49 protein-coding genes, 2 tRNA genes and 1 pseudogene (2 of these 52 cut by a window edge) are annotated in these 56891 nt (G+C 63.3%); 38 read left to right on the forward strand and 14 right to left on the reverse strand.

What is annotated here, in order from left to right; all coding sequences use genetic code 11:
* The 3 genes from moaA to JAB1_RS30120 form a co-directional block, all read left to right on the forward strand.
* A protein-coding gene (gene moaA / locus JAB1_RS18360) for a GTP 3',8-cyclase MoaA (RefSeq protein WP_070281310.1) crosses the window boundary here: on the forward strand, positions 1 to 858 show its 3' portion. Its footprint begins 264 nt before the window's first position; 858 of the gene's 1122 nt are visible here — the last part of the coding sequence; the start codon falls outside the window, past its left edge; the stop codon is at positions 856 to 858.
* Between the two features lie 62 nt (positions 859 to 920).
* On the forward strand, positions 921 to 2768 hold the full coding sequence (gene glp, locus JAB1_RS18365; protein WP_070281311.1) for a gephyrin-like molybdotransferase Glp: 1848 nt from the start codon (positions 921 to 923) through the stop codon (positions 2766 to 2768).
* A gap of 316 nt (positions 2769 to 3084) precedes the next feature.
* Positions 3085 to 4002: an MHFG family PEP-CTERM protein gene (locus JAB1_RS30120; protein WP_139144602.1), complete on the forward strand. Its 918-nt coding sequence runs from the start codon at positions 3085 to 3087 to the stop codon at positions 4000 to 4002.
* Between the two features lie 9 nt (positions 4003 to 4011).
* Here JAB1_RS30120 and rmuC read toward each other — a convergent pair whose 3' ends face one another.
* Both rmuC and JAB1_RS18380 read right to left on the reverse strand, forming a co-directional pair.
* Positions 4012 to 5382: a DNA recombination protein RmuC gene (gene rmuC / locus JAB1_RS18375; protein ID WP_070281313.1), complete on the reverse strand. Its 1371-nt coding sequence runs from the start codon at positions 5380 to 5382 to the stop codon at positions 4012 to 4014.
* Positions 5383 to 5387: 5 nt separating this feature from the next.
* On the reverse strand, positions 5388 to 5783 hold the full coding sequence (locus tag JAB1_RS18380) for a group II truncated hemoglobin (RefSeq protein ID WP_034785429.1): 396 nt from the start codon (positions 5781 to 5783) through the stop codon (positions 5388 to 5390).
* A gap of 132 nt (positions 5784 to 5915) precedes the next feature.
* Here JAB1_RS18380 and JAB1_RS18385 point away from each other — a divergent pair, with 132 nt between their 5' ends.
* The 3 genes from JAB1_RS18385 to JAB1_RS18395 are packed head-to-tail and all read left to right on the forward strand — an operon-like array spanning position 5916 to position 8066.
* Complete coding sequence (locus tag JAB1_RS18385; RefSeq protein WP_070281314.1) at positions 5916 to 7181, forward strand: MFS transporter; 1266 nt, start codon at positions 5916 to 5918, stop codon at positions 7179 to 7181.
* A 12-nt stretch (positions 7182 to 7193) separates the two neighbouring features.
* Complete coding sequence (locus JAB1_RS18390; RefSeq protein ID WP_070281315.1) at positions 7194 to 7541, forward strand: GIY-YIG nuclease family protein; 348 nt, start codon at positions 7194 to 7196, stop codon at positions 7539 to 7541.
* A 57-nt stretch (positions 7542 to 7598) separates the two neighbouring features.
* Complete coding sequence (locus JAB1_RS18395) at positions 7599 to 8066, forward strand: MarR family transcriptional regulator (protein WP_070281316.1); 468 nt, start codon at positions 7599 to 7601, stop codon at positions 8064 to 8066.
* A 10-nt stretch (positions 8067 to 8076) separates the two neighbouring features.
* Here JAB1_RS18395 and cqsA read toward each other — a convergent pair whose 3' ends face one another.
* Entirely contained in the window at positions 8077 to 9324 is a 1248-nt protein-coding gene (gene cqsA / locus JAB1_RS18400; protein WP_070281317.1) for an alpha-hydroxyketone-type quorum-sensing autoinducer synthase, read from the reverse strand.
* 152 nt (positions 9325 to 9476) lie between these two features.
* On the opposite strand from cqsA, the gene JAB1_RS18405 reads away from it, so the two are divergent.
* Positions 9477 to 10775: a HAMP domain-containing sensor histidine kinase gene (locus JAB1_RS18405; RefSeq protein WP_070281318.1), complete on the forward strand. Its 1299-nt coding sequence runs from the start codon at positions 9477 to 9479 to the stop codon at positions 10773 to 10775.
* A gap of 3 nt (positions 10776 to 10778) precedes the next feature.
* Positions 10779 to 11786, forward strand: coding sequence for a response regulator (locus tag JAB1_RS18410; RefSeq protein ID WP_070253702.1), 1008 nt, complete (start codon positions 10779 to 10781; stop codon positions 11784 to 11786).
* 2 nt (positions 11787 to 11788) lie between these two features.
* Here the strand turns inward: JAB1_RS18410 and JAB1_RS18415 are convergent, their stop codons facing one another.
* The gene (locus tag JAB1_RS18415) at positions 11789 to 14320 is read right to left on the reverse strand and encodes an FtsX-like permease family protein (RefSeq protein WP_070281319.1); all 2532 of its coding nucleotides are present in this window, start codon (positions 14318 to 14320) and stop codon (positions 11789 to 11791) included.
* 24 nt (positions 14321 to 14344) lie between these two features.
* Positions 14345 to 15376 (reverse strand): adenosine deaminase, encoded by a 1032-nt coding sequence (locus JAB1_RS18420; RefSeq protein ID WP_070281320.1) that lies wholly within the window; start codon positions 15374 to 15376, stop codon positions 14345 to 14347.
* Between the two features lie 597 nt (positions 15377 to 15973).
* On the opposite strand from JAB1_RS18420, the gene JAB1_RS18425 reads away from it, so the two are divergent.
* The 14 genes and pseudogenes from JAB1_RS18425 to JAB1_RS18490 all read left to right on the forward strand — a co-directional run bounded on the left by JAB1_RS18425 (position 15974) and on the right by JAB1_RS18490 (position 32876).
* Positions 15974 to 17896, forward strand: coding sequence for a PrkA family serine protein kinase (locus JAB1_RS18425; RefSeq protein WP_034785249.1), 1923 nt, complete (start codon positions 15974 to 15976; stop codon positions 17894 to 17896).
* 72 nt (positions 17897 to 17968) lie between these two features.
* The gene (locus tag JAB1_RS18430) at positions 17969 to 19237 is read left to right on the forward strand and encodes a YeaH/YhbH family protein (protein ID WP_034785247.1); all 1269 of its coding nucleotides are present in this window, start codon (positions 17969 to 17971) and stop codon (positions 19235 to 19237) included.
* Positions 19237 to 20838, forward strand: a complete 1602-nt coding sequence (locus JAB1_RS18435; RefSeq protein WP_070281321.1) for a SpoVR family protein — start codon at positions 19237 to 19239, stop codon at positions 20836 to 20838. Before JAB1_RS18430 ends, JAB1_RS18435 begins: the two co-directional genes overlap by 1 nt.
* A gap of 539 nt (positions 20839 to 21377) precedes the next feature.
* Positions 21378 to 22034: an energy transducer TonB gene (locus JAB1_RS18440; protein ID WP_034785244.1), complete on the forward strand. Its 657-nt coding sequence runs from the start codon at positions 21378 to 21380 to the stop codon at positions 22032 to 22034.
* Positions 22035 to 22120: 86 nt separating this feature from the next.
* Positions 22121 to 23053, forward strand: a complete 933-nt coding sequence (locus JAB1_RS18445; RefSeq protein WP_162835768.1) for a MotA/TolQ/ExbB proton channel family protein — start codon at positions 22121 to 22123, stop codon at positions 23051 to 23053.
* Positions 23054 to 23058: 5 nt separating this feature from the next.
* Entirely contained in the window at positions 23059 to 23487 is a 429-nt protein-coding gene (locus JAB1_RS18450; protein WP_034785240.1) for a biopolymer transporter ExbD, read from the forward strand.
* Positions 23488 to 23592: 105 nt separating this feature from the next.
* A complete protein-coding gene (locus tag JAB1_RS18455) occupies positions 23593 to 24024 on the forward strand; it encodes a biopolymer transporter ExbD (protein WP_177886013.1) in 432 nt (143 codons plus the stop codon).
* Between the two features lie 78 nt (positions 24025 to 24102).
* Positions 24103 to 25314, forward strand: coding sequence for a hypothetical protein (locus JAB1_RS18460; protein WP_070281322.1), 1212 nt, complete (start codon positions 24103 to 24105; stop codon positions 25312 to 25314).
* 186 nt (positions 25315 to 25500) lie between these two features.
* Complete coding sequence (locus tag JAB1_RS18465) at positions 25501 to 26472, forward strand: bifunctional riboflavin kinase/FAD synthetase (RefSeq protein ID WP_034785236.1); 972 nt, start codon at positions 25501 to 25503, stop codon at positions 26470 to 26472.
* A gap of 81 nt (positions 26473 to 26553) precedes the next feature.
* Positions 26554 to 29454 carry an isoleucine--tRNA ligase gene (gene ileS / locus JAB1_RS18470; RefSeq protein ID WP_070281323.1) on the forward strand — a complete coding sequence of 967 codons (2901 nt, stop codon included), beginning with the start codon at positions 26554 to 26556 and terminating at the stop codon, positions 29452 to 29454.
* 83 nt (positions 29455 to 29537) lie between these two features.
* Positions 29538 to 30047, forward strand: a complete 510-nt coding sequence (gene lspA, locus JAB1_RS18475) for a signal peptidase II (RefSeq protein ID WP_034754175.1) — start codon at positions 29538 to 29540, stop codon at positions 30045 to 30047.
* 17 nt (positions 30048 to 30064) lie between these two features.
* A pseudogene (gene coaBC / locus JAB1_RS18480) lies at positions 30065 to 31287 on the forward strand (bifunctional phosphopantothenoylcysteine decarboxylase/phosphopantothenate--cysteine ligase CoaBC).
* Between the two features lie 25 nt (positions 31288 to 31312).
* On the forward strand, positions 31313 to 31762 hold the full coding sequence (gene dut / locus JAB1_RS18485; RefSeq protein WP_034785229.1) for a dUTP diphosphatase: 450 nt from the start codon (positions 31313 to 31315) through the stop codon (positions 31760 to 31762).
* A gap of 10 nt (positions 31763 to 31772) precedes the next feature.
* Positions 31773 to 32876 (forward strand): M48 family metallopeptidase, encoded by a 1104-nt coding sequence (locus tag JAB1_RS18490; protein WP_070281324.1) that lies wholly within the window; start codon positions 31773 to 31775, stop codon positions 32874 to 32876.
* Positions 32877 to 33022: 146 nt separating this feature from the next.
* Here JAB1_RS18490 and JAB1_RS29975 read toward each other — a convergent pair whose 3' ends face one another.
* On the reverse strand, positions 33023 to 33163 hold the full coding sequence (locus JAB1_RS29975) for a hypothetical protein (RefSeq protein ID WP_162835767.1): 141 nt from the start codon (positions 33161 to 33163) through the stop codon (positions 33023 to 33025).
* 98 nt (positions 33164 to 33261) lie between these two features.
* On the opposite strand from JAB1_RS29975, the gene JAB1_RS18495 reads away from it, so the two are divergent.
* From JAB1_RS18495 to JAB1_RS18515, 5 genes are all read left to right on the forward strand, one after another.
* Positions 33262 to 34269 (forward strand): XdhC family protein, encoded by a 1008-nt coding sequence (locus JAB1_RS18495; RefSeq protein WP_070281325.1) that lies wholly within the window; start codon positions 33262 to 33264, stop codon positions 34267 to 34269.
* Positions 34270 to 34337: 68 nt separating this feature from the next.
* Positions 34338 to 35255, forward strand: a complete 918-nt coding sequence (locus tag JAB1_RS18500) for a DNA-3-methyladenine glycosylase 2 (protein WP_070281326.1) — start codon at positions 34338 to 34340, stop codon at positions 35253 to 35255.
* Between the two features lie 57 nt (positions 35256 to 35312).
* Positions 35313 to 35684: a hypothetical protein gene (locus JAB1_RS18505; RefSeq protein ID WP_070281327.1), complete on the forward strand. Its 372-nt coding sequence runs from the start codon at positions 35313 to 35315 to the stop codon at positions 35682 to 35684.
* Between the two features lie 22 nt (positions 35685 to 35706).
* The gene (locus JAB1_RS18510) at positions 35707 to 36228 is read left to right on the forward strand and encodes an RNA polymerase sigma factor (RefSeq protein ID WP_070253694.1); all 522 of its coding nucleotides are present in this window, start codon (positions 35707 to 35709) and stop codon (positions 36226 to 36228) included.
* Positions 36225 to 37016 (forward strand): anti-sigma factor, encoded by a 792-nt coding sequence (locus JAB1_RS18515; protein ID WP_070281328.1) that lies wholly within the window; start codon positions 36225 to 36227, stop codon positions 37014 to 37016. Before JAB1_RS18510 ends, JAB1_RS18515 begins: the two co-directional genes overlap by 4 nt.
* A 43-nt stretch (positions 37017 to 37059) precedes the next feature.
* On the opposite strand, the gene mug is transcribed toward JAB1_RS18515, so the two are convergent.
* Positions 37060 to 37581 carry a G/U mismatch-specific DNA glycosylase gene (gene mug, locus JAB1_RS18520; RefSeq protein WP_034785217.1) on the reverse strand — a complete coding sequence of 174 codons (522 nt, stop codon included), beginning with the start codon at positions 37579 to 37581 and terminating at the stop codon, positions 37060 to 37062.
* Positions 37582 to 37731: 150 nt separating this feature from the next.
* Between mug and JAB1_RS18525 the strand changes: the two genes are divergently transcribed.
* Positions 37732 to 38208, forward strand: a complete 477-nt coding sequence (locus tag JAB1_RS18525; RefSeq protein ID WP_070281329.1) for a (2Fe-2S)-binding protein — start codon at positions 37732 to 37734, stop codon at positions 38206 to 38208.
* Positions 38205 to 40511: a xanthine dehydrogenase family protein molybdopterin-binding subunit gene (locus JAB1_RS18530; protein ID WP_070281330.1), complete on the forward strand. Its 2307-nt coding sequence runs from the start codon at positions 38205 to 38207 to the stop codon at positions 40509 to 40511. Before JAB1_RS18525 ends, JAB1_RS18530 begins: the two co-directional genes overlap by 4 nt.
* Here the strand turns inward: JAB1_RS18530 and JAB1_RS18535 are convergent.
* Positions 40508 to 41704 carry an MFS transporter gene (locus tag JAB1_RS18535; RefSeq protein ID WP_070281331.1) on the reverse strand — a complete coding sequence of 399 codons (1197 nt, stop codon included), beginning with the start codon at positions 41702 to 41704 and terminating at the stop codon, positions 40508 to 40510. The genes JAB1_RS18530 and JAB1_RS18535 overlap by 4 nt on opposite strands.
* Before the next feature lie 110 nt (positions 41705 to 41814).
* Here JAB1_RS18535 and JAB1_RS18540 point away from each other — a divergent pair, with 110 nt between their 5' ends.
* The gene (locus JAB1_RS18540; protein ID WP_034785204.1) at positions 41815 to 42603 is read left to right on the forward strand and encodes a helix-turn-helix transcriptional regulator; all 789 of its coding nucleotides are present in this window, start codon (positions 41815 to 41817) and stop codon (positions 42601 to 42603) included.
* A 59-nt stretch (positions 42604 to 42662) separates the two neighbouring features.
* Here JAB1_RS18540 and JAB1_RS18545 read toward each other — a convergent pair.
* Together JAB1_RS18545 and JAB1_RS18550 are read right to left on the reverse strand one after the other, a co-directional pair.
* A tRNA-Met gene (locus JAB1_RS18545) sits at positions 42663 to 42739 on the reverse strand.
* A 141-nt stretch (positions 42740 to 42880) separates the two neighbouring features.
* Positions 42881 to 42957 (reverse strand) — tRNA-Met (locus tag JAB1_RS18550).
* A 185-nt stretch (positions 42958 to 43142) separates the two neighbouring features.
* On the opposite strand from JAB1_RS18550, the gene JAB1_RS18555 reads away from it, so the two are divergent.
* From JAB1_RS18555 to JAB1_RS18565, 3 genes are read left to right on the forward strand one after another with little or no spacing between them, the layout of a single operon-like run.
* Entirely contained in the window at positions 43143 to 43733 is a 591-nt protein-coding gene (locus tag JAB1_RS18555; RefSeq protein WP_034785201.1) for an NUDIX hydrolase, read from the forward strand.
* Positions 43734 to 43763: 30 nt separating this feature from the next.
* On the forward strand, positions 43764 to 44480 hold the full coding sequence (gene aat, locus JAB1_RS18560) for a leucyl/phenylalanyl-tRNA--protein transferase (protein ID WP_070256654.1): 717 nt from the start codon (positions 43764 to 43766) through the stop codon (positions 44478 to 44480).
* 60 nt (positions 44481 to 44540) lie between these two features.
* Entirely contained in the window at positions 44541 to 45263 is a 723-nt protein-coding gene (locus JAB1_RS18565; protein WP_034785198.1) for an arginyltransferase, read from the forward strand.
* A 103-nt stretch (positions 45264 to 45366) separates the two neighbouring features.
* Here the strand turns inward: JAB1_RS18565 and JAB1_RS18570 are convergent, their stop codons facing one another.
* Positions 45367 to 48660, reverse strand: a complete 3294-nt coding sequence (locus JAB1_RS18570; protein WP_240317685.1) for a S41 family peptidase — start codon at positions 48658 to 48660, stop codon at positions 45367 to 45369.
* A gap of 221 nt (positions 48661 to 48881) precedes the next feature.
* On the opposite strand from JAB1_RS18570, the gene JAB1_RS18575 reads away from it, so the two are divergent.
* The 3 genes from JAB1_RS18575 to JAB1_RS18585 all read left to right on the forward strand — a co-directional run bounded on the left by JAB1_RS18575 (position 48882) and on the right by JAB1_RS18585 (position 53694).
* A complete protein-coding gene (locus JAB1_RS18575; protein ID WP_070281332.1) occupies positions 48882 to 49931 on the forward strand; it encodes a quinone-dependent dihydroorotate dehydrogenase in 1050 nt (349 codons plus the stop codon).
* The gene (locus JAB1_RS18580) at positions 49931 to 50977 is read left to right on the forward strand and encodes an aldo/keto reductase (protein ID WP_070281846.1); all 1047 of its coding nucleotides are present in this window, start codon (positions 49931 to 49933) and stop codon (positions 50975 to 50977) included. Before JAB1_RS18575 ends, JAB1_RS18580 begins: the two co-directional genes overlap by 1 nt.
* Before the next feature lie 296 nt (positions 50978 to 51273).
* On the forward strand, positions 51274 to 53694 hold the full coding sequence (locus tag JAB1_RS18585) for a TonB-dependent receptor (RefSeq protein ID WP_070281333.1): 2421 nt from the start codon (positions 51274 to 51276) through the stop codon (positions 53692 to 53694).
* A gap of 82 nt (positions 53695 to 53776) precedes the next feature.
* Here JAB1_RS18585 and JAB1_RS30350 read toward each other — a convergent pair whose 3' ends face one another.
* Positions 53777 to 54334, reverse strand: coding sequence for a PEP-CTERM sorting domain-containing protein (locus tag JAB1_RS30350; protein WP_254672161.1), 558 nt, complete (start codon positions 54332 to 54334; stop codon positions 53777 to 53779).
* A gap of 358 nt (positions 54335 to 54692) precedes the next feature.
* Between JAB1_RS30350 and JAB1_RS30355 the strand changes: the two genes are divergently transcribed.
* Together JAB1_RS30355 and JAB1_RS18600 are read left to right on the forward strand one after the other, a co-directional pair.
* Positions 54693 to 55304, forward strand: coding sequence for a DUF2185 domain-containing protein (locus JAB1_RS30355; RefSeq protein WP_070256663.1), 612 nt, complete (start codon positions 54693 to 54695; stop codon positions 55302 to 55304).
* Positions 55301 to 55654 (forward strand): MmcQ/YjbR family DNA-binding protein, encoded by a 354-nt coding sequence (locus JAB1_RS18600; protein ID WP_070281335.1) that lies wholly within the window; start codon positions 55301 to 55303, stop codon positions 55652 to 55654. Before JAB1_RS30355 ends, JAB1_RS18600 begins: the two co-directional genes overlap by 4 nt.
* Here the strand turns inward: JAB1_RS18600 and JAB1_RS18605 are convergent.
* On the reverse strand, positions 55651 to 56583 hold the full coding sequence (locus JAB1_RS18605) for a CysB family HTH-type transcriptional regulator (RefSeq protein WP_070256667.1): 933 nt from the start codon (positions 56581 to 56583) through the stop codon (positions 55651 to 55653). The two genes, JAB1_RS18600 and JAB1_RS18605, sit on opposite strands and share 4 nt — an antisense overlap.
* A gap of 12 nt (positions 56584 to 56595) precedes the next feature.
* Positions 56596 to 56891: the final stretch of a sulfate ABC transporter ATP-binding protein gene (locus JAB1_RS18610; protein ID WP_034747519.1), read on the reverse strand. It continues 775 nt past the right edge of the window; only the last 296 of its 1071 coding nucleotides appear in the window; its start codon lies beyond the right edge, outside the window; the stop codon is at positions 56596 to 56598.

The raw sequence follows: 56891 nt of genomic DNA on the forward strand, positions 1-56891 counted from the left end.
CACGGCGTGGAAAAGATCCGCCTGACGGGCGGCGAACCGCTGCTGCGCAAGAATATCGAAAAGCTCATCGCCATGCTGGCCGAACTGCGCACGCCGTCGGGCCAGCCGCTGGACCTGACCCTGACGACCAATGGTTCCTTGCTGGCAAGAAAGGCGCAGGCGCTCAAGGATGCGGGCCTGAACCGGGTTACCGTGTCGCTCGATTCGCTCGACGACGCCACCTTCAAGCGCATGAACGATGTGGACTTTGCCGTGGCCGACGTGCTGCACGGCATCGATGCGGCGCACCAGGCAGGACTCGGCCCCATCAAGATCAACATGGTCGTCAAGGCCGGCATGAACGAGCAGGAAATCGTGCCCATGGCGCGCCACTTCAAGGGCACGCCATACATCCTGCGCTTCATCGAATACATGGACGTGGGCGCCTCGAACGGCTGGAACCTGCAGGAAGTCATCCCTTCGGCAGAAGTCGTGCGCCGTATCGGCGCGCAGATGCCCTTGCTGCCCATCAACCCGAACTACACGGGCGAAACGGCGGCGCGCTGGCGCTATGCGGATGGCAGCGGCGAAATCGGCCTCATTTCCAGCGTCACGCAAGCGTTCTGCGCCGACTGCAGCCGCGCCCGCCTCTCGACCGAAGGCAAGCTGTACACGTGCCTGTTCGCCAGCAGCGGCCACGACTTGCGCAGCCTGCTGCGCGGCGACCACAGCGATGCGGAAATTTCCTCGGCCGTGGCGCAACTGTGGCGCGGCCGCGGCGACCGCTATTCGCAATTGCGCACCAGCCAGACGGATTTGACGGGCGGCGCACTTGAGCACGGTAAAAAGAAAGTGGAAATGTCGTACATCGGCGGCTGAATCGGGAGCGGCGTACGCCTGCCGCTGCTACCATGGCGTATGCATCCACATTTTCGCCTCTCATGATCAACAAACACGACATTACCGGCCTGATCCTGGCCGGCGGCCTCGGCACGCGCATGGGCCAGCGCGACAAGGGCATGCTGTCCCTGCATGGCCAGCCCCTGGTCCGCCACGTGCTGCAGCGCCTGGCGCCGCAAGTGGGCCAGCTGGCCATCAGTGTCCATGCGGATGCGGGCGACTACGCGCGCTTCGGCCTGCCCGTGTGGCCGGACGCGCTGCCCGGCCAGCTCGGTCCGCTGGCCGGCTTGCACAGCGGCATGCAGCATGCCACCGCCCCCTATCTGCTCACCGTGCCGTGCGACTCGCCATTGCTGCCGCCCGACCTGGCGGCGCGCCTGGCCGCCGGCCTGGCCGAGCACAATGCGGACCTGGCCATCGCCGTCACCGAGGACATCGATCCCTCGACGGGTCAGCCGGTGCGCCGCCCGCACCCCGTCTTCTGTCTCGTCAAGACTTCCGCCCTGTCCCAGCTCGATGCGTACCTGCGCGGCGGAGAACGCCGCATGCGCACCTGGCATGGCCCCTTGAAACTGGCCGAGGTGCTCTTCGAGAACAATAGCGCGTTCGGCAACATCAATACCCCGGACGAGCTGGCGGCCCTGCAGGCGCAGGGCCTGTCCGTGCCGATGGCGCAAGCCATCCTGGCCGACACCGTCGCGCCTGTCGCCGAGATCGAGGAACTGCCGCTGCCGCAAGCGTTCGAGCGCATCCTGGCGGCCGACATCATCTCGCCCATCAGCGTGCCCGCGCACGACAATTCCGCCATGGATGGCTACGCCCTGCACGGCGCCGATCTCGGTGGCGACACTGCTGTCACCCTGGCCGTGGTCGACACCATCCTGGCCGGGCGTCCCGGCACGGTCAACATTGGACGCGGCCAATGCGCGCGCATCATGACGGGCGCCGTCATGCCGGACGGCTGCGACAGCGTGGTGCCGCAGGAACTGGTGCAGCACGCCAGCGCACAGCACATCACCGTGGCGCCGGACTGCATCCGCGCCGGCGACAACCGCCGCTTCAAGGGCGAGGACCTGATGCAGGACCAGCCTGCCCTGCTGCAGGGCAAGATACTCGGACCGGCCGAGCTGGGTCTGCTGGCCTCGCTGGGCATCGCCACGGTGCCCGTGCGCCGGCGCCTGCGCGTGGCCTTCTTTTCCACCGGCGACGAGTTGCGCTCGATCGGCGAGCCGCTCGACGCGGGCTGCATCTACGACAGCAACCGCTACACCCTGCTGGGCATGCTGACCCGCCTCGGCTGCGAGGTGCTCGACATGGGTATCGTCAAGGACAATCCGCAAGCGCTGGAAGCGGCCCTGCGCGGCGCCTGCACCACGGCCGACGTCATCGTCACGTCGGGCGGCGTGTCCAGCGGCGCGGCCGATTTTACGCGCGACATCCTGGCGCGCCTCGGTGACGTGGCCTTCTGGCAAATCAACATGCGCCCGGGCCGCCCCATGGCCTTCGGCCGGATTGCCAGCGAGGGCGAATCGGCCTTGCTGCTGGGCCTGCCCGGCAACCCCGTGGCCGTGATGGCGGCGTTTTATTTCCTCGCCCGCCCGACCCTGCTGCGCCTGATGGGCGCCGACGCGGACACATCCGCCCTGCAGCTGCTGCAGGTGGCGGCGCAAGCGCCCATCCGCAAGAAACGGGGCCGCACGGAATACCAGCGCGGCATCGTCGAACGGGGCGCGGACGGGCGCCAGCACGTGCGCGTGACGGGAGCGCAAGGCTCCGGCATCCTGCGCTCGATGACGCAAGCCAATTGCATGATCGTGCTGCACGAAGCGCAAGGCCACGTGGCGGCCGGCGACCTGGTCGATATCGTGCTGTTCCATGGATTGACCTGATGTACCACCAACGGCCAGGCTGACGCGCTGGCCGGGCTGCATTCCACGCTGCGTCACCTGCGTTTCGCCCTCCTCTTCACAACGGCCCGCCCTGCGCGGGCCGTTCGCATTGCCCTTTCGCAATCAATTTATCCTGCACGGCAACTGTTCAGCTATCAAGATAAAAATATTAATCATTTCCACGACCAATAAATCAATAAAGACAACACTAATTGTAATAATTTTATTTATTAGTTGATATTGAAGTTTCTTCGGTGATAACATTCAAACTTGTATAAAGTTCAATTTTGATATTGTTTTCATGAGGAAACTAACAATGAGACACAGCTCATGGATCGCGGGAGCCAGCATGCTGGGCGTGGCATGCCTGCTTGCTACCTTGTCCCTGGCGCCCTTGACCGCCAGCGCGAAAGGCATCGCGCGCGCCGGTGTGCTGGATAACTGCAACTGGAACCGTCCAGGCGTCGACCCGTTCATGGGTGACGTGGTGGCGGCGGTAGACCGCTATACGGATATCGCGCCGCCAGTGCGCGAACAATTGAAGGAGCGCATGCGCGCGCGCCAGTACGATGAGATCGTGGTGATCAGCCGCGACGCCATCCGCGGCAAGGGCAACTACAACACGCGCATCAGCGACATGCATTTCGGCCCTGGCCGCGTTTGCCGCAATGTCACACGTGCAGGCTGGAGCGAACAGATGCAGGAACGGGGACTCGTGTATTGCGTACAGGGCCAGTGCATCCTCGTGCCGACGATTTGCCGTAACGTCAGCCGTATCACGCAGGCACCCGCGTCGGCGCCGCCGGCGGCAGGCGCCGCGCCCGGCGGTGCAGCGCCTGTTGCCGCCGCCCCCGCCGCCCCGGAAGCGGCAGGCGTGCCACTGATCGACAATCCCGACGCCTTGCGCGGCGGTTCTTTCACGGGCGGCGCCATGCCGCCCGAGGTGGCCAGCATTCCATTCCTGCCTTTCAACAATTATGTGCGTACCGTCGGCGGCATCACGCCGCCGGCCGGCATGGGCGGCGGCGGTGGTGGCGGCGGTGGCGGCGGTCTGCCGCCGGACCAGGGCAGCAGCATCATCGTGCCGCCCACCGTGATCATCCCCACCTTTCCCCCCACGGTGCCGACGGTCTTGCCGGCCGTGCCCGAACCGCAAACCTGGGCCATGCTGCTGGCGGGAGTGGCGCTGGTCGGCTACAGCGCGCTGCGCCGCCGCACTGTGCGGGCGGCCTGAGGCTGCGCGCTACTCGCCGTCGCCGGCGTCCGCCTTACCCAGCAGCAAGGCGGCCGCCTCGCCCGGCAAGGCTTCCACGGATTTCAATTTGCGCGCCATCTGCCGGCTGCGCACTTCCGCGCTTTCAATATTCTTCGCCGCCTTTTCCAGGGTCAGCCGGGTTTGCGACAGCACGTCGCCGAACTTGCCGAACTCCGTCTTGACGGCGCCCAGCACTTGCCACACTTCCGACGAGCGCTTTTCCAGCGCCAGGGTGCGGAAACCCATTTGCAGGCTGTTGAGCAAGGCCGTCAACGTGGATGGTCCGGCGATGCTGACCCGGTGCACGCGCTGCAATTCGTCGGCCAGGCCCGGGCGGCGCAACACTTCCGCATACAAGCCTTCCGTGGGCAGGAACAGGATGGCAAAGTCGGTGGTGTGCGGCGGCGCCAGGTATTTCTCGGCGATGGTTTTCGCTTCGCCGCGCACGGCCCGTTCCAGCTCGCGTCCAGCCAGCGCCACGCCGTCGGCATCGGCCCGCTCGGCCGCCTCGACCAGGCGCTCGTACTGTTCCTTGGGAAACTTCGCGTCGATCGGCATCCACACGGGAGGGCCGCCGTCGGAGAGGCCCGGCAGTTTCAAGGCGAATTCCACGCGCGCGCCGCTGCCGGCCACGGTTTCCACGTTCTTCGCATACTGGTCGACAGTGAGTACCTGCTCCAGCAGCATTTCCAGCTGCACTTCGCCCCAGGTGCCACGCGTCTTCACATTGGTGAGTACCCGCTTCAAATCGCCCACGCCCAGCGCCAGCTGCTGCATTTCACCGAGACCCTGGTGGACTTTTTCCAGCCGCTCCGACACTTGCTGGAACGACGCACTGAGGCGCGTTTCCAGGGTGGCGTGCAGTTTCTCGTCGACCGTCTTGCGCATCTCTTCCAGGCGTGCGCCATTGTCGGCCTGCAAGTCGCGGATCTTGCTCTCGAGCGTGGCGCGCACTTCCAGCATGCGCTGCGCATTCGATTCCGTCAGCTGGGCCAGGGTTTGATTGGTACTCTCGGCAAAGCGCGCCAGGCTTTGCGCCTGCTCTTCGCGCCCGACTTTCCCCTGCGCCTGCATCTGCGTGCGCAGGCTGTCGAGCTGTTGCAAGGTCGCCGCCTGGAATTGCGCCAGGCCGTTGGCCAGATCCTGGCGCGTCGCTTGCGCCGATGCCTGCAGCTGCAGCCGCACTTCGCGCTCGACCCTGTCGATGCGATCCAGGCTTTGCTGCTGGTGCTGTTGCACCAGGGCCAGGGTGGTGGCGCCATCGCCGGCCGCGCCACGCGGGCGCAGCAAGATCAATAGCAACAGGACGATGGCGACGATGGCGGCGCCCAGCAGGCTGTAAAACTCGATTGGGCTCATGGGTGTCAGTCAGGCTTGTTGCGCATCCAGTCGGCCGTCTGATAGAACGATTCCATCAGGCGTACGCGCAAGGATTCTTCGATGCCCGTGTCTTCCATGGCCCAGGCCATGGCGCGCAGCCACTGGTCGCGCTCGCTGGTGCCGATGGCGTAGGGCAAGTGACGGGCACGCAGGCGCGGGTGGCCGAATTTCTCGATATACAAATCCGGTCCGCCCATCCAGCCCGTGAGGAAGAAATACAGCTTGTCGCGCGAGCCGTCCGTCGATGGCGGATGCATGACGCGGATGCCGGCGAACTCGGCTTCGAGCTCCATCAAGTCATAAAAACGGTCGACCATTTCGCGCAGCACGGGGGCGCCGCCGATGGTCTCGTACAGGGTGGGGGCAGTGGTATCAGTCATGGCCGCCATGATAGCGCAAGCGCTGGCGCCTCATGCGGCGGCAGCTGTCGCTGCCACAATAAAAAGCAATATACTTGACTACTCAAGCTTATATCAACTACCATGCAATCTTTAAACACGGGAAGATAAAGCATGTCGACCACCGCAGAATCCCACTTGATGCGCAATACCAACTTCCGCTGGCTGCTGGGGGGCGGCCTCGTGTCCATGCTGGGCGACCAGTTCAGCATGCTTGCCCTGCCGTGGCTGGTGCTGAGCGTGACGGGCGATAGCCTCAGCCTGGGCATCGCCGTGGCCCTGATGGGCGCGCCCCGCGCCGTGCTCATCTTGTTGGGTGGCACGGTCGCCGACCGGCATTCGCCCCGGTGCGTACTGCTGGTGAGCAAACTGGCCAATGCCGCCATCCTGCTGGCGCTGGCCGGGCTGCTGCTGCTGGACCAGGCCAGCCTGGCGCTGGCGTATGCGGCCGCGCTGGCACTGGGCATCGCTTCCGCCTTCGGCATTCCCGCCGGCACGGCCATCCTGCCGCAAGCCGTGCCGTCGCAGTCACTGCAAGCGGCCAACAGCCTGCAGATGGGTGCGCGCCAGTTGTCCTTGCTGGCCGGTCCCCTGCTGGCGGCGCTCGTGCTCGGCACCCACGATGGCGCCCGGCACACCGGAATGGCGGCGCTGGCCGCCGCCTTTGCCATCGATGCGCTGACGTTCCTGTTCTCGGCCTGGACCTTGCGGCAAGTCAGCCTGCGGCCACTGGCCGCGGCGGCGGCGCAGGGCATGTGGCGCGACATGGCGGCGGGCCTGGCCATGGTGTGGCGTGACATTCCCTTGCGCAGCTGCTATGTGTACTGGGCGGTGGTGGCCTTCTTCGTCATGGGGCCGCTGCAAGTGGCCTTGCCCGTGCTGGCCAGCGAGCGCCTGCACGGCGCTGCGGCGCTGGGTGTGCTGATGGGCGCGCACGGCGCGGGCACCCTGGCCGGCATGCTGGCGTCCAGCCTGGGCGGCGCCTGGCTGCGCCGCCGCTTCGGCGCCACCCTGCTGCTGGTCGATGCGGTCGTGGGCCTGCTGCTGATGGCGCTGGGGCAAATCGGCACGGTCTGGCAGGGCGCGGCCTTGCTGGCCGTCACGGGCATGCTGGGCGGCTATGTGCAGGTAGCCATCTTTACGTGGATACAGCGGCGCGTGGCGCCCGCCATGCTGGGCCGGGCAATGGCACTGTTCATGGGCATCTTCCTGGGACTGGCGCCCCTGTCGGCGGCGGCCACGGGCGCGTTGCTGCGCCACCTGAGCGTGGGCGAGCTGTTCTGCGCTGGCGGCGCCCTGCTGCTGGCCGCCGCCGTGGCCGCCATATTGTGGACGGATATTCCCCGCATCGGGGCAAGCGATTATGCAGTTCAACCTTAAGGCAGTCACAGCATGGATAAAACACGACAAGCGGCCCTGAAAGCGGCCTACCGGCAACAAGCGCCCGCGCTGGGCATCATCGCACTGCGCCACTTGCCCAGCGGACGCACCCTGCTCGAACGCAGCCGCAATGCCCCTGGCGCGCTGAACCGCCATCGCTTCGAACTGAACCTGGGCAAGCACCGCAATACGCTCCTGCAGGCTGACTGGCAACGCGACGGCGCGGCGGCCTTCCGTTTCGAGCTGCTCGATGCCGTCAAGGTGCCCGACGATCCAGCCTTCGATGCGGATGCCGAACTGGACGCCCTGCTGGCGCTGTACCAGGCACAGCTGCTGGAGCAGGGACAGGCACGCTATTGAGCGGCCATGCTTTACACTTGCGCACTCAAGCACTTCGCAGCGAATTGAAAGGACGTCATGATCGATCACACTCCCCCGCCGCCGGACGGCGCCAGCGCGCTGGACTTCTGCCTGCGCCTGGCGCGCGCCCAGGCCGTGCTGGTGCGCCGCTTCGACAGCATCCTGGGCAATCTGCATGGCCTGAGCTTCAGCGATTATCAGTTGCTGTACCACTTGCAGCGCGCGCCTGGCGGCCGCCTGCGCCGCATCGACCTGGCCGAACGCCTGGCGCTGACGGCGTCCGGCATCACGCGCTCCTTGATGCCGCTGGAAAAAATCGGCCTGGTGGCGCGCCAGGCCGATGCGCGCGATGCCCGTGTCGGCTATGCCGTCATCACGGAAGCGGGACAAGCCCTGCTGCTCCACGCCGATGCGACAGCGCAGGCACTGGGCCAGGAATTGCTGGGCAGCGCCAGCGCGGAACAGCTGGCACCGCTATCCATGCTGCTGGCCGGCATCGCCGGCAGCCAGCCAGCGAACGGCTGACGCATCGCCCTTACACGAGCGCCAGCTTGCGCAGGCGCCGCGTCGACTGCCAGTGTTCCACGCCCGTTTCGTCGCGGATGGCGGCGCAGGCGGCCAGCACTCTTGCGCACTCATCCTCGCGCAAGCCCGCATTCAGGGTCAGGCGCACGATGGCGCGGTTCTTCGCCGTAGCCGGGGCACAAAACATGGCGCCGTAAATGCCGTGCCGTTCCAGCGCCTGGCGCAGGGCCAGGGTGGCCGGTTCGCCGCCCGCCTCCAGCGCCACGATCTGCTCCGTGCCATCGCTGACGTTGTAGCCCAGCTCGCGCAAGCCGTCGCGCACCTGCAGCGTGTGGCGCCGCAGGGTGGCGCGGCGCTCGTCGGCGGCCATGATGAAATCGAGCGCCGCGCCCAGCCACGCCAGCTCATGCGCCAGCAGGCAGGAACTGAAGATGGCGGGGCGTGATTCGGACAAGAAATACCCCTTGAAGCGGCTGGAACAGCTGATGAAACCGGCCCGGCCCGCGAAGGCCTTGGCCAGCGATGCCGTGCGGAAATGCACGCGGTGGCCCAGTCCCCAGGCTTCCACCAGGCCCGCGCCCTGCGGGCCGTGCGTGCCCAGCGAATGCGACTCGTCGACCACCACCACGCAGTCGCTGCGCTCGGCGATATCGAGCAGCTCCAGCAGCGGCGCCAGGCTGCCGTTGGTGCTGTACAGGGCATCGACGACAATCACGCCACGGCCATGCTTTGCCACCTGCCGTCGCAGGTGCGTCATGTCGTTGTGCAGGAAGGGCACGGCCTGGGCCTGGGCCGACAGCACGCCTTCCCACAGCGACGCGTGAGCCTGCATGTCCAGGTAGACGGGAATGCCGGGGCCGGCGATACACTGCAGCAAGCCGACGTTGGCCGCCATGCCGGACTGCGCCAGGATGCCATCCTCGCAGCCCATGAAGCGGGCCAGCCGGCTTTCCAGCCGGTGCTGTTCGCTGCCTTCCTGCAAGTACACGGCCGACATCAGCATGCCGCCCGCATGCGCCTGCAGGGATGCCACCTGCGCCGCCACCAGCGTCGGCTCGGCGGCGATGGACAGGTAGTCATTGCCCGCCAGGAAAATAGCATGGGCGGGGGTTGGTTGCCAGGCATGGGGATGCTGGCCGCCCAGCAGTTTTTCGATGCGCGTGATGTGATGCGCATCCATGCGCCGCACGATGTAGTCGGGCAGGCAGTGTTCGGCACGGGCGAAAGATGGGGTATGCACGCTGGTAGCGATGGTCATGGTTTTTCTCCTAGGGAAAGGTTTGCTGCAAATTAAAGCCTTGACCGTGTTGCAAACCCATCCATTGACGTATATCAATGTCCGACGAGATAACCGTTCAACCAGGAAAATTTACGCGATGATAATGTTCTAAAGAGAATCTAGGCAGAGTCATGACGCAGCAATTGCGAGGACGATGGACACACTGGCGCAGGCGCCTGCTCCATTCGCTGCTGCATGAGCGCGTGCCGCATGAGGACCTGGCCGGCCGGGTCGCCATGCTGGCCGCCGTGGGCACGGTGGCGATGCCGCTGTACTACCTGCTGTGGCATTACTTTTTTCCGCAAGCCTATGAAAACCTGACCCTGCGCCTGACGGGCGTGGGCATCTGCATGGCTGGCCTGTTTGCCCGCCGCTTCTCGGTCCGCTGGCTGTCGCGTTACCTGCTGTTCGCGCTCAGCTACATCCTGCCCTTCTTCTTTACTTTCATGTTTCTGATGAACCATGCGTCGTCCATCTGGAGCGAATCGCTGCTGATCGGCCTGGTCGTGCTGTTTCATTTCGAAACGAAACTGGCGTGCTGTGCCTACCTGATCGGCACCAGCGCCGCCTGCCTCGCCGTCATCCTGCAGGGGGAAGGCGGCCTCCTGCTGCAACGTGAAGTGCTGCAGCAACTGCCCGTGCACTGGTTCACCATTGCCGCGCTGTCCGTGGTGAAAGTGGGCAGCAAGGTGCTGGAACTGGAACGGCTGGCAGGCCTGGCGGCCGGGCTCGGTTCCGTGGCGCACGAGCTGCGCACGCCGCTGACCAGCGTGGAAGCCAATGTGCGGGGCATGCGCCGGCTGCTGCCGCAGCTGGCCGACCAGGCGGACGACATGCCCCCGTTGCAGGAAGCCCTGTCGCGCATCCAGTTCGAAGTGCGCCACATGCATCACATGATCGATCTGTTCCTGATGAGCGCCAGTGCCGTGAACCGCAACCTCCAGCCTAGCCAGGCGCTATCGATGCTGGAGATGGTGAACTCCGTGCTCAAGCGCTACCCATTTACCAGCAACAGCCAGCGCAGCAGCGTCAAGGTGGACGTGCGTGCCGACTTCCAGTTCGCCGGCCAGGACGAACTGTGCGTGGTGATCCTGCTGAACCTGCTGAGAAACGCGCTGAAAGCCATCCAGCGGGCAGGCAAGGGACGCGTGCGCATCATCATCGACGGCGCCCGCCCCGTGCCCAGGCTGCTGTTCATCGACACGGGCTGCGGCATCGCGAAGAACCGCCTGCCGCTGATCTTCGAGCGTTTTTACTCCTATCCCGTCCATAACGGCAGCGGCATCGGCCTGGCCCTGTGCCGGCAGATCGCCACCGCCTGGCAGGCGCGCATCCGCTGCGTGTCGCGCGAGCACGCCTATGCGATTTTCATCCTGGAATTCCCCCAGCCCGTGCCTGCCCGCTTCCAACCCTCTTCCCCCGCAAGGTGACGCATGCAACTGCCCGTCTACACCCATCCGACCCTGACCGTATTGATCGACGACAGCGATTCCTTCCTGAAAAGCCTGGCGTTCCAGCTCGATCCCGGCCTGGCGCGCAAGACCTTCCACGACACCAGCAGCGCCCTGCACTGGTTGCGCCAGAGCGCGCAGCCGGGCGAAACGCCGCTGCACGTCAACTTCGACACGCAAAACCTGCCGCCCGACCAGTGCAACGTGGCGCTCGACATCGAGCGCATCTGGCGCATCAGCGGCCAGGCGCAGCGCTTTGCCGTGCCCTCCGTGCTGGTGGTCGATTATTCGATGCCGCAGATGAATGGTCTGGAATTTTGCCAGGCCGTGCGCGACTTGCCGTGCAAGAAGATTCTATTTACGGGCGCGGCCGATGAAAAAGTGGCCGTGACGGCCTTCAACCGGGGCTTGATCGACCGCTACATCAAGAAGAGCGACGACGATGCGCTCGACATCCTGGAACAGGAAATCGTTGCCCTGCAGCGCGAGTTCTTCCTGCAGCAATCGGAAACCGTGCGCGACTTGCTGATGCTGCACGACTACAGTTTCCTGCAAGACGAGGCGCTGGCCGCCGTCGTGCACGAGCTGTGCCAGCGCCATGGTTTTGTCGAATACTATATTTTCCCCAATCCCAGCGGCATCCTGTTCTTCACGCGCGAAGGCCACGCCAAGCTGATGATCATCGAAACGGAACGCAGCCTGCACACGCAGTACGAAATGGCGCGCGACAGCGACGCGCCCGAGTCACTGCTGCTGGCCCTGCTGGAAATGCGCGTGATTCCCTACTTTTCCGACGCCGACAGCGACGGCATGTACGCGGCGCAGATCGGCGAAAACTGGTTCCGCTACTGCGCCGCGCCCACCATCTGCCTGGGCCGCATGACGTATTTCTGGGCCCTGTTCGACGTGCCGGCACACCAGCTGGGGCAGCCGGTGATGTCCTACGCGCAATTTCTGCGGGCGGGCGCAGGCGATAGCGTCAGCGCTTAAGACTAGCCTTCCCGCAAGGTCTGCAGGGGCGGATGCTTGAGCACGTTACGCAAGCCCAGCCAGCCGCCGGCAATCGCGCACAGGGCGCCGGCCAGCAAACCAAAGGCCCACACGCCGGGCGCGAAGCTCCAGGCGAACTTGAACTGGTACGTGGCCAGCGCCCAGCCCATGGCGGCCGCGCCCGATGCCGCCAGCAAGCCGGCCAGGGCGCCGACGAGGGAAAACTCGATCAACTGGGCCTGCGCCAGCTGGCGCCGCGTGGCGCCCAGCGCGCGCAGCAGTCCCGCTTCGCGCGTGCGCTCGTCCTGCGATCCCATCAGGGCCGCATACAGCACCAGCAAGCCCGAGGCCAGCGTGAAGGCAAACAGGAATTCGACGGCCGTCACTACCTGGTCCAGCACGCCCTGGATCTGCTTGAGCACGCCGCCCACGTCGACCACCGTCAGGTTCGGATAATCGCGCAGCAAGGCATTACCCAGGTCCGCCTGCGCGGGCGGCAGGTGAAAGGCCGTGATCCACGTCTGCGGCGTATCCGCCATGGCGGCCGGATTGATGATGACAAAGAAATTGACGCGCATCGAGCCCCATTCCAGCTTGCGCAAGCTGGTAATGGCCGCTTCCACGGGCTGGCCGGCGATGTCGAAGCGCAGCTTGTCGCCCAGTTTCAGTTTCAATGTCTTGGCGATGCCCTCCTCCACCGATGCCTCGGCCGGCGCACCGGGCCCATTGCCGAACCACTTGCCGGCGACCAGCTTGTTTTCTTCCTGCATCGTGGCCATCGTCGACAGGTTGAATTCGCGGTCGGCCAGGCCCTTGGCCCGGTCGTCCTCGTAGGTGGTTTCCGTGATGGCGTTGCCATTCACGGCCACCAAACGCCCGCGTATCATCGGATACAAGGGCGCGTTGGCCACGCCGGCCTGGGCCAGGCGCGCGGCGATCGGGTCTTTCTGTTCCGGCAGGATATTGATCATGAAGCGGTTCGGCGCGTCCGGCGGCGTGGCGTTGCGCCAGGCCACCATCAAGTCGCCGCGCACCACCGTCAGCAGCAGCAAGGCCATCAGGCCCAGCGCCAGCGACACCACCTGGATGACGGTGGCGCCCGGGCGGCGCTGCAGGGAAGTGACGGCAAAACGCCAGCCCTGGTGATTGAAGGCGCCGCGCAGGGTTTTCAGCGAGCGGATGCCCAGCCAGCCGGCCAGGCCGAACAGGGAGAAGCCGCCGAGGAAGCCGGCCGCCGTCAGCAGCGCCAGTTTCACGTCGCCCGCCTGCCACAATAGCAGCACGACGAAGGCGGCGATGCCCAGGCCGTAGGTGGCCACGGCCAGCGCCTGCGGCGGCTCCTGTTCGCGGCGGATCACGCGGTTATGGGGAACATTGCGCAACTGCAAAATCGGCGGCAGGGCAAAGCCCAGCAGCAACAGCATGCCGGTGGCCACACCCTGCAGTGCGGGCAGCATCGAGACGGGCGGCAAGTCGCTCTGCACCAGTTTTCCCAACAGCTCCAGCAATACCAGGTGACCGCCGAAGCCCACCATCACGCCGACCACGCTGCCGGCCAGGCCAACGAGCAGGAATTCGATCACGTACATGGCCGTGACCTGGTTTTGCGTCAAGCCCAGGCAACGCAGCATGGCGCACGCATCCAGGTGGCGCAGCATGAAGCGGCGCGCCGCCATGGCCACGGCGACGGCCGCCAGCATGGCCGACAGCAAGCCGACGAGCGACAGGAAACGGTCGGCGCGGTCCAGGGTCGACTGCATCTGCGGACTGCCCGATTCCAGCGACTCGATGCGCACGCCCTTGATGGCCTGCGTCTTGATCTGGCTTTCCAGCCAGGTTTGATATTGCGCAAGCTCGGCCGCCTTGGCGGGTGGAGCCGACAGCAGCAGCCGGTATGACACGCGCGAACCGTTCTGCACCAGCGCCGTGGCGGCAAGATCGCTGAGGGGCAGCATCACGCGCGGCGCGAAATTGAGGAAGGAGGCGCCGCGGTCCGGCTCGCTGGCGATCAGTTGCGTGACCGTAAATGCCTTGTCGCCCAGGGTCAGGGTGTCGCCCAGCCTGGCGTTCAGGCTGGACAGGATGGCCGCATCGACCCACAGGGTGCCGGGCGCCGGCACCTGGTCGGTTGGCCGTCCCACGGCATCCTGCGCCTCGCTCGGTTTGGTCGTGATTTTCAGCTTGCCCCGCTGCGGGTAGCCGGGCGAGACGGCCTTGATGGACGCCAGCTGCGACAGCGACTGTTCGCCCTCGCCCGCCTGCGCCATGCTGGGAAACGTCACCGTGTCGGCCAGGAGGAAGCCACGCTTCTGCGCTTCCGCGCGCCATGCGGCATTGACGGGCTGGTCGGCGCTGATGACCAGGTCGGCCCCCAGCAGCTGGTGCGCGTCGCGGTTCAGGCCCGCCCGCAGGCGGTCGACGAAGAAACCCACGGCCGACAGGGCCGCCACGGCGACGATCAGCGCAACGAGCAGGAAACGCAGTTGCCCGGCGCGCCAGTCGCGGCCGGTCATTTTCAGGGAGAGGCGGAACATGGGCGGCGGGTCTTTATGAAGATGTTATTGCGCGCTGCCGTGGGCGGCCGCGTGCTGGGCGAAATACGCATCGACGGTAGCGAGGAAGGCGTCTTTCTGCGCTTGCGGCAGGAAGGCGGCGATGAAACCGTTGCGCGCCAGGCGTTGCGCGTGGGACAGGCCCAGCGGCAGGGCGTCGAAGATGGCGTCGAAATTGTCGTTCATATAGCCGCCGAAATACGCGGGATCGTCCGAGTTCACCGTCACCAGCAGGCCCGCGTCGAGCAGTTGCACCAGGTTGTGGTCATGCATCTGGTCGAACACGCGCAGCTTGGTGTTCGACAGCGGGCAGACCGTCAAGGCGACCTGTTCGCGCGCCAGGCGGGCCGTCAGTTCCGCGTCTTCCAGGCAGCGCACGCCATGGTCGATGCGTTCGACCTGCAAGTCGTCGAGCGCCGTGCGGATGTAGGCTGGCGGACCTTCCTCGCCCGCGTGGGCCACCAGGTGCAGGCCCAGCTCGCGGCAACGGGCAAACACGCGCGAGAATTTCTCGGGCGGGTTGCCCACTTCCGACGAATCGAGACCGATGCCGATGAATTTGTCGCGGTGCGGCAGCGCGTCTTCCAGGGTCTCGAACGCTTCTTCCTCGCTCAGGTGGCGCAGGAAGCACAGGATCAGGGCCGCGCTGACGGGACTGTCCTGGCAGGCGCGGTGGATGCCGTTGATCACATCAGCCATGGCCACGCCGCGCGCCGTGTGGGTTTGCGGGTCGAAGAAGATTTCCGTGTGCAGCACGTTATCGGCTTCGGCGCGGCGCAGGTAGGCTTGCGTCATGTCATAGAAATCCTGCTCTTTCAAGAGCACGCTTGCGCCAGCGTAATAAATGTCGAGAAAAGACTGCAAATCCGTAAAAGCATAGGCGCTGCGCAAGTGTTCCACCGATTCATAGCCCAGCGGCACGCCATTGCGCTCTGCCAGTGCGAAAATCAGTTCTGGCTCCAGCGAGCCTTCGATATGGATATGCAGTTCGGCCTTCGGCATGCCGCGGACGATCGCGCGCAATTGAGGGTTCATCATGGGTGTTCCTTATAGGGTGACGATAAAAATGCTGGCTCGCACGCGCCGGGCGCGGCGCGGAAGACGCACGCGCGGCGCGCAGGGCCATCAGACATGCAGGCATCTTAGCGCAAGATGGCCAGCCTCACCGGCGCCCGGCCGCCATGGCGCAGGCCGCGGCAGCGCCATGGCCGGCTCCGGCACGCGCTGGCGAATTGTCGTATGATGATTTAAAAGGTACAAAAAGGTTCATTGAAATTGATGGAAAATCTGATGATTTATCCAATTAAATCAACAATTTACAAACAAGTATTAAGGATATGCTGACATATCTTTTGACTTCCTGATCCTTTAGAGCAATAATAAATTTCATGGGGTAAAGGTAGGTGCAACAAGCGCTATCAACAGTGAAAAAAAAGCCGGCTGGCTACGTCAGCACACGGCATCAAGCGCCAGTTTTTTGGTCCGGGCAATCCGGACTCGCAAAGACAGCCGGGCTTGAAACAACAATAAAAATCGATACGGGGTACAGGAAAAGTTCAGACGGCAAGCCCAGGCGAGTGCCAGGCGGGCGGCCATGGTGACTGGCAGTACAGGTTTACATTAAAGGACATTGACATGACCATTTTTGATAACTATGCAGCACGCTACGAGCGCACCCGCGAAGAGGAAATGTCGCTCACCGAATACCTGGCCCTGTGCAAGAAGGACAAGCTGACCTATGCCAGCGCGCCCGAACGCATGCTGGCCGCCATCGGCGAGCCGCAACTGGTCGACACGCGCAACGACACGCGATTGTCGCGCATCTTCGCCAACAAGATCATCAAGATCTATCCCGCCTTCCGCGAGTTCTACGGCACCGAGGAAGTCATCGAGCAAGTCGTCTCGTATTTCCGCCACGCGGCGCAAGGCCTGGAAGAACGCAAACAGATCCTGTATCTGCTGGGGCCTGTCGGCGGCGGCAAATCGTCCATCGCGGAAAAGCTCAAGTCGCTGATGGAGCATGTGCCCTTCTATTGCCTGAAAGGTTCGCCCGTCAACGAATCGCCGCTGGGCCTGTTCAACGAGGAAGAAGACGGCACCATCCTGGAAGAGGATTACGGCATCCCGCGCCGCTACCTGCGCAACATCCCCAGCCCGTGGGCCGTGAAGCGCCTGCATGAATACAATGGCGATATCAACCAGTTCCGCGTCGTCAAGCGCTATCCGTCCGTGCTGAAACAGATCGCCATCTCGAAAACGGAGCCGGGCGATGAAAACAACCAGGATATTTCCTCGCTGGTGGGCAAGGTCGACATCCGCAAGCTGGAAGACTATGCGCAGGACGACCCGGACGCCTACAGCTATTCGGGCGGCCTGTGCCTGGCCAACCAGGGCCTGATGGAATTCGTGGAAATGTTCAAGGCGCCCATCAAGGTCTTGCACCCGCTGCTGACGGCCACGCAGGAAGGCAATTACAAGGGCACGGAAGGCTTCGGCGCGATTCCGTTCGACGGCATCATCCTGGCCCACTCGAATGAGTCGGAATGGAAGACCTTCAAGAACAACCGCAACAACGAGGCGTTTCTTGACCGTATCTATATAGTCAAGGTGCCGTACTGCCTGCGCGTCTCCGATGAAATCAAGATCTACGACAAGCTGGTGGCCAATTCCTCGCTGGTCAAGGCCCCATGCGCGCCCGGCACCCTGCGCATGATGGCGCAGTTCGCCATCCTGTCGCGCCTGAAAGACCCGGAAAACTCCAGCATCTTTTCGAAGATGCTCGTCTACGATGGCGAGAACCTCAAGGATACGGATCCGAAAGCCAAGTCCATGCATGAATACGTCGATTACGCGGGCGTGGATGAAGGCATGAACGGCTTGTCGACGCGCTTTGCCTTCAAGATCCTGTCGAAAGTGTTCAACTTTGACAATTCCGAAGTGGCCGCCAATCCCGTGCATCTATTATATGTACTGGAACAGCAGGTCGAGCGCGAGCAGTTCGCGCCGGAACTCGAGCAGCGCTACTTCTCCTATATCAAGGAGCACCTGGCGCAGCGCTATGTGGAATTCATCGGCAAGGAGATCCAGACGGCTTACCTGGAAAGCTATTCGGAATACGGACAGAACATCTTCGACCGCTATGTGACGTTTGCCGATTTCTGGATACAGGACCAGGAATACCGCGATCCGGACACGGGCGAAAGTTTCGACCGCGAATCGCTGAACAATGAACTGGAAAAGATCGAGAAGCCGGCGGGCATTTCCAATCCGAAGGATTTCCGCAATGAAATCGTGAACTTCGGCTTGCGCGCGCGGGCCTCGAACGGCGGCAAGAATCCCGCCTGGACCAGTTATGAAAAGTTCCGCACCGTGATTGAAAAGAAAATGTTTTCGAATACGGAGGAATTGCTGCCCGTGATTTCCTTCAATGCCAAGGCCAGCGCCGACGATGCCAACAAGCACGCCGACTTCGTGGCCCGCATGGTGGAAAAAGGCTATACGGCCAAGCAGGTACGCCTGTTATGCGAATGGTACTTGCGCGTACGCAAGTCGTCATAGCGCGGACAGCGAAGGCGCGCTCCCGCCCGATGGATGGCGGGGCGCGCGAGACGAGAGGCAAGGAGGCACCCTTTGACATATCTCATCGACAGGCGCTTGCAAAGCAAGAATAAATCCGCCGTCAACCGCGAGCGTTTCCTGCGGCGTTACAAGGGCCAGATCAAGGATGCCGTGGGGCGTGCCATCAAAGGGCGCTCGATCACGGACGTCGAGAATGGCGAGAAGGTCAGCATCCCCGTCAAGGACGTGGGCGAACCATCGTTCGGCCACGCGCATGGCGGCGTATGGGAAGTGGTCAATCCCGGCAACAAGGAATACCTGAAAGGCGACCAGATCGCCCGGCCGAAAGGCGGCGGTGGCGGCGGGCGGGGCAAGGCGGGCAATAGCGACGAGACGACGGAAGACGATTTCATCTTTGAATTGTCGCGCGAAGAATTCATGAATTATTTCTTCGAAGACCTGGAATTGCCGCATATGGTGAAAACCCAGCTGACGGCCACCACGGAATTCAAGAACCAGCGCGCCGGCTACAATATGTCGGGCACGCCATCGAACATCCATGTGCTGCGTTCCTTGCGCGGCGCGCTGGGGCGGCGCATCGCCGTCGGCGGCGGCGCCCGCAAGCAGCTGGCGCAGGCCGAGGAAGACCTGGCCGAACTGCTGCACGAAGGCGCGCCCGACAGCGACCCGCTGGTGACGGAACTGCGCCGCCTGATCCACCACCTGCACACGCGCCTGCTGGCCATTCCCTTCATCGACCCGTTCGACTTGCGCTACAGCAACCGCGTCAAGGTGCCCAAGCCGATGACGCAAGCCGTCATGTTCTGCATCATGGACGTGTCCGGCTCCATGGACGAATCGCGCAAGGACACGGCCAAGCGCTTCTTCATCCTGTTATATCTATTCCTCAAGCGCGTCTACGACAAGATCGAAGTCGTCTTCATCCGTCACCATACGGCGGCGGCCGAAGTGGACGAGCATGAATTCTTCAATTCGCGCGAGTCGGGCGGCACCGTCGTATCCTCCGCCCTGCACTTGCTCAACACCATCATCGACGAGCGCTATGGCGCCGGGCAATGGAACAGCTATGTGGCGCAGGCATCCGATGGCGACAACTGGGACAACGATTCCGTGCTGTGCCGCCAGTTGCTGATCAACACCATCATGCCCAAGGTGCAGTACTACACCTATGTCGAGATCACGGATGGCCCGCAGCAAAACCTGTGGGAGCAATACGCGGGCGTGCTCGACCATCACGCCCATTTCGCCATGCAAAAGATCGTCACGCCGGCCGATATCTACCCGGTCTTCCGCGAACTGTTCAAGAAACAGGTGAAATGATGAGTGCAGCCTTTGACCGCGCCAGCAACACCCCGGGCGAACCGTTCGTGCGCCTGCGCCACCCGAACGCCCTGCCCGAGCAGTCGGAATGGACGTTCGAGCTGATCGAGCAAATCCACGAGGAAATCCGCCGCGTAGCAAAACAGTTTGGCCTCGACACCTATCCAAACCAGCTGGAAATCATCACGGCCGAACAGATGATGGACGCCTATACCTCGGTGGGCATGCCCGTCTCCTACAACCACTGGTCTTTCGGCAAGCACTTTCTGTCTACCGAGAAAAGCTACAAGCGCGGCCAGATGGGCCTCGCCTACGAGATCGTCATCAACTCCAACCCCTGCATCGCCTATCTCATGGAGGAAAACAGCCTGACCATGCAGTCGCTGGTGATCGCGCATGCGGCCTACGGCCACAATTCCTTCTTCAAGGGCAATTACCTGTTCCGCGCCTGGACGGATGCGGACGCCATCATCGACTATATGGTGTTTGCCAAGAATTACATCGCCGAATGCGAACAGCGCCATGGCGTCGATGCCGTGGAATTGCTGCTCGACTCGTGCCACGCCATCCAGAACTATGGCGTGGACCGCTACAAGCGCCCGGCGAAACTGTCGATGGCGAAGGAATATGCGCGCCAGAAAGAGCGCGAAGCCTATGTGCAGTCGCAGATCAACCAGCTGTGGCGTACCCTGCCCCGGCGCGAGGATGACGAGGACGAGGAAGACCAGCGCAAGGCCGCCCCCCGCTTTCCGCCCGAACCCGAGGAAAACCTGCTGTACTTTATAGAGAAGTACGCGCCGCTGCTGGAACCATGGCAGCGCGAGATGGTGCGCATCGTGCGCAAGATTTCCCAGTACTTCTACCCGCAACGGCAAACCCAGGTCATGAACGAGGGCTGGGCCACCTTCTGGCATTACACGATATTGAACCAGCTGTATGACGAAGGCGTGGTGGGTGACGGCTTCATGATGGAATTCCTGAAAAGCCATACCAATGTGGTCTACCAGCCGCCCATCGACAGCCCGTATTACAGCGGCATCAACCCGTATGCGCTGGGATTTGCCATGATGAGCGACATCCGCCGCATCTGCGAGCACCCGACGGACGAAGACCGCGCCTGGTTTCCCGACATGGCCGGCAGCGACTGGCGCAAGAGCCTGGACTTTGCCATGCGCAATTTCAAGGATGAAAGCTTCATTGCCCAGTATTTGTCGCCGCGGCTGATCCGCGAATTCCACTTCTTTGCCGTGCTTGACGACGACAAGAATGAAAAACTGGCCATTTCCGCCATCCATGACGATGCCGGCTACCGCTACGTGCGCCAGCAGCTGGCCGAGCAATACAACCTGGGCAACCGCGAGCCGAACATCCAGGTGTGGTCCGTGAATACGCGCGACGACCGCGCCTTGACCCTGCGCCACACGCAATTCCAGCGCCGCCCGCTGAACCAGCAGGCAGCCGAGGTGCTCAAGCATGTGGCGCGGCTGTGGGGCTTCGATGTACACCTCGATACGGTCGATCCCCAGGGCGTGGTCCTGGGCACCCTGAATTGCCGGCGCGAGAAGCGCAACCGGCGCGATGACCCGGTTGCCCGGCCATGAAATGTTTTGTTGATAATAATCAATAGCAAGAATATAAGCGCTTCCTATGCCCGTATAGGAATTCAGTATGGCCTGACGGCCTCAAATAGGCCTCCAGGAGCGCCTTTTTTGACCTGGGTGAAGTGCGTTCCGCACCCGTTTGGTGCGCACCGAAGGCTAAGTGGTCTGGTTCAGAGCCAAAACATTTCCATAAAGAAAGATTTTTCTCCAAATTTAGCAGTTTCCATATTGGATATCACGAAATATAATTCCGCCATATAGGCACATCGGAGAACTTAGCAGCGGTCGTCCAAAACGGCTGTAAAAAACCGATAAGACCGCCTTTTTTTCTGTCCGAAAGCGTGCAAAGATGACATAAGCAAGTACGTTTTCAGGGCGCAAAAGCGCCAAAAATTTAACCGGTTTTAGGCGTTAAAAATCTGTGTAAAATAAAGAATTCGTATGTATAATTCGGCGACGTCCCGGATACGGCTGGAGCTTTGTGTCGTCATTTTGGGGTTCAGTTGCAAGACAAGAGATGGTATTTGGAGAAAGCAGGCATGAATTTTTCGAACGAGAAAAGTCCCAAGAACTACACAGGCATAACTGTCGTTGTCCTGCTGCACGTTCTCGCGGCTTACGGGATCGCGACGGGCTTGGGCAAGCGGTTAGTTACCAAAATGATGGAACCGGTTGAAACCAAGATTATCGAGGAAGTCAAACCGCCTCCACCGAAGGATCTTCCACCGCCACCACCGCCGCCAGAAATGAAGGCGCCACCGCCGCCATTCATTCCGCCAGTCGAGGTGAACGTGCAGCAGCCGCCGCCACAACAGAACGTGATTGCAAATACGACTGCTGTGAAGCCAGCCACGAATGTATTGGCACCGCCAGCACCGCCTGCACAGCCTGCGCCAACTCCTGGACCAGCCAAATCGGTGCGTACACCGGCCGTGGTTGACTTCAGTGTCTGCGAAAAACCGGCTTATCCAAAGTCGTCGCAGCGCAATGAGGAAACCGGTGTGGTGACACTGTCGTTCCTGATCGGTGTAGACGGCAAGGTCGCTGATTCGAAGATCGTGAAGTCCAGCGGCTTCAGAGACCTGGACAAAGCCGCGGTGCAAGGTATTAGCCGCTGTACATTTAAGCCGGCAACAGTTGACGGCAAGCCGGAACAAGGCTGGCAGCAAATGCAATACGTTTGGTCGCTGGATTAAAACCCGAGACAGTTATCCCCTGTCTCACACTATGATTTCGTTGTCATTACGTTCAGCGATCTGTTATTTTTAATTTTGGAGGAAGCATGTTTAAGAATACCCGTTTGTCCGCATTTTTTGCCGCGGTTCTGTTGTCCGTTACCGCTACTACCGCTCTGGTAGCAGCTCCGGCATTCGCTGACGCGCCAGCATCGGCTGCCGCTTCGGCTCCTGCGGCAGACGCTGCACCAGCACCAGTTGCTGCAGATGCAGCCGCTCCAGCAGCAGACGCAGCAGCAACTCCAGCCGCTGATGCAGCAGCTCCAGCCAAAACCGAAGAAGTGCACAACCCGTTCGGCCTGTCCGCAGTATGGGACGGCGGCTTCGTGCCACGCGCTACCCTGATCATCCTGTCCATCATGTCGATCGGCAGCTGGTACATCATCATCACCAAACTGCTGGATCAAATGAAGATCTTCAAGCAAGCCAAAGAAGCCGCTTCCAAATTCTGGAAAGCTCCTTCGATCGCTGCTGGTTCGGCAACCCTGAGCGAAGGCTCGCCATTCCGCTTCATCGCTGAATCGGGCACCAAGGCAACCGCACACCATGACGGCGCCCTGCTGGAACAAATCGACCTGTCGACCTGGGTGACGATGTCGATCCAGCGCGCTTCGGACAAAGTCCAATCGCGTCTGCAAGATGGCCTGTCGTTCCTGGCAACCGTTGGTTCGACCGCACCGTTTATCGGTCTGTTCGGTACCGTTTGGGGTATTTACGGCGCGCTGACCGCTATCGGCATGACCGGTAACGCATCGATCGACAAAGTTGCAGGTCCAGTTGGTGAAGCACTGATCATGACCGCTTTCGGTCTGCTGGTCGCCGTTCCTGCCGTTCTGGGTTACAACTGGCTGGTTCGTCGTAACAAATCCGCAATGGAAGACATCCGCTCGTTCAGCGCCGACGTTCACTCGGTTCTGGTTTCCGGCGTAATGTCGACCAGCGAAGCTGGCCGTGCTGCCGGCGCTAAAAAGATCGGATAAGAATCATGTCGATGTCCGTCGGCTCCGACAGCGGAGATGAAGATCAAGTAATGTCAGAAATCAACACGACGCCGCTCGTCGACATCATGTTGGTTTTGCTGATCATTTTCTTGATCACCAGTCCGGTTGTCCTCAAATTGCAGAAAATCGATCTGCCGATCGAGGCCAACCAAGCCCTTCAAAGCAAGCCAGAAAACGTCAACATCGTTGTTAACAAGGACGGTGAGATTTACCTGGGCCAGACCAGACTGAAAGACACGAACGAATTGTTCGATTATCTTAAAGTTGAAGCAGTGAAAGTACCGCAGCCGGAAGTACACGTTCGTGGCGACCAAGAAACACGCTACGAATCGATCGGCCGGGTTATTTACACGACCCAACGTGCCGGGATCCAGAAGGTCGGCTTCATCACCGAACCACCTGACAAGGGCTGATAGCGACTGGCGGCGGCGTCCCGGCAACATGGGGATGCCACCGCCAGAAGCTGACCGGGCGGCAGTTTCGCCCGGTGCTTCGTTGGACTTCTTAAAGGAAACACTATGAGTATGAATGTCGGTTCGGGAAGCGCAGCAGGCGCGGATCCGGAACCAATGATGGAACTGAACATGACGCCCCTCATCGACGTGATGCTGGTGCTGATTATCATGTTGATCATCACGATTCCTAAGCAAAACCACTCGGTGAACTTGAACATGCCGGTCGGCACCCCGCCGCCACCGACAACCGAACCAGTGGTCGTCACGATCGATGTCGATTTTGACGGTACGATCTTGTGGGACAATCAGGTCATTCCTGACCGCGCTTCGCTGGAAGCCAAGCTGAGCAACGTTGCTGCGCAAGCAGACCAGCCGGAAGTGCATTTGCGTCCGAACAAGCTGGTGGAATACAAAGTCGTCGCCGGTGTGATGGCGTCGGCGCAGCGTCTGGGCGTGACCAAAATCGGTCTGGTCGGCAACGAGCAATTCCAGTAAGCTGCAGCAATCAGGTTCTCTTTACATCCGAATAGGCAGGACTTCCTGCCTATTCGCTTTTTACTGAAAGACTTTCTTATGTCCAAGTTTCGTCTCGCTCATCTCGGCCTCGTCATGGCCGCTATCGGTTTTACCGCAGCAACTCCCGTAATCGGCCTGGGCTCGCTGGCATACGCCGCGGACACCGTGCGTGCCGAAGTGGGCAAGCCACTGCAAGAAGCGCAAAAACTCGCTAGCAGCGGCAAAAACAAGGAAGCGCTGGCCAAGCTGCGCGAAGCTGACAGCGTCGGCGGCAAGACCGCCTTTGAAAGCTACCAGATCGAACGCGTGCGCGCTTCGGCCGCTGCCGCCGCCGGAGACAACGGCACCGCCATCAAGGCCTTTGAAGCCGTCATCAATTCCGGCCGCCTGAGCGCCGCCGAAGCCCCGAAATTCACGCAAGCCCTGGCTGGCATGTACTACCGCGCCAAGGACTGGCCGAACACCATCACCTGGATCAAGCGCTCGCTGAAAGACCGCGACGATGCCCAGATGCGCGAACTGCTGATCCAGACCTACTACGTCAGCGGCAACTACGCCGAAGCGGCGAAAGAGCTGCAATCGCGCGGCGGCAACTCGGAAGCAAGCCTGCAAATGCTGGCCAACATCCAGTTGAAGCAAAACGACAAGGGCGGCTACGTCGCCACCCTGGAAAAACTGGCATCGAGCTATCCGAAAACCAGCTACTGGGCTGACCTGCTGAACCGCGTTTCGGGCAAGCCTGGCTTCTCGCAACGCCTGGCCCTGGACGTCCAGCGCCTGCGCCTGGCCAACGGCCTGTTCAGCAAACCTTCCGAATACATGGAAATCAGCCAGCTGGCCCTGCAAGCAGGCAATCCTGGCGAAGCGCTGAGCATCATCGAGCAAGGCTACAAAAAAGGCGTACTGGGTACCGGCGCCGATGCGCCGCGTCACCAGCGCCTGAAAGACCTGGCCCTGAAAACCCAGGCCGAGCTGAAAGCCAACGCCGCCAAGTCGGAAGCGGAATACGTCAAGAACAAGGACGCCGACAGCTTGAGCAAGCTGGGCTTCGCCCTGGTCTACGACGGCCAGGCCGACAAGGGCCTGGGCTTGATGAACGATGCCGTGAAAATGGGCAGCGCCAAGTATGCGGAAGAAGCCAAGCTGCATCTGGGCATCGCTTACATTCACGCCGGCAAGAAGTCCAATGCCTCGACAGCACTCAAAGCCGTCAAGGGCACGGATGGCGCGGCTGACCTGGCCCGTTACTGGACGTTGATGAATAAATAAGACAACATCCTCCAGGAGTTGCAGGCAGCTAGTCGAGTGCCATCCAAAAGCGTTGCCAGCACACCCGCCGGCAACGCTTTTTGTTATTTCAGCAGTGAAATTCGCCCTGTGCCCGCCCTGCCGGGTGTGCATCCCTGAAACAGTCCGTATAATCCCCCTTTTGGCACAGTTTTTCATCAGATTCCTATGAAGGTATTCCGCGGACTTCCCAATGCCCAGGCACGAGCGCCTTGCGCTCTGACCATCGGCAATTTTGACGGTGTCCACATTGGCCATCAGGCTTTGCTGGCACGCGTGCGCGGCGCCGCGACCGAACTCGGCATTGAAGCGGCCGTGATGACGTTCGAGCCGCACCCGCGCGAATTCTTCGCGCAGCGCGCGGGCGACCTGTCCAAAGCCCCGCAGCGCATCGCCAACTTGCGCGACAAGCTGCAATCGCTGGACGACGCCGGCATCGACCGTGTCGTCGTCGAGCACTTCAGCGCCCAGTTCGCCGCCTTGACGCCGCAGGAATTCACGGAAAAAGTCCTCGTCGACGGCTTGCACGTGAAATGGCTGATGGTCGGCGACGACTTCTGCTATGGCGCCCGGCGCGCCGGCGATGTGGCCATGCTGCAGGAAGCGGGCCGCCAATATGGCTTCCATGTAGAAACATTGCCTACCGTGATGAGCGGCAGCACGCGCATCTCGTCCTCGGCCGTGCGCCTGGCGCTGGCGGCCGGCGATTTCCCGCTGGCCACGCAGTTGCTGGGCCATCCGTACGCTATTTCCGGCCACGTCATCCACGGCCAGAAGCTGGGCCGTACCCTCGGCTTTCCCACCCTGAACCTGCGCGTGGCGCACCGCCCCGCCCTGTCCGGCATCTTCATCGTGCAAGTACATGGCCTGGGACCAGTGCCGCTGCCGGCCGTGGCCAGCCTCGGCGTGCGCCCCACCGTCGACGACAGCGGCCGCGTCTTGCTGGAAGTGCATCTGTTTGATTTCGCCCAGTCCTGCTACGGCAAGCTGGTGCGCGTGGAATTCCTGGAAAAACTGCGCGACGAAGAGAAGTACGACGATTTGCCCACCCTGACGGCCGCCATCGAGCGCGACTCGAACCAGGCGCGTGCGTATTTTGAGCAGCGCAGCGGCGCCATTACCGCCACCGACCGAATTTGACGCCGGCCAACTCCACCGCCTGGCGGCACCTGCCGCCGCCAACCCGCTGCAAAAATATACTCCATACCATTAAAGAAGATTATGTCCGATCAAAACAAGCCAGCCACGCCCAAGCAGAACAAGAAGCCTGAAAGCAAATACCCGGTCAACATGACGGAAACCCCGTTCCCGATGCGCGGCGACATGGCCAAGCGCGAGCCGCAATGGGTACAGCAATGGCAAGACAAGAAGATTTACGAGCGCGTGCGCAAGGCTGCCGCCGGCCGCCCGAAATTCATCCTGCATGACGGCCCGCCGTACGCGAATGGCGATATCCACCTGGGCCACGCCGTCAACAAGATCCTGAAGGACATGGTCGTCAAGTCGCGCTCGCTGGCCGGCTTCGACGCGCCGTACGTGCCGGGCTGGGATTGCCACGGCATGCCGATCGAGATTCAGATCGAAAAACTGCACGGCAAGAACCTGCCAACGGCCGAAGTGCTGGAAAAGGCCCGCGCCTACGCCAACGTGCAGGTCGAGCGCCAGAAAAAGGATTTCATCCGCCTGGGCGTGCTGGGCGAGTGGGACAACCCCTACCTGACTATGGCGCACGGCAATGAAGCCGACGAATTGCGCGCGCTGGGCAAGCTGCTGGAAAAAGGTTATGTCTACCGCGGCCTGAAGCCCGTCAACTGGTGCTTCGACTGCCAGTCGGCCTTGGCCGAGGCGGAAGTGGAATACGCGGAAAAACGCGATCCCGCCATCGACGTCGGGTTCAAATTCGCCGAGCCGGAAAAACTGGCGGCCGCCTTCGGCCTGCCTTCCCTGCCGACCGATAACGGTTTCATCGTCATCTGGACCACCACGCCGTGGACCATCCCGTCGAACCAGGCCCTGAACGTACACCCGGAAGTCAAATATGCGCTGGTGAAAGCCGAGCGCGATGGCCAGCCGCTGCTGCTGATCCTGGCGCAAGACCTGGTCGTCGCCAGCCTGGCGCGCTTCAAGCTCGATGGCACGACCATCGCCACGTGCGACGGCGCGGCCCTGGCCGGCATCAGCTTCCGCCACCCGCTGCATGCGGCCGACGCGTTCTATGACCGCTTGTCGCCTTTGTACCTGGCCGAATACGTGACCACGGAAAGCGGCACGGGCGTGGTGCACTCGGCGCCAGCCTACGGCCTGGACGACTTCATCTCGTGCAAGGCGCACGGCATGAAGGACGACGACATCATCAAGCCCGTCATGGGCGACGGCAAGTTCGCCTCGACCCTGCCCCTGTTCGGCGGCATGACCATCTGGGAAGCGTCGAAGCCGATCTGCAACGCCTTGCGCGAAGCGGGCGCGCTGTTCGAAGTCAAGATGTTCGACCACAGCTACATGCATTGCTGGCGCCACAAGACGCCGATCATCTACCGCGCCACCTCGCAGTGGTTCGCCGGCATGGACGTGACGCCGAAGGACGGGGGCGCAACCCTGCGCGAAACGGCCTTGCAAGGCATCGCCGACACCGAGTTCTTCCCGGACTGGGGCCAGGCGCGCCTGCACGGCATGATCGCCAACCGTCCCGACTGGACCCTGTCGCGCCAGCGCCAGTGGGGCGTGCCGATGGCCTTCATCGTGCACAAGGAAACGGGCGACCTGCATCCGCGCACGCCGGAACTGCTGGAGCAAGTGGCCAAGCTGATCGAAAAGGACGGCATCGAGGCATGGCAGGCACTGGACTTGAAAGACCTGATCGGCGACGAAGCGGCCATCTACGCCAAGAACAAGGACACGCTGGACGTGTGGTTCGATTCCGGCGCCACGCACCAGACGGTGCTGGGCGGCCCGCAAGGCCATGGCTCGCACTCGACGCAGCTGCAATTCCCGGCCGACCTGTACCTGGAAGGCTCGGACCAGCATCGCGGCTGGTTCCACTCGTCCCTGCTCGTGTCGTCGATGCTGAACGGCCGTCCGCCGTACAAAGCCCTGCTGACGCACGGCTTCACGGTCGATGGCGAAGGCAAGAAGATGTCCAAGTCGCTGGGCAATACCCTGGCGCCGCAAAAGATCTCGGACACCCTGGGCGCGGACATCCTGCGCCTGTGGATCGCGTCGACCGACTACACGGGCGAGCTGTCGATCTCCGACGAGATCCTGAAACGCGTGACGGAATCGTATCGCCGCATCCGTAACACCCTGCGCTTCCTGCTGGCCAATACGTCGGACTTCAATCCGGCCACGGACGCCGTGCCGGTGGCGGAAATGTTCGAAATCGACCGCTATGCGCTGGCCAACATGGCGTCGCTGCAAACGCAGATCGAGAACAACTACGCGCGCTACGAGTTCCATCCGGTGGTGTCGAAGCTGCAGACGTACTGCTCGGAAGACCTGGGCGGCTTCTACCTGGACATCCTGAAAGACCGTTTGTACACCTCGGGCCTGACGTCGCACGCGCGCCGTTCCGCGCAGACGGCACTGTGGCACATCACGCAAAGCCTGCTGCGCCTGATGGCCCCTGCCCTGTCGTTCACGGCCGAAGAAGCATGGGCCGTCTTCGCAGGAAGCGAAGCCTATGCCGCCAGCGATGAAACCATCTTCACGCAAACCTGGTGGCAGTTGCCGGAAGTTTCGGACGCCGCCGGCCTGCTGGAGAAATACACGGCACTGCGCGCCGTGCGCACGGACGTGACAAAACAGCTGGAAGACTTGCGCACCTCGGGCGCCATCGGTTCATCGCTGCAGGCGGAACTGACGATCAAGGCCGCGCCTATGAAGTACAAGCTGTTGACCACCCTGGGCGAGGACTTGAAGTTCGTCTTCATCACCTCGCAAGCCACGGTGGCCGAGGTGGCCGACGAAGCGGCAGAGGAAGTGGTCGTAGCCGCGTCGACGGCGCCGAAATGCGAGCGCTGCTGGCACTACCGTAGCGACGTGGGCACGGACGCCGCGCATGCTACCCTGTGCGGCCGCTGCGTCAGCAATCTGTTTGGCAAGGGCGAATCGCGCCGTTTCGCATAGACTGTCACCCCGGGGCGCTGCCTGCGTCCCGCTTCCAACCGCCGCCTGCCACCAGGCGGCGGCTTTATCTTCCCTGGAAAAATATGGCCACTAAAAACCGTTTTTCATCGAAATCGTCATCCTCGGCGTCGCTCGTGCCCTGGCTGGGCATTGCCGCCATCGTCATCCTGTTCGACCAGATCACCAAGATCACGATCCTGAAGACCTTCCGCTATGCGCAAGAGATGGTCATCACCTCGTATTTCAACCTGGTGCTCGCGTATAACAAGGGCGCCGCGTTCAGCTTCCTGTCCGACCAGGGCGGCTGGCAGCGCTATTTCTTCACCGGCATCGCCCTGGCGGCCGCCATCTACATCATCTATCTGCTGAAAAAGCACGCCGGCCAGCGCATGTTCTGCTGGGCCCTGGCGCTGATACTCGGCGGCGCGCTGGGCAACGCCATCGACCGCCTGATGTACGGCCACGTCGTCGATTTCCTCGACTTCCACTGGAAAAGCTGGGGCCATTTCCCCGCTTTCAATATCGCCGACAGCGCCATCTGCATCGGCGCGGCCCTGTTCATCATCGATGAACTGCGCCGGGTAAACAAATAGACACGCAGGAGAACGGCATGGAATTGTCCGGCAAAAAAATCGTTCTGGGACTTTCGGGCGGCGTCGCCTGCTACAAGGCGGCGGAACTGTGCCGCGCGCTGACAAAGGCCGGCGCCTCGGTGCAAGTGGTGATGACGGATGCGGCCAGCCACTTCATCACGGCCGTCACGATGCAGGCCCTGTCCGGCCACCCCGTGCACACGAGCCAGTGGGATGCGCGCATCGACAACAACATGGCGCATATCGATTTGACGCGCCATGCGGACGCCATCCTGATCGCGCCGTGTTCGGCCGATTTTCTGCGCAAGCTCGCGCACGGCGTGTGCGACGACCTGCTGTCGACCCTGTGCCTGGCCCGTCCTTCCCACCTGCCCCTGCTGGTGGCGCCGGCCATGAACGTGGAAATGTGGCAGAACCCCGCCACGCAGCGCAATGTGCAGCAGCTGCGCGACGACGGCATCAAGCTGTTCGGCCCGGCCGCCGGCGAACAGGCGTGCGGCGAAGTTGGCCTGGGCCGCATGCTGGAGCCGGAACAGCTGCTGACGGAGCTGATCGCCGCCTTCCAGCCGAAAGTCCTGGCGGGCAAGCGCGTGCTGGTCACGGCCGGCCCCACGTTCGAAGCCATCGACCCCGTGCGCGGCATCACCAATCTGTCCTCGGGCAAGATGGGCTATGCGGTGGCGCGCGCGGCGCGCGAAGCGGGCGCCGAGGTGCTGCTCATTTCCGGCCCCACGGCCCTGGACGCGCCCTTCGGCGTGCGCCGCATCGACGTGCAAAGCGCGCAGCAGATGCATGATGCCGTGCTGGCCCACGTCGACGGCCAGCATGTCTTCGTCGCTGTCGCCGCCGTGGCCGACTGGCGCGTCGCCAACGCCAGCGACCAGAAGATGAAAAAGCAGGCCGACGGCTCCGTGCCCGAACTGCAGTTCGTGCAAAAAATCCCGACATCCTTGCCACCGTGGCGGCACGCACCAACCTGGCCGGCTATCCGTACTGCGTGGGCTTTGCCGCCGAATCGGAAAACCTCGTGGAATTCGGCTCGACCAAGCGAGAAAAGAAGGGGATTCCCCTCCTGGTCGGCAATATCGGCCAGAACACGTTCGGTCAGGACGACAACACCATCATCCTGTTCGACGAGGAAGGCCATACCGTGCTGCCGCGCGCCTCGAAACTGAACCTGGCGCGCCAGCTGATTTCGGAAATCTCGAAACGCCTGGCAAAAAATTCACTGCTCAAATAATCCATTTTTAGACGACTTAGCTTCAATGAAAAATATCGACATCAAGATCCTCGACGCCCGCATGAAAGAACTGCTGCCAGCCTACGCCACGCCGGGCAGCGCCGGCCTGGATCTGCGCGCCTGCATCGATGAAGCCATCACCATCGAAGCGGGCCAGACCGTGCTCATTCCCACCGGCCTGGCCATCCACATCGGCGACCCGTCGTATGCGGCCATGATTTTGCCGCGCAGCGGCATGGGCCACAAAAACGGCATCGTATTGGGGAATCTGGTAGGCTTGATCGACTCCGATTATCAGGGCCAGCTGATGGTATCGACCTGGAACCGGGGCCAGAGCGCTTTCACGCTCAATCCCATGGAACGCCTGGCGCAACTGATTATCGTGCCGGTGCTGCAAGTGGGCTTTAACGTCGTCGAGGAATTCGGCGACAGCGAACGCGGTGTTGGCGGTTTCGGCAGCACCGGCAAACATTAAGGATTTTCTCATGCCAGGTTTCCGCCATCTGATCCCAGCCCCGACTTCGCTGCGCCATCTGGCCTCGCCACTGCTGGTGGCTTGCGTTGCCCTTCTCTCTGCCTGCACCACGCCAACGACGCATGTCAGCGGTCCGTTCAACGTCGTGCCGGCACCCGATGCGCCCGCCCCGACGGCGCAGCAAAAGGCGGCGCAGGAAGAACTGGTGAAGATGGTGGCCCTGCAGGACCGCCTGTCGAAAGTCTCGGCGCCCCTGCTGATCAACAATGCGGACCTGTGCAAGACGTATGCGCGCAACCTGCTGGGCTTCACGGCGCAGAACAAGTATTCCTACCCTGGCATCTATGCCGACGCGGCCCAGGCGGCGCTCGGCTACGGCGAACAGATGCAGGTCTCCGGCGTCTTGCCGGGCAGCGGCGCCGCGCGCGCCGGCTTGCGCAAGGGCGACGGCTTGCTGGCCGCCGAAGGCAAGCCGCTGCCGGCCGGCCCGAAAGCGGAAGGCCCGTTCGGCGCCATCGTCGGCCCGCTGGCCTCGAAAAGCGCGAGCCTGAACATGACCATCGCCCGCGATGGCCAGCAGCAGGACCTGAAGATTCCCGTCACGCGCGCCTGCGCCTTCCGCGTCGCCCTGGGCAATGCGGACAATGTCAACGCCTACTCGGACGGCGCGCGCATCATGCTCACGCGCGGCATGGTCAATGCGGCGCAAAACGACGAAGGCATCGCCTTTGTCATCGCCCGCGAAATGGCGCACAACATCCTCGACCACGCGCGCAGCCAGCGCACGGCAGGCACGGCAGGCAGCATCATCGACAGCCTGGGCGCCGTGCAGCCCGACGTGTCGATGCTGACGGGCGCCGCCGGCATCAAGGCCATGCCGCAGGAACTCGACGTGCAAGCCGACACCCTGGCCATCTACCTGCTGGCGCGCGCCGGCTACAACGTCGACAACGCGGCCCGCTTCTGGCAGCGCATGGCCACGCAAGTACCGGCCACGGTCGCCAATGGCTACACGGCGCTGCACCCGGGGACCAACTCGCGCATGGCCGCCGTGAACCGCGCCGTCACCGACGTGCGCGCCAAGCAGGCGGCGAAGAAACCGCTCAAGCCTTAGAACGCCTGCCATAACCTACTGCGCGTCGCGCTTTGCGGTCTGCGATGCTCACTGTGCTCAAGCACAGTTGCACTTCTCGGCCACAAATCGCTGCCGCTCGCTACGGTTCTGTCAGACGTTCTTCATCCTGATCAAACAGGGTTTGCTCAGGCCCCCGGGAAGTTGGGGAAGTAGGTGCCCATGATCCAGGTCAGGGCACCGCAGAACACCACGGCTAAAAACAGGACGATGAGCAGCTTGCCGAACTTGGGAATACCCTCTTCTTGCGTCTTGACTTCATTTGACATGAAAATTCTCCGCAGGGTGATGGAACAGGTAGTATATCCACAATCTTGAATACTTTTCCATACTTTGCCGCGTACCTGCGGCTTTCCTCCTGCGCGCCATGGACAGCATCGACCTTGAAGTTCTGAAAACCAGCGCCGCCTGGCTCGACGCCGGCCACCGCTGCGAACTCGTTACCGTCATCAAGACCTGGGGTTCCAGCCCCCGCCCCGTGGGCGCCACCCTGGCCATCTGCGACGATGGCACGGTGGTCGGCTCTGTTTCCGGCGGCTGCATCGAAGATGATTTGATCGACACCGTGCGCGTGCATGGCATCGTGCGCACGCTGCCGGAAATCGTCAGCTACGGCATCAGCGCCGACGAGGCGCACCGCTTCGGCCTGCCCTGCGGCGGCACCATCGAACTGGCCATCGAGCCGCTGCATGCGGGCAGCCGCGTGGCCGAACTGCTGGCGCGCCTGGAAGCCCATGAACTGGTCGAGCGCCGCCTCGACTTGCGCAGCGGCGCCGTCACCCTGCAGCGCGCCACGCCGGGCGCCGTGCTGGCACTGGACGATGGCGTACTCACCACGCAGCATGGCCCGCGCTGGCGCCTGCTGATCATCGGCGCCAGCCAGCTGTCGCGCTTCGTGGCGCAAATCGCCACGGCCATGGATTACCACGTCATCGTCTGCGACCCGCGCGAGGAATACCGGGGCGGCTGGAACGTGCCCGGCGTGCCCCTGCTGCACGCCATGCCCGACGATCTCGTGCTGGAATTAAAGCTCGACAGCCGCAGCGCCGTCGTCGCCCTCACGCACGATCCCAAGCTCGATGACCTGGCCCTGATGGAAGCGCTCAAGTCCCCTGCGTTCTACGTGGGCGCCATCGGCTCGCGCGCCAACAACGCCAGGCGCCGCGAACGGCTGCTGCAGTTCGACGTCAGCGCGGAACAGCTGGCGCGCCTGCATGGCCCCATCGGCCTGTACATCGGCAGCAAGACGCCGGCCGAAATCGCCATTTCCATCCTGGCCGAACTGACGGCCGTGAAAAATGGCGTGCCCGACGCCCTGCAGATCCAGCACGCGGCGGCCCTGAGCCCGCCCACCACCGACATCTGCGCGCGCTGAAGGCAAACAGCAAGAAACGCGGTGCGCCCGCATCGCCTCCCTGATACCGTCTTTGACTTTGGCCTACCATGACCCTGCTGCACTGGACCCTCCCCCTTCCCGCCGGCTACCGCCGCGACGATGTCATCGCCTTCCACAGCCGCGATGCGCAAGCCGTGGCCGAACAAGTCACGCCGATGGGCCTGCGCAAGGGTATTTTGCTGCGCGGCGTGCCCGTGGTGCTGGACGTGGCGTTCACGGACGCCGCGGCCATCTGCCGCGCCGACATCGACAGCGATGACGATGCCGGTCTTCAAACGCCGCTGCCTGGCGCCCTGCTCAATATCCTCGGCCTGCGCATCGACCCGCAGCCGTTCGCGCAACTGGCCGCCGGCGACACGCTGCTGGCGCCTTTGGTCCGGCGCAATCCGGGCTTGCGCATCGTGCAGTCGGCCAGTCCCTTCGAGGCGCTGACCTGGGCCATCATCGGCCAGCAGATCAACCTGCCGTTCGCCATCGCCCTGCGCCGCACCTTCATCTTGCAGGCGGGACGCCAGCACGGCAACGGCTTGTGGTGCTATCCCGAGGCGCGCGACGTGGCCAGGCTGGAAATCGAGGATTTGACCAGCCACAAATTCTCGCGCGCCAAGGCCGAAACCGTGCTGCGCCTGGCCCACCTCGTCAACGATGGGGAGCTGTCGCTGGAGCTGCCGCCCTCCGGCGACGTGGCGGCCATTTCGCAGGCGCTGCTGGGCGTGAAGGGCATCGGCCCGTGGACTGTCAATTACGCGCTGCTGCGCGGCTACGGCTATGCCGACTGCTCGCTGCATGGCGACGTGGCCATCCGCGCCGCCCTGCAAAAGCTGCTCGGCGAAGAGAGCAAGCCGGACATGGCGCGCACGGAACAGTGGCTGCGCCAGTACGCGCCGCACCGCACCATGGCGGCCGCCCACCTGTGGGCCAGCCTGCATGCGCCGGAAATAAATATTTTGCCTGCGCGGGAATAAACGGCGGGCGGCATGCGTCTATCCCTTGCAAGCCCTCAAAACCTCAAGGAGACCATCATGCGCTTTACCACTTTCGCCGCCACCGCCCTTTTCACCGCCTTGTCCGCCCCGCTGGCCTTTGCCGCCGACGTCATGCCGGCCAACGGCATGCTGGTCAACGCCAGCGGTATGACCGTGTATGTGTTCGACAAGGATGTCGCCGACAGCGGCAAGAGCGCCTGCAGCGGCGGCTGCCTGGTGGCCTGGCCCGCCGTCATCGCCACCGCAGCGGCGCCCGCCGCCCCGTATGGCAGCATCAAGCGCGAAGACAACGGCGTCATGCAGCTGACCTACAAGGGCAAGCCCCTGTATTTGTACAAGGAAGACAAGAAACCGGGCGACGTGGCCGGCGACAATTTCAAGAACGTGTGGCACGTCGTCAAGCCCTAAGCCCCCCCCTCCCGCCGCCACGATGACCACGCAAGAGGACAGCCGCACACTGCAAGCCTGCCTGCCCGGCCTGCGCCGCTATGCGCGCGCGCTGGTGGGCGCCGTGCACGCGGACGACCTGGTGCAGGACACCGTGGAACGGGCCTGGCGCAAGTTCGACCAGTGGCAACGGGGTGGCGAGATGCGGCCCTGGCTGTTTTCCATCATGCACAATCTGCACGTGGATCAATTGCGCCGCCCCGGCCTGGCGCTGCAGGAGCTCGACGACGACGCCCTGCTGCCCGCCCCGGAGCACGCGCCGGGGCAAGCCATCGCCATCGGCGAAATGGATGCGGCGCTGGCCCGTTTGCCGCTGGGGCAGCGCGAAGTCATCCTGCTTGTCGCGCTTGAACAGATGCCGTATGAGCAGGTGGCGTCCACCCTGGGCATCCCCGTCGGCACGGTCATGTCGCGGCTGTCGCGCGGGCGCGAACGGCTGCGCGAACTGCTCGATGGCCGCCCAGCCGGCAGCCATGGCGCCCCTACCCTGAAAGTCGTGAAATGACAACGCAAGCCATCAGCGAAGCGCAATTGCACGCCCTGGCCGACGGCATCCTGCCCCAGGCGCAGCGCGCGGCTGTCGACGCCCACCTGCGCGCACACCCCGAGGATGCCGCCAGGGTGGACGCCTGGCGCGAACAGAACCGGCAATTGCGTGCCCTGTTCGACCCCGTGCTGGACGAAGCCGTGCCACCGGACCTGCTGCAGGCGGCATCGCCACCGGCGGCGAACGGCGCTTGGCAGCACCACGCCATGCAGGCTGCAGCGGCCATCGTGCTGCTCATCGCCGGCGGCATGGGCGGCTGGATGCTGCGCGGCGATGGCGGCGACATGCGGACCACCAGCGCCAGCCCGATGTCCCTGGCGCGCAGCGCCGCCATCGCCCATGCCGTCTACACGCCCGAAGTGCGCCATCCCGTGGAAGTGGGTGCCGAACAGGAGGCGCACCTGGTGCAATGGCTGTCGAAACGCCTGGGCAGCAAATTGCAGCCGCCCGCGCTGTCACCGCTCGGCTATCACCTGATCGGCGGCCGCCTGCTGCCCGGCGATGGCGACGGCCCCGTGGCGCAATTCATGTACGAAGATGGCGGCGGCAAGCGCCTGACCCTGTATGTGGCCAAAGAACGGGCCGGCAGGCAGGAAACGGCCTTCCGCTATACGCAGGAAAAGGAGCTGAGCGTGTTTTACTGGATCGACGGCCAGCTTGGTTATGCCCTCTCGGCGAGCCTGCCCAAACGGGAGCTGGGCAAGATCGCCAACGCCGTGTATGCGCAGCTGGAGCAAGCCCGCTAAGCCCCGCCATCCATGCGCAAGTGCGCTGAACGCCAGCGCGCTATCAGTCCAGCGCACGCCGCAGTTCCGCATACGCGTCGACCAGCCGCTCCTTTGAATAGCCGCGATTGAGCCCACTGGGATTGGGCAAGATCCACACGCGCGCGCCGCCGAAGCGCTCCGGCTGTTCGCCCCACTCCAGCTGGCGCTTCCCCGTCATCGCCGCGTAGGCAGCCTTGCCCAGGAAGGCGATCCACTGTGGCTGCAGCAATGCCAGTTTATGCCGCAGGCCCGCCGCCGCTTGCGCGAACTCGTCCGCCCCCACCTGGTCAGCGCGGCTGGTCGGGCGCCCGACGGCCGCCGTCAAACCCAGCCCGAAACCGAGCACGCTGGCATCGTCTTGCGGCGCCACCAGATGCGGCGTGAAGCCGGCCAGGTGCAGCACCGGCCAGAAACGGTTGCCGCGGCCGAGAAAATGGTGGCCGGCCGCCGCCGCGTCCACGCCCGGATTGAGGCCGCAAAAAACCACTTGCAAGCCGGGAGCGAGAATATCGGGCAAGCCCGGCGCCGTTGTGAGGTATGTCATGAAAACTCCAATATCAGAAGCCGCAGTATGCCACCGGCCCCATGTCCTGCAGCGCAGGGCGGGCGGTGCTACCATCCCGTACTGATGCGCTCATCCGTATGGTGGATGGCCGTCGCGCTTTCCCGCACCATCCTACACCGAGGAATACACATGACGACCCTGACCATCAATGGCAAGCAGCACGAGCTTGCGCTGCCTGAAGACACTCCCCTGCTGTGGGCCCTGCGCGACGAACTGGGCATGACCGGCACCAAATTCGGCTGCGGCATGGCCCTGTGCGGCGCCTGCACCGTGCACCTCGATGGCGAAGCCATCCGCTCCTGCGTGACGCCGATGTCGGCCGCCGCCGGCAAGAAGATCACCACCATCGAAGCCGTGGGCGAAGACAAGGTCGGCCTGGCGCTGCAGCAGGCATGGCAGGAACACGGCGTGCCCCAATGCGGCTACTGTCAGGCCGGGCAGATCATGTCGGCCACGGCCCTGCTGCACAAGACCCCAAGACCGAACGACCAGCAAATCCGCGAAGCGATGAGCGGCAATATCTGCCGCTGCGGCACCTATACTCGCATCCACGCGGCCATCAAGCAGGCCGCGACCAGCATCAACGCGAAAGGAGCGGCCAAATGAGCATGCATGACACTCCTGCCGCACATTCGCCTGCGCGGCGCAACTGGCTCAAGGCCGCCGGCGCGCTGGCCGGTTTGACCCTGGTGGCCGGCCCTTCCGGCCTCGTGATGGCGGCCGATGCCGTCAAATACGGCGGCGAGAAGATGGCTGGCGGCGTGGTCGACGACAGCCTGGTCTTCCTGTCGGTCGGTGCCGACGGCATCGTCACCATCGTGGCGCACCGCTCCGAAATGGGCCAGGGCATCCGCACCAGCCTGCCCATGGTGGCGGCCGACGAACTGGGTGCCGACTGGGCGCAGGTGCGCGTGCAGCAGGCGCCCGCCGACGAAGCGCGCTACGGCAGCCAGGATACGGACGGCTCGCGCAGCATGCGCCACTCGTTCCGCGCCATGCGCCACGTGGGCGCCACCGCGCGCCTGATGCTGGAAACGGCGGCCGCCGTGCGCTGGGACGTACCCGTGACGGAAGTCAAAGCCGTCAACCACGCGGTCGTGCATGCGGCCAGCGGACGCTCGCTGTCCTTTGGCGCCCTGGCCGAAGAAGCGGCCAAATTGCCGGTGCCGCCACGCGCGCGCATCAGCCTGAAAACGGCGGGCGAGCTGCGCTACATCGGCCAAACCAGCACGCGCGGCATCGACTTGCACGACATCGTCACGGGCAATACCCACTTCGGCATCGATACGCGCCTCGACGGCATGGCGTACGCCGTCATCGCCCGCCCTCCCGTCTTTGGCGGCAGGCTGAAAAGCGTGGACAAGACGGCGGCCCTGAAAGTGCCGGGCGTGCTGCGCATCGTCGAACTGGCGGGCAGTCCGCCGCCGGCCATGTTCAATCCGCTGGGCGGCGTGGCCGTCATCGCCAGCAACACCTGGGCCGCCATCAAGGGCCGCGAAGCGCTGGTTCTGGAATGGGAAGATGGCCCGAACGGCAGCTACGATTCGAAGACCTTCCGCAAGACCCTGGAAGCGGCCGTGCGACAGCCGGCCAGCCCGGCGCGCGACCAGGGCAAGACGGTGGCCACGCTGGCCGCCGCTCCCGCCGCGCGGAAATTCAGTGCCGAATACTATCTGCCCCACCTGGCCCACGCCACCATGGAGCCGCCCGCCGCCACCGTGCGCATCGCCAACGGCAAGGCCGAAGTGTGGGCCTGCGTGCAGGCGCCGCAAGCGACGCGCAGCAATGTGGCCAAGGCCCTGGGCCTGGCGTATGACGACGTGACCGTCCACGTGACCCTGCTCGGCGGCGGCTTCGGGCGCAAATCGAAACCCGATTTCGCCGTCGAGGCGGCGCTGCTGTCGAAAGCCATGGATGGCGCGCCCGTCAAGCTGACGTGGACGCGCGACGACGACCTGCAGCACGACTACCTGCACACGGTGTCCGTCGAACGGCTGGAAGCGTCGCTGGACGCGAAAGGCATGCCGACGGCCTGGCTGCACCGCACGGCCGCGCCCACCATCACCTCGACCTTTGCCGCCGGCGCGAACAGGCAGGCGCCGTTCGAGCTGGGCATGTCGGCCATCAACGTGCCGTTCGCCATTGCGAACATCCGCGTCGAGGTGCCGGAAGTGCCGGCCCACACGCGCATCGGCTGGTTCCGTTCCGTGTCGAACATCCCGCACGCATTTGCCATCCAGTCGTTCACGGCCGAACTGGCGCATGCGGCGAAGAAGGACCATCGCGACTACCTGCTCGCGCTGCTGGGCCCCGCGCGCAAGATCAACCCGGCCGACCTGTCGGACGGCTGGAACTATGGCGAAGATCCGGCGAAGTATCCGGTCGACATCGGCCGCATGCGCCACGTGATCGAGCTGGCGACGGCCAAGGCGGGCTGGGGCCGCAAGCTGCCCAAGGGACGGGGGCTGGGCCTGGCCGTGTCCTACAGCTTTGTCACCTATGTGGCGGCCGTGATCGAAGTGGAGATCAATGCGGCCGGCGAAGTCATCGTGCCGAGGGTCGACATCGCCATGGATTGCGGCCCGCAAATCAACCCGGACCGCGTGCGCTCGCAGATCGAGGGCGCCTGCATCATGGGCCTGTCGCTGGCCATGAGCGGCGAAATCAGTTTCAAGAATGGCAGGGTCGAGCAAAGCAATTTCCACAACTACGCCGTGCTGCGCGCCGCCGACGCGCCGCGCGTGATCCACACGCACCTGGTGCCGGGCACCCTGGACATGGAGCTGGGCGGCGTGGGCGAACCGGCCACGCCGCCCATCGCGCCAGCCCTGTGCAACGCCATCTTCGCGGCCACGGGCAAGCGCATCCGCGCCCTGCCCGTGGGCATGCAGCTGGCGAAAAAGGCTTAGGTCCGCCGCGCGGCAGGCAACTGCAGCAGCAACGCTGCAGCGGCGACCAGGGCGGCACCGGCCGCCAGCAGCCACATGGGCCAGTCGAGCAGGAGCAGCACCCCGCCGGTGGCCGCGCCAATGGCGCTGCCCAGGTACAACGCCGATTCGTTGAGGGCGATGGCCAGGTTGCCATCGCCCTGCCGCGCGCGCACGGCCAGCAGTTGCTGGTTCTGCGGCACTTGCAGGGCCCAGCCAGCCGCGCCCCACAGCACGATCGGCGCCAGCATCAGCCAGGCCGACCAGCCGGCCGCCAGCGGCAGCGCGCCCAAGGCCAGCGCCAGCAGCAGCAAGATAAGCCAGGTCAGTTTCGGCGCCGCCACCTTGTCCGCCCACGGTCCGACCAGCACGCTGCCCGCGATCCCCCCCACGCCCCAGGCCCACAGGAAGGGCGTGGCGGACACCGCCGCCCCCTGCGCCGACCACGCCAGCAACGGCGCGATAAACGTGTACATGCCCAGGCTGGCGATGGCCGCCAGCAGCGATACCAGCAGGATGGACAGCACCTGCCCATCGGCCAGCAAGGCCAGCTTGCGGCGCAGCGACGTGGCCGGCACCGCCGGCAGCGCGGGCAGCTTCCACAGCAAGCCCGCCAGCGCCAGCCCGCCAAGGACGGCGACCAGCCACAGGGCCGCAGTCCAGCCCAGCTGCTGCGCCAGCAGCAAACTCAAGGGCACGCCCAGCACCGTGCCGCCCGCCATGCCGCCCATGATCACGCCGATGGCCTTGCCCCGCTGCTGCGGCGCCGACACGCCGGCCGCCGCCGCGATACCCAGCGCCAGGTAGACGCCCGCACCGACGCCGGCAATGGCGCGCCATGCCAGCAAACCGCTGAAACCGGGCGCCAGCGCGCTGGCCCCGTTCGCCAGCACGAACACTGTCAGGGCGATCAGGAGGCCCGAGCGCTGCGCGCGCGCCGGCAGCAAGGCCACCACCAGCGGCGAGCCGAGGCCATAGGCCAGCGTAAACGCCGTCACCAGTTGCGCCGCCATCGCCAGGGAGATGGAAAAGGCACTGGCAATCATCGGCATCAAGCCCGCCGTCACATACGACGCCATGCCCAGCGCGAACGCGCCCATGGCGATCAGGTAGACGGTGGCAGGCAGCACGGCGGTGGCAGGCGCGAGGCTACTGGAGGAGGAAGAGTCGGACATGGGCAAGCTTTCGGAAAGAAAGCAGGCATTCTGGAATACAATATAAACAATTACAATTTAACTGTTTATGCTATTACTGATAGCAACAGGCTTACCGGAAAGGCATCACCATGCGCACCTTGGCCCGCACCCGCCACGAACTGGCAGCCTACCTGCAGGCGCGCCGCGCGCGGCTGTCGCCGGAAGACGTGGGCTTGCCCGGCGGTGGAAGGCGGCGTACGCCGGGCTTGCGCCGCGAAGAAGTGGCGGCGCTGGCCGGCGTGGGGCTGACCTGGTACACCTGGCTGGAGCAGGGGCGCGACATCGGCGTCTCGAGCGCCTTTCTCGACAAGCTGGCCGAAGTGCTGAAACTGGACGCGGGCGAACGCCGCCACCTGTTCCTGCTGGCGCATGCGCGTCCGCCGGCCGAAGAGGGCAAGACGTTTTGCGTGGTGCCGCCGCTGGTGCGCCGCCTGATGCACGAGCTGGCGCATCCAGCGTATGTGCTCAATTTGCGCTGGGACGTGCTGGCGTTCAACGGGGGCGCCGACACCCTGTTTGGCTTCGGCGCGCATGCCGCCTCGCGCCGCAATCTGCTGTGGCTCTTGTTTACCGACCCGCTGCTGCGATCCCGCTTCACGGCGTGGGAAGAGCAGGCGCCGCTGATGCTGTCGAGCTTTCGCCGCGACTATGCGCGCGCCACGCAGGAAGCGGATATCCACGCGCTGGTAGAGGAACTGGAAAAAGTCTCGCCCGAATTCAAGTTATGGTGGCGCCGCCACGACGTGCATGCGCCATGTGCCGGCGTACGCCGCCTGACAATCGACGGCGGGGAGGTCGCATATGAACACACCTCGCTCACCATCGATGCGGACCGCCATCTGCGGCTGGTGGTGTATGCACGCCAGGCGCAGGAGTGAACTGCGGCGCACAACGAAAAAACCGCTGATTCTCTTGCGAGAAATCAGCGGCTTCGAATTGGTTGCGGGGACAGGATTTGAACCTGTGACCTTCGGGTTATGAGCCCGACGAGCTGCCAGACTGCTCCACCCCGCAGACGAATTATATACCAGATTGTTGCGCGGCGTAAAGGCGTGAATTGACAATGTCATTCCTGCCCCGTCTGCCGGATATTGTCGTTGGCCAGCAATGGAAAAAGCCGCTGATCTTTTGCAAGAATCAGCGGCTTTCCGGTATTGGTTGCGGGGACAGGATTTGAACCTGTGACCTTCGGGTTATGAGCCCGACGAGCTGCCAGACTGCTCCACCCCGCACAAGAATTATAAGGGCAAACGGGTAGCTTAGGCAATAGCTATCTCAACTTAGGCTGCAATAGAGCTATTTAATTAAAAACCCCGGCCAATTGCCGATTGGCATTGTGTCCGCCCGACACGCCACGCCGCGCGCAATCGGTGTACAGTAAGCGTTACACTAGACTTCCATTTTCCCAAGCCCGCCCATGAAATTCTGCTCCGAATGCGCCCATCCTGTCAGCCTCTCCATTCCGGAAGGCGACAACCGTCCGCGCTATGTCTGCGCCAACTGCGACGCCATCCATTACCAGAACCCGAAAATGGTGGTCGGCTCCATCCCCGTGTGGGAAGAGGATGGCCAGCTGCAGGTCTTGCTGTGCAAGCGCGCCATCGAGCCGCGCCTGGGCTACTGGACCCTGCCTGCCGGCTTCATGGAAAACGATGAAACGACATCCGACGCGGCCGAACGCGAAACGGTGGAGGAAGCCGGCGCGAATATCGAACTGGGCCCCCTGTTTTCACTGCTGAACGTGCAGCGCGTGCACCAGGTGCACCTGTTTTACCTGGCGCGCCTGCGCGACCTCGATTTCGCGCCGGGCATCGAAAGCCTGGACGTGCAGATGTTTACGGAAGCGCAGATACCCTGGGATGACCTGGCATTTCCCACCATCCGCGCCACCCTGGAACTGTTCTTTGCCGACCGCGTGAAAATCCGCGAAGGCGGCAGCTATGGTTTCCATACGGGCGACATCACGCGCCCGATGGCGCGCACGGATGCAGAGCAAGCCCCCGAGTAAGCCTCCACCAACTGCCACCTTTGACGCCGCATGATTCCCTGGCTCGATACCCACACCCCGTTTCCCGACGTTTCGCGCGCCCTCACCGACGAGGCGCCCGGCCTGCTGGCGGCCGGCGCCGACCTGTCGCCCGCGCGCCTGCTCGACGCCTACCGGCGCGGCATCTTCCCCTGGTTTTCCGAAGGCCAGCCTATTTTGTGGTGGAGCACCGATCCGCGCATGGTGCTCATGACGGGGGACTTCAAGGTCTCCGACAGCCTGGCCAAGGCGATCCGCAAGGTCGAACGCAGCGCCGCCACGGACGGTCGCTGGCAGCTGCGCTTCGACGGCGATTTCGACGCCGTCATGCGCGCCTGCGCAGCGCCGCGCAAGGATGGCCCGGGCACGTGGATTTCCGACGAAATCATCGCCGGCTACACGGGCTTGCACAAGCTGGGTTACGCGCACTCGTCGGAACTGTGGCTCGATGGAGAACTGGTCGGCGGCGCGTATGGCGTGTCGATCGGACGCATGTTCTATGGCGAATCGATGTTCGCGCGCGTGACGGATGGCTCGAAGATCGCGCTGGCGCACCTCGTGCGCTTTCTGCACGCGCGCGGCGTGGCCATGATTGACTGCCAGCAAGAAACGAAGCACCTGGCCTCGCTGGGCGCGGCGCCCATTTCGCGCGCGCGCTTCCTCGCCCATGTGCGCGTCGCCATTGAAGCAGCGCAAATCACGGATTGGCAAGCTGCACCACCGGCATAAAAAAGCTATGATATCTCCACGCAGACTTCCATTGCCGCGGACAGACCAGACAGGATCAGCATGACGCACCTGAACGAACTACCGTTTGCCACCCTGCAGTTCTACACGACGGCGCCCTACCCGTGCAGCTATCTGGACGACCGCCAGGCCCGCTCGCAGGTGGCCACGCCTTCGCACCTGATCAACAGCGACGTGTATTCGGAACTGGTGCGCAACGGCTTTCGCCGCAGCGGCATTTTCACCTACCGCCCGTATTGCGATGGCTGCCAGGCCTGCATTCCCGTGCGCGTCGTGACGGGCGAGTTCACCCCGAACCGCAACCAGCGCCGCGCCTGGAGCCGGCACGCCGACCTGCAGGCGGGCGTGGCCACCCTGTCCTTCCTCGACGAGCACTACGAACTGTACCTGCGCTACCAGAGCACGCGCCACGCGGGCGGCGGCATGGACCAGGACAGCCGCGACCAGTATGCGCAATTCCTGCTGCAAAGCCGGGTCAACACGCGCCTGGTGGAGTTCCGCGATGCCGAAGGCATCCTGCGCATGGTCAGCATCATCGACGTGCTGGCCGATGGCCTGTCGTCCGTCTACACTTTTTTCGATCCCGACGTGCCGGGCGCCTCGTACGGCACCTACAACGTGCTGTGGCAAATCGCCCAGGCGCGCGAACTGGGCCTGCCCTACATCTACCTGGGCTACTGGATCGCACAAAGCCCGAAGATGGCCTATAAAATCAACTTCAAGCCGCTGGAAGCACGGATCAAGGGGCAGTGGGTGATCCTGTAAAACCTGGGATTATTTGGCAGGTCGGATTAGCGCGCAAGCGCGTAATCCGACACTGCGATGCCAACAATGGTGTCGGGTTACGGCGCTTCGCGCCTAATCCGACCTACTTGCTCTTGTCCGGAAACGCCGGACGCTTGGGCTGCACAGGCGGGTTCTTCGCCAGTTCGGCCTGGATCACCTCGATCGCCTTTTCCAGCTGAGGATCACGTCCGGCAATGACGTCGGCCGGCGTTTGCTCGACGTCGATATCGGGCGGCACGCCTTCGTTTTCCACGCCCCAGCCATTCTCGCGCGTCCAGAACGCCAGGTTCGGCGCCGTGATGAAGCCGCCATCCATCAGCACGGGGAAACCCAGCACGCCCACCAGGCCGCCCCACGTCGCCTTGCCGATCAGCGGGCCCATGTTATTTTTGCGGAACATCCACGGCAGCAGGTCGCCGCCAGAACCGGCCGTCTCGTCGATCAGCATGGCGCGCGGCCCCTGGATCGAAGCGGATGGTGTCTTCATGTCGGCGCCGTAGCGCATGGTCCACCAGGCGATTTCCTTCTTCTGCAGGATCTCGATGTAGTAATCGGCCACGCTGCCGCCGCCATTGAAACGCTCGTCGACGATGATGGCCTGCTTGTCCGCCTGCGGGAAGAAATAGCGCTTGAAGTAAGTGTGGCCCAGGCCCGCCGTATTCGGCACATACACATACGCCACCTTGCCGCCCGTCGCCGCATTCACCTTGCGCATATTGCCTTCGATCCAGTCGCGGTTGCGCAAGGCATCCTCGGTCGGCACGGGCACCACGGTGATGGTGCGCGCGCCCTTGCCGTCGGCCGATGGTCCTACGGTCAGGTCGATCGCCTTGCCGGCCGTGTTCTCGAAGGCGCTGTACAAGTTGGTGGGTGGCGCCAGCGGGCGGCTGTCGACGGCCAGCAGGTATTCGCCCGCCTTGACGTTCAGGCCCGGCTCCGTCAGCGGCGCGCGCAGGGCCGGATTCCAGTTCAAGCCGCCATATACCTTCTTGAAGCGGTAATGGCCATCGCTCACTTCATAGTCGGCGCCCAGCAAGCCCCCCGGCACCTTCTTCGCTTCGATAAAATCATCGCCGCCGCCGCCGCGGTGGTGGCCCACGGCCAGCTCGCTGCACATCCACTGGATCAACCGGTTCAGGTCCGCGCGGCTGGACAGCTCGGGCAGGAAGACGGCGTACTTGTCGCGCATGGCCTTCCAGTCCACGCCATGCATGCCCGGGTCATAGAAGTAATCGCGGTTGATGCGCCACACCTCGTTGAAAATCTGCGTCCACTCGGCGCGCGGATCGGCCTTTACTTCGATGGCGTCGACCTTGATCTTGCCTTCGCCCGGCGCCAGCAGCTTGCCCGTGGCGCTACCCATGGCCCAATTGTCCTTCTGGCGGTACAGCAGCTTCTTGCCATCGGCCGACACTTCGAATTCATCGGCTTCCGCCACCACGGTTTCCGCCTTGCGCTCCTTCAGGTCAAAACGCTGCACGGCCTTCTTGCCGTCGCTTTCGCGCAGCAAAAAGATCTGCCCTGCGGCACCCGCCGTCAGACTGGAGAACTGCGCGGCCGGCAGCGGCAAGTCGACGATGCGCGTGGCGATGCCGTCGAAATCGATGCTGATCGGCGCCACGGGCGCTACGGTCACTTTCGGATCGTCGCGGCCCGTCTTCGGATCGACCTTCGGTTCGTTTTTCGCTTCCGGCTCCGCCTTCGCCGTGTCTTTTTTACTCTCCGCGCTGGCGGCCTTTTCCTCGTCGCTCTCCTTGATCAGGGGCGACGGCAAGTCGCGCCGCAGCACGGCCATCCACACGGTGCGCGTCACCAGGTTGTCTTCATTCTGCTGCGAGAACCAGTTGTTGCTGGGACCAGCGTTCGTCGAAGCGAAGAAATACAGGTATTTGCCGCTCTTGTCGAACACGGGCTGGGCCACGTCGGACAAGCCATCGGTCACGGGCATCGACTTGTTCTGCTCGACGGAATAGATGTAGGCGCTGCGCGTGTAGGTGGGCGAATTGAGCGTGTAGGCCAGCCAGCGCGAATCGGGCGCCCACGAGGCGCGCATGCTCTTGTCGACGCCATACATCGGCTCCGTGGCGACCTTCTGCACCTTGCCCGTGCCGATGTCGATCACATACATGCTCCAGCCATTGTCGGCAAACGCGATCTTCCTGCTGTCGGGCGACCAGACGGCGCTGTCATAGAAGCCGCTGCCATTCAGCTTGAACTTGCGCACGGCACCCTTGCCATCCTGCGCCCGCACATGCAGTTCATACTCGCCCGACTCGTCCGAGAAATACGCGACCGAGCGGCCATCGGGCGACCAGATCGGCGTGCGCTCGTGGGCGCCGGCCGTCTGCGTCAGGTTGCGCACATCGCCCTTGTCGGCGGGGATGGTGACGATCTCGCCCCGGTACTCGAAGGCGATGCGCGCGCCCGACGGCGAAATCGACGCGTCGCGGATGTATTTCGCGCTCTTGACCCAGCGCGGGCGCGTCTGCCCCAGGTCGCTGGCCACGGCGATGGTCAGCTTGTGCGCCTGGCCGCTGGCGATGTCGAGCGCGTGCAAATAGCCGGCCTGCTCGTAGACGATGGTGCCGTTCGCGGCCGACGCGTTCAGCACGGGGAAATCCGCGTGCCGCGTCAGCTGGCGCACGGATTTCGTCTTGACGTCATACGCAAACAGGTTGAATTCGCCGTTGCGGTCGGAGCGGAAGTACACGCTGTCGCCCAGCCACATGGGGTCGACGTCGTTCGAGCGCGTCGTCGGCTGGGGGATTTTTTCGATGGATTTGTCGCTGGATGAAAACAGCCAAAGCCAGGAATTGGTGCCGCCCCGGTAGCGCTTCCACTGCTTGAAGGCCGGCGCCAGCGGGTTGTAAACGATGCGCTTGCCATCGGGCGAATAAGCGGCGCGCGAGGCGTTGGGGATTTCCAGCTGGGTTTCCACCCCGCCCGCCACGGGCACCGTAAACAGCTTCTGGAAGCGGTTGTTGAAGGCGGCGCGGGGCGAGGTGAACATCACTGCCTGGCCATCGGGGGTGAACGACTGCGCCAGGTCCGCGCCCGGGTGGAAGGTCAGGCGGCGCGGCACGCCGCCGGCCGCCGCGATCACATACACGTCGACATTGCCGTCGATGTTGGCGCTATACGCGATCTGGCTGCCATCGGGCGAAAACACGGGATGGGACTTGTCGCCCAAGTCGGAAGTGAGGCGCCGCGCGCCGCCGCCGTCGAGGTTCGACAGCCACAGGTCGCCCGCATAGATGAAGGCGATGTGGCGGCTGGAGACGGCCGGTTCGCTCAGCATGCGGGTGTCTTGCGTATTGGGCAGTGCCAGGGCCGGGTGGCTCAGCAGCAGTGCGCTGGCGGCTGCGATGGCCGTCAAGATGCGTGTCTTTTTCAATCGATGTCTCGCTTATGAAGTAAACAGAACAGAGAAGAAACAGGAAAGTCCAAGGCCGGATGCGGATTATCAATGGATCAATATTGCATTTGGCCAACAAGAACTATACACCCGGCAGCCGCGTGGAACACGGTAAAATACGGCACTTATTTCGCGCGCCGCCAGCCCTTCCCGGCGGCCCGCACACCTACTCAAAGCGCCCCATGTCTGAAAAATTCCTGTACTCCCTCGCCCGCCCGCTGCTGTTTTCGATGGATGCCGAAGCGGCCCACCATCTCACCCTGCCCGCCCTGAAACGCGCCAGCGCGCTGGGCCTGACGAAGCTGGCCGGCAAGCCGGCAGCCGACCCGCGCACGGTGATGGGCATCACCTTCCCCAATCCCGTGGGCCTGGCCGCCGGCCTGGACAAGGATGGCGCCTACATCGACGCGCTGGCCGACCTGGGCTTTGGCTCCATCGAAGTGGGTACCGTCACGCCGCGCGCGCAGGCGGGCAATCCGAAACCGCGCATGTTCCGCCTGCCGCAAGCGCAGGGTATCATCAACCGCATGGGCTTTAACAATGGCGGCGTGGACGCCTTTGTCGCCAACGTGCAGGCGTCGAAGTTCTACCAGGACCGCGCCGGTGTGCTGGGCCTGAACATCGGCAAGAATGCCGACACGCCCATCGAGCGGGCGGCCGACGACTATCTGCTGTGCCTGGAAAAAGTCTACCCGTATGCCAGCTATGTGACGGTGAACATCTCGTCGCCGAACACGAAAAACCTGCGCCAGCTGCAGGGCGCGTCGGAACTCGACGCCCTGCTGTCGCAGCTCAAAGATGCCCAAGCGCGCCTGGCGGACAAGCACAAGCGCTACGTGCCGCTGGCCCTGAAAATCGCGCCGGACATGGATGGCGAACAGGTGAAAAGCATTGCCGACTCGCTCACGCGCCACCAGATCGACGGCGTCATCGCCACCAACACGACCCTGTCGCGCAGCGCCGTGGAAGGCATGCCGCACGGCGCGGAAGAGGGCGGCCTGTCGGGCGCGCCCGTGTTCGAGCTGTCGAACAATGTGATCCGCCTGCTGAAGGCGGAACTGGGCGACGCGCTGCCCATCATCGGCGTGGGCGGCATCATGCAGGGCAGCGACGCCGTGGCCAAGCTCGAGGCGGGCGCGCAGCTGGTGCAGCTGTACAGCGGCCTGATTTACGCCGGTCCCGCGCTGATCAAGGATTGCGCGCGCGCGCTGCGCGGCAAACAGGCGAAATGATAGCCAAGGTCAAGCTGGGTTCCAGCAGCCTGGAGGTGAGCCGGATCTGCCTGGGCACGATGACCTTCGGCGAGCAGAACAGCGAAGCCGAAGCGCACAGCCAGCTCGATTACGCGCTGGAGCGGGGCATCAACTTCGTCGACACAGCCGAGATGTATCCGGTGATGGCCAGCGCGCAGACGCAGGGCAGCACGGAGCGCTACATCGGCAGTTGGCTGAAGAAAAGCGGCAAGCGCAGCCAGATCGTGCTGGCCAGCAAGGTGGCCGGGCCGAATTCGCGCATGCACTGGATACGCAAGGGCAAGACGGACCACGACGCGGTCAACATCCGCGCCGCCGTCGAAGACAGCCTGCGCCGGCTGCAGACGGAGCACATTGACCTGTATCAATTGCACTGGCCCAGCCGCAACCTGCCCATCTTCGGCGCCAGCGTGTACAACCCGCGCAAGGAGCACGCCTCGGTCGCCATCGAAGACACCCTGGCCGTGCTGGGCAAGCTGGTCGAGGAAGGCAAGATCGGCCATATCGGCGTGTCGAACGAATCGTCGTGGGGCGTGTGCGAATACATCAAGCAGGCCGAGCTGAAAGGCTTGCCGCGCATCGCCTCCATCCAGAACCTGTACAACCTGACGGCGCGCCATTTCGAGACGAGCCTGCTCGACGAAACATGCCACCGGGAAAATGTCAGCTTGCTGGCCTACAGTCCGCTGGCGTTCGGCCAGCTGACGGCGAAATATATCGATGACCCGCAGGCCAAGGGCCGTTTGACGCGCTTCCCGGCCGGCTGGAGTCCCCGCTACGTGCGCCCCGCTACCGTCGCGGCAGCCAGCCAGTATGCGGCGCTGGCCCGCGCGCACGGCTTGACGCCGGCGCAGTTGGCGCTGGCCTGGTGCTACTCGCGCTGGTTCGTGGCCTCGACCATCATCGGCGCCACCAGCGTGGCGCAGTTGCAGCAAAATATCGACGCCCATCAAGTGACCCTGTCGCCGGAACTGGTGGCGGCCGTCGACGCCATCCACGCCAGCCTGCCCAATCCGGGACAGTAGGTGCGCTCCGTCTGGCGGCGCATGCCGCCGCCAGGCTCCCCACGCTCATCGCAGATAGTCGTATTTATACAACAGCTGGCAATTTACTGCTGTGCAGCATTGCGGCCTTGCCGTGCCCGGTCGTATGCTGGAAACGAGGCCATATGCGCTACCCGCGCCATTTGGACGTGTATCAGACATTTATTGCATATCGATAGACAGAACGATTCGTAAGCACGCCACAGGCCCACTGTTACTCTGATGTCATCACCGGACCGCCATGGTTCGCGCATCCACCAACCGAAGAGATATTGTCGATGAGTTCAAGCACCGCCCGCTCCCAGCTTCCCGCCCTGCCCGTGAAAACCGTTATCGCCGCCAGCCTGATCGCCTGCTTCAGCCTGCCAATGCAGGCGCAAGCGCAGCAAGAGCTGCCGGCCGAAGGTGAACTGCAATCGGTGGTGGTCACCGGCACCTTTGCCAAGAACCGCCGCACCATCGATTCCGAATCGCCTATCGACATCCTCACCTCGCGCGACCTGCAAAGCACGGGTTCGGGCGAACTGGCCACCGTGCTGGCGCGCCTGCTGCCATCGCTGAACTTTGCCCGCGCCACGGGCGCCGACGCCAGCGACGCCGTGCGTCCGGCCCAGCTGCGCGGCCTGTCGCCCGACCAGACCCTGGTGCTGGTGAACGGCAAGCGCCGCTACACCTCGGCCGTCGTCAACGTCAACGGTTCCCTGGGCCGCGGCTCGGCGCCCGTCGACCTGAACGCCATCCCGCTGGCCGCCATCGACCACGTGGAAGTGCTGCGCGATGGCGCGGCGGCCCAGTACGGTTCCGATGCGATCGCCGGCGTGATCAACATCATCCTGAAAAAAGGCGCGGCCGGCGGCGATATCGAAGTGGGCTATGGCCAGACGCAGGAACGCGACGGCAAGCAAAAATCCATCAAGGGTTCGGCCGGCTTCGCCCTGGGTGACGACGGCTGGGTGCGCGTCTCGGCGGAAGTGGCGGAACGCGACCCGACCAACCGCGCCGGCGCCGACTTCCGCAATCCGCTGGAACCGCGCTACGGCAAGGTCAACCAGCGCTATGGCGATCCGGAAAGCAAGCCGGCAACGATTTTCCTCAACAGCGAATACCGCATCAACGACAATATCGACTGGTATGCCTTCGGCAATTATGGCAAGCGCGACACGTCGGCCGCCGCCACCTGGCGCACGGCCCTGATCCAGGACCCCGTCACCAAGGTCTACTCGCAGCGCACGCCGATCTATCCGGAAGGCTTCTTGCCGCTGCAAAACAGCACCTTGACGGACCAGTCCCTCGTCACGGGCTTGCGCGGTGAAGCGGCCGGCTGGCGCTGGGATGCCAGCATCAATTACGGCAGCAACAAGTTCGAACTGGACCTGGACAACACGGTCAACCAGTCGCTGGGCGCGAACAGCCCCACGCATTTCTACGCCGGTTCGCTGAAAAACGAACAGACCGTATTCAATCTGGACGCAGCGCGCGAGTTTCCCGTCTCCTACTTTACGGGTCCGCTGACTGTAGCCGTCGGCGCGGAAGCGCGGCATGAGAAATACAGCATCGGCGCCGGCGACGCAGCGTCGTACACAGGCGGCGGCTCGCAAGGCTTTGCCGGCTTCCGCCCTGTCAACGCAGGCAGCCACTCGCGCCACAACGAGTCGATCTATGTGAATCTGGAAGCGGAAGCGACGAAGAAACTGTCGGGCGGCGTGGCCCTGCGCCATGAGCGCTACAGCGATTTCGGCAGCACCACCTCGGCCAAGGGCTCGGCCCGCTACTCCTTCACGGACGCGCTGTCCTTGCGCGGCACCGTATCGAGCGGCTTCCGCGCGCCATCGCTGGCGCAGCAGTACTACACCATCACCACCACCAACTTCCAGGTTATCAACGGCAACAATACGGCCATCGAGACGGGCACCTTTGCCGTCAACACGCCGCAGGCGCGCGCCTTGGGCGCACAGGACCTGAAACCGGAAAAAGCCCGCAACTACAGCCTGGGCCTGCAGTTCCAGCCTAACCGCAACTTCACCACGACGGTAGACGCCTACCGCATCGACATCGACAACCGCATCCTGTTCTCGGCCAACCTGGCGCTGAACGACAAGCTCAAGGCCCAGCTGGCGACGCAAGGCTCGAGCGTGGGCGCGGCGCGCTACTTCACCAACGCCGTCGACACGCGCACGGAAGGCGTGGACATCGTCAGCACCTACCGCATCGACCTGCAGGACAAGGACCGCCTCGATCTCACCGTGGCCTACAACCATAACAAGAGCACGGTACAGAAAATCGCCGACAATCCAGCCATCCTGACGGCCAACAACCTGAAACTGATCGACCGCCAGAGCATCGACCGCATCACGGTGGCCTCGCCGAAGGACAAGTTCAGCCTGGCCGCCGACTACGGCTTCGGCATCTGGAATGCGCACGGCGTCGTGACGCGCTACGGCAGCTTCACCGTGCCGCAGAACGATGTCAAGCTGGACCAGACGTATGATCCGCAATGGGTGCTGGACGTGTCCGGTTCCGTGAAACTGGGCAAGAACTGGCGCCTGGTGGCCGGCATCGACAACGTCACCAACCGCTACCCGGCGCAAGTGACGAGCGCGGGCAACCTGAACGTCAACGGCACCCAGCCGTACAGCATCTTCGCGCCGAACGGTTTCAACGGCCGCTACTACTACGCCAAGGCTGGCTATAGCTGGTAAATAGCGCTCTGCCATGCAAAAAGCCCGGAACGCATCGCGTTTCCGGGCTTTTTCATGTCTTGCGCCCGCAGGCGCATCAGGCTCAGGCGCGACGGCGGCGCGCGACAAAACCGACCAGGCCCAGGCCCAGCATCAGCATGCCGTAGGTCGCTGGCTCAGGCACGGCAGAGACGGAGTTGTACGCGCGGAAATTGCTCAGGCCACGCGGCAGGTTGGCAATGCTGAAGACCGTATTCGCGGCAAGCGGCGTGTCCCAGTGGAACAACAGTTCGCCACGGCCATAATGCACGGCCAGGTAGTCAAAGCTGGAGTTGACGGTAAACGAACCGGACTTGCTGCTGGCCAGGTCGCCTTGAGCGGCAAAGACCAACGAGCCGGCGCCGCTGGAGGGCAGGCCAAACTTGCTGCTGACCAAGCTCTTGATGGCGGCCGTGCTTTGCGCGCCGGCCGGGTTGGCGCCGTCATAGACCCAGACCGCGTCCGCTGCCACGCTGCCATAGGTGACGGTATTGCCGCCCACCAGGAAGCCGCTCATGGCAGGGTCGGTGATTTCCACCCAGCTAGCAGCCTGGGCCAATGGCGCCAGGCAAGCCGAGACAGCGAGGCAGAGACCCAGCACGGCATGTTTAGTCATGTTCATAGTTTCCCCTATCGATGAATTTCAAAAACTACAATGTTGATTATATTTTTGTTATATTTTTTTGCGATTGGACAAAAGATATCATCCAGGAAATCTAAATGCAATAAAAGAAACATCTTCGGCCATTGAAAATTTCAATTGGTCTTATCAATTTATTGGCGAGGCCTGCTATCACGGGGCTTGCCGCCATCGTTGCCATGAGCGCTCGCCGTTCCGGGGAACAGGATTGTTGTATCTCAGCACATGTAAAGTGGCAGGGTCGCCCTGCTCCAATGGCAAGCAGGAAGGTATGCGTGGTCATCCTGACACGCAATCGGCTACCATGGGTCTTACTCTTTTTGATCACGGATAAGCAACCATGCCCAGCTGGCACCTGGCCGACGCCGCCGAACTGGCGGCGCGCCATCCCTACACTTTCTATAAATCGCCACCCGAGGCCATCGCCCAGGTGCGCCCCGGCGAGGTGGTCAAGCTGATCTTCGCCTTCCACAGCGACGATCCGCAAGCGCCGGGCGCCGAGCGCATGTGGGTGCTGGTGGATACGGTCGAACCGCATGGCCACTTCACCGGCAAGCTCGACAACATGCCCGGCTACATCCAGGATTTACAGGCCAAGGACCCCGTCGCCTTCGATGCGCGCCACATCATCAATACCCAGCACGACGATGACGATAACCTCGTCAACCGCTATGCGGGCCTGTGCTTCGTGACGAAAAAAGTGCTGGAAGACGGCGCGCCCGTCGGTTATCTGTACCGCGAGGAGCCTGACAACGACGACGACAGCGGCTGGCGCTTCACGGCCAACGACGAGAGCGACGACTACATGCACGACAGCGCCAACGTGGCCCTCGTGTCGCTGGGCGCCGTGCTCAGCGTGGACGACCGTTTTATTGCCCTGCTGGATGCTCCGGCCGGCGCGGCCTATGCCTTCGACCACAACACGCAACAATTCATGGCGGTTGACGAATGACAATAGATGAATTGAAGGAATTTTGCGCGGCCCTGCCCGGCGCGCAAGCCGTGCTGTACGGTGCGCCGTCAAATATCCTCGTGTATGCAGTGGCGGGGAAAAAATTTTCGTACTTCAAGACCAGCGCACCGGAGCAGTGGCGCTTCAGCCTGCGGGTCAGCGCCGGGCGCTTTATCGAACTGACGGACATGCCGGGCGTGAAACCGGCCCGTTACATGGGCCGTTTTCACTGGGTAACGATCGTGGATGTGGCGCGCTTCCCGGCCGATTACCTGGCGAAGCTGGTCCAGGATAGCTACGCGCGCGCCGTGGCCAGCCTGACGCGCGCGCAAAGGGCAGCCATCGCCTAGAGGGCGTCCTCGCCCGCCATGGCACGGTCGATGTCTTCGCGCGTCAGGTCCGGCGCCAGTTGCAGGATGAACTCATAGGCGTACGCGCGCAGGTAGGCGCCGCGGCGCACGGCCAGGCGCGTCGTGTTGGTGGCGAACAGATGCGACGCTTCCACGGCCCGCAGACCCTTGTCGCGGCCATGATCGAAGGCCATCGAGGCGACGATGCCCACGCCCAGGCCCAGCGCCACGTATTGCTTGATGACGTCGGAATCCATGGCAGTGAGAATAATATCGGTCGCCACGCCCGCCTTGGCGAACGCATCGTCGATATGGCCGCGTCCCGTGAAACCCTTGTCGTAGGTAATCAGCGGATATTTCGCCAGGTCTTCCAGGCGGATGGGCGAATGCTCGAGCAGCGGGTGGCCGTCCGGCACGACGATCAAATGGCTCCAGCGGTAGCACGGGAACGACACGAGGTCGGGGAACTGGCTCAAGCCTTCCGTGGCGATGCCAATATCGGTCTTGCCGGACAGCACCCATTCCGCGATGTGCTCGGGCGCGCTTTGCTGCAGCGCGATACGCACGTCGGGGAAAGCGGCACGGAAGCTTTGCACCACTTTCGGCAGCGCATAGCGCGCCTGCGTGTGCGTGGCCGCCACCGATAACGTGCCGCTGGTCTGGCCGCTGTATTCGAGGCTGGCCTGCTGCAGGTTTTCCGCCTCGATCAAGAGGCGGTCGACGATCTTCAGGATACCCTTGCCCGGCTCCGTCAAGCCCGTCAAGCGCTTGCCGTTGCGCTCGAAAATCACCACGCCCAGCTCATCCTCGAGTTCGCGGATTTGCCGGCTCACGCCCGGCTGCGACGTGAACAGGGCGTTGGCCACTTCCGTCAGGTTATAGCCGCGGCGGGCCGCTTCGCGGATCGATCGCAATTGTTGAAAGTTCATGGCTATCCTGTATCAAGTTCGGGTGGGTTCAACAAATACATGGAGGCGTTTCGGGCGGACAACCAATGTCTCGCCTTCCTTCAGCTGCAGATGGGTAAAACGCTCGTTCGACATCACCGCTTCGATCAGCTCGCTGTTATCCACGCGCTGCAAATCCAGCTGGGCCAGCGGGCCGATGGCATGGGCGCGGCTCAGTTTCACAACGATGCCTTCCGCGCCCTGCGTGTAGCGGTCGATTTCCAGGTCGTGCGGACGCACATAGGCCGTGCCCTTGCTGTCGCTCACGCCCGCGTAATCGGGCACTTCGA

This window comes from Janthinobacterium sp. MP5059B, assembly GCF_001758645.1.
GTDB lineage: Bacteria > Pseudomonadota > Gammaproteobacteria > Burkholderiales > Burkholderiaceae_D > Janthinobacterium > Janthinobacterium lividum.

Bases quoted from the DNA above. Each gene is read 5' to 3' on its own strand.
- glp (WP_070281311.1), top strand. From the start codon at position 921: ATGATCAACAAACACGACATTACCGGCCTGATCCTGGCCGGCGGCCTC.
- JAB1_RS30120 (WP_139144602.1), top strand. From the start codon at position 3,085: ATGAGACACAGCTCATGGATCGCGGGAGCCAGCATGCTGGGCGTGGCA.
- rmuC (WP_070281313.1), bottom strand. From the start codon at position 5,382: ATGAGCCCAATCGAGTTTTACAGCCTGCTGGGCGCCGCCATCGTCGCC.
- JAB1_RS18380 (WP_034785429.1), bottom strand. From the start codon at position 5,783: ATGACTGATACCACTGCCCCCACCCTGTACGAGACCATCGGCGGCGCC.
- JAB1_RS18385 (WP_070281314.1), top strand. From the start codon at position 5,916: ATGTCGACCACCGCAGAATCCCACTTGATGCGCAATACCAACTTCCGC.
- JAB1_RS18390 (WP_070281315.1), top strand. From the start codon at position 7,194: ATGGATAAAACACGACAAGCGGCCCTGAAAGCGGCCTACCGGCAACAA.
- JAB1_RS18395 (WP_070281316.1), top strand. From the start codon at position 7,599: ATGATCGATCACACTCCCCCGCCGCCGGACGGCGCCAGCGCGCTGGAC.
- cqsA (WP_070281317.1), bottom strand. From the start codon at position 9,324: ATGACCATCGCTACCAGCGTGCATACCCCATCTTTCGCCCGTGCCGAA.
- JAB1_RS18405 (WP_070281318.1), top strand. From the start codon at position 9,477: ATGACGCAGCAATTGCGAGGACGATGGACACACTGGCGCAGGCGCCTG.
- JAB1_RS18410 (WP_070253702.1), top strand. From the start codon at position 10,779: ATGCAACTGCCCGTCTACACCCATCCGACCCTGACCGTATTGATCGAC.
- JAB1_RS18415 (WP_070281319.1), bottom strand. From the start codon at position 14,320: ATGTTCCGCCTCTCCCTGAAAATGACCGGCCGCGACTGGCGCGCCGGG.
- JAB1_RS18420 (WP_070281320.1), bottom strand. From the start codon at position 15,376: ATGATGAACCCTCAATTGCGCGCGATCGTCCGCGGCATGCCGAAGGCC.
- JAB1_RS18425 (WP_034785249.1), top strand. From the start codon at position 15,974: ATGACCATTTTTGATAACTATGCAGCACGCTACGAGCGCACCCGCGAA.
- JAB1_RS18435 (WP_070281321.1), top strand. From the start codon at position 19,237: ATGAGTGCAGCCTTTGACCGCGCCAGCAACACCCCGGGCGAACCGTTC.
- JAB1_RS18440 (WP_034785244.1), top strand. From the start codon at position 21,378: ATGAATTTTTCGAACGAGAAAAGTCCCAAGAACTACACAGGCATAACT.
- JAB1_RS18445 (WP_162835768.1), top strand. From the start codon at position 22,121: ATGTTTAAGAATACCCGTTTGTCCGCATTTTTTGCCGCGGTTCTGTTG.
- JAB1_RS18450 (WP_034785240.1), top strand. From the start codon at position 23,059: ATGTCGATGTCCGTCGGCTCCGACAGCGGAGATGAAGATCAAGTAATG.
- JAB1_RS18455 (WP_177886013.1), top strand. From the start codon at position 23,593: ATGAGTATGAATGTCGGTTCGGGAAGCGCAGCAGGCGCGGATCCGGAA.
- JAB1_RS18460 (WP_070281322.1), top strand. From the start codon at position 24,103: ATGTCCAAGTTTCGTCTCGCTCATCTCGGCCTCGTCATGGCCGCTATC.
- JAB1_RS18465 (WP_034785236.1), top strand. From the start codon at position 25,501: ATGAAGGTATTCCGCGGACTTCCCAATGCCCAGGCACGAGCGCCTTGC.
- ileS (WP_070281323.1), top strand. From the start codon at position 26,554: ATGTCCGATCAAAACAAGCCAGCCACGCCCAAGCAGAACAAGAAGCCT.
- lspA (WP_034754175.1), top strand. From the start codon at position 29,538: ATGGCCACTAAAAACCGTTTTTCATCGAAATCGTCATCCTCGGCGTCG.
- dut (WP_034785229.1), top strand. From the start codon at position 31,313: ATGAAAAATATCGACATCAAGATCCTCGACGCCCGCATGAAAGAACTG.
- JAB1_RS18490 (WP_070281324.1), top strand. From the start codon at position 31,773: ATGCCAGGTTTCCGCCATCTGATCCCAGCCCCGACTTCGCTGCGCCAT.
- JAB1_RS29975 (WP_162835767.1), bottom strand. From the start codon at position 33,163: ATGTCAAATGAAGTCAAGACGCAAGAAGAGGGTATTCCCAAGTTCGGC.
- JAB1_RS18495 (WP_070281325.1), top strand. From the start codon at position 33,262: ATGGACAGCATCGACCTTGAAGTTCTGAAAACCAGCGCCGCCTGGCTC.
- JAB1_RS18500 (WP_070281326.1), top strand. From the start codon at position 34,338: ATGACCCTGCTGCACTGGACCCTCCCCCTTCCCGCCGGCTACCGCCGC.
- JAB1_RS18505 (WP_070281327.1), top strand. From the start codon at position 35,313: ATGCGCTTTACCACTTTCGCCGCCACCGCCCTTTTCACCGCCTTGTCC.
- JAB1_RS18510 (WP_070253694.1), top strand. From the start codon at position 35,707: ATGACCACGCAAGAGGACAGCCGCACACTGCAAGCCTGCCTGCCCGGC.
- JAB1_RS18515 (WP_070281328.1), top strand. From the start codon at position 36,225: ATGACAACGCAAGCCATCAGCGAAGCGCAATTGCACGCCCTGGCCGAC.
- mug (WP_034785217.1), bottom strand. From the start codon at position 37,581: ATGACATACCTCACAACGGCGCCGGGCTTGCCCGATATTCTCGCTCCC.
- JAB1_RS18525 (WP_070281329.1), top strand. From the start codon at position 37,732: ATGACGACCCTGACCATCAATGGCAAGCAGCACGAGCTTGCGCTGCCT.
- JAB1_RS18530 (WP_070281330.1), top strand. From the start codon at position 38,205: ATGAGCATGCATGACACTCCTGCCGCACATTCGCCTGCGCGGCGCAAC.
- JAB1_RS18535 (WP_070281331.1), bottom strand. From the start codon at position 41,704: ATGTCCGACTCTTCCTCCTCCAGTAGCCTCGCGCCTGCCACCGCCGTG.
- JAB1_RS18540 (WP_034785204.1), top strand. From the start codon at position 41,815: ATGCGCACCTTGGCCCGCACCCGCCACGAACTGGCAGCCTACCTGCAG.
- JAB1_RS18555 (WP_034785201.1), top strand. From the start codon at position 43,143: ATGAAATTCTGCTCCGAATGCGCCCATCCTGTCAGCCTCTCCATTCCG.
- aat (WP_070256654.1), top strand. From the start codon at position 43,764: ATGATTCCCTGGCTCGATACCCACACCCCGTTTCCCGACGTTTCGCGC.
- JAB1_RS18565 (WP_034785198.1), top strand. From the start codon at position 44,541: ATGACGCACCTGAACGAACTACCGTTTGCCACCCTGCAGTTCTACACG.
- JAB1_RS18575 (WP_070281332.1), top strand. From the start codon at position 48,882: ATGTCTGAAAAATTCCTGTACTCCCTCGCCCGCCCGCTGCTGTTTTCG.
- JAB1_RS18585 (WP_070281333.1), top strand. From the start codon at position 51,274: ATGAGTTCAAGCACCGCCCGCTCCCAGCTTCCCGCCCTGCCCGTGAAA.
- JAB1_RS30350 (WP_254672161.1), bottom strand. From the start codon at position 54,334: ATGAACATGACTAAACATGCCGTGCTGGGTCTCTGCCTCGCTGTCTCG.
- JAB1_RS30355 (WP_070256663.1), top strand. From the start codon at position 54,693: ATGCCCAGCTGGCACCTGGCCGACGCCGCCGAACTGGCGGCGCGCCAT.
- JAB1_RS18600 (WP_070281335.1), top strand. From the start codon at position 55,301: ATGACAATAGATGAATTGAAGGAATTTTGCGCGGCCCTGCCCGGCGCG.
- JAB1_RS18605 (WP_070256667.1), bottom strand. From the start codon at position 56,583: ATGAACTTTCAACAATTGCGATCGATCCGCGAAGCGGCCCGCCGCGGC.